The 57,671-nt window shown below is 34.2% G+C and carries 60 protein-coding genes and 2 riboswitches (1 of these 62 running past the window's edge); of the genes, 51 read left to right on the top strand and 9 right to left on the bottom strand.

Features of this window, described 5'->3' with window-relative positions:
* The first annotated feature begins 216 nt into the window (after window positions 1-216).
* From GVV10_RS07190 to GVV10_RS07235, 10 genes are all read left to right on the top strand, one after another.
* Window positions 217-513 (top strand): ArsR/SmtB family transcription factor, encoded by a 297-nt coding sequence (locus GVV10_RS07190; protein WP_201290016.1) that lies wholly within the window; start codon window positions 217-219, stop codon window positions 511-513.
* Window positions 495-1,664, top strand: coding sequence for an MFS transporter (locus tag GVV10_RS07195; RefSeq protein ID WP_159521155.1), 1,170 nt, complete (start codon window positions 495-497; stop codon window positions 1,662-1,664). The genes GVV10_RS07190 and GVV10_RS07195 overlap by 19 nt, the downstream gene beginning before the upstream one ends.
* Before the next feature lie 23 nt (window positions 1,665-1,687).
* On the top strand, window positions 1,688-2,788 hold the full coding sequence (locus GVV10_RS07200) for an ABC transporter ATP-binding protein (protein ID WP_159521157.1): 1,101 nt from the start codon (window positions 1,688-1,690) through the stop codon (window positions 2,786-2,788).
* Complete coding sequence (locus GVV10_RS07205; RefSeq protein ID WP_159521159.1) at window positions 2,778-3,632, top strand: ABC transporter permease; 855 nt, start codon at window positions 2,778-2,780, stop codon at window positions 3,630-3,632. Before GVV10_RS07200 ends, GVV10_RS07205 begins: the two co-directional genes overlap by 11 nt.
* Window positions 3,622-4,404, top strand: coding sequence for an ABC transporter permease (locus GVV10_RS07210; protein WP_159521161.1), 783 nt, complete (start codon window positions 3,622-3,624; stop codon window positions 4,402-4,404). Before GVV10_RS07205 ends, GVV10_RS07210 begins: the two co-directional genes overlap by 11 nt.
* On the top strand, window positions 4,405-5,451 hold the full coding sequence (locus GVV10_RS07215; RefSeq protein WP_159521163.1) for an ABC transporter substrate-binding protein: 1,047 nt from the start codon (window positions 4,405-4,407) through the stop codon (window positions 5,449-5,451).
* The gene (locus tag GVV10_RS07220; RefSeq protein ID WP_159521165.1) at window positions 5,451-5,858 is read left to right on the top strand and encodes an arsenate reductase/protein-tyrosine-phosphatase family protein; all 408 of its coding nucleotides are present in this window, start codon (window positions 5,451-5,453) and stop codon (window positions 5,856-5,858) included. Before GVV10_RS07215 ends, GVV10_RS07220 begins: the two co-directional genes overlap by 1 nt.
* 217 nt (window positions 5,859-6,075) lie before the next feature.
* Window positions 6,076-6,633 (top strand): hypothetical protein, encoded by a 558-nt coding sequence (locus tag GVV10_RS07225; RefSeq protein ID WP_159521167.1) that lies wholly within the window; start codon window positions 6,076-6,078, stop codon window positions 6,631-6,633.
* Window positions 6,634-6,652: 19 nt separating this feature from the next.
* A complete protein-coding gene (locus GVV10_RS07230) occupies window positions 6,653-7,480 on the top strand; it encodes a hypothetical protein (protein ID WP_159521169.1) in 828 nt (275 codons plus the stop codon).
* Complete coding sequence (locus tag GVV10_RS07235) at window positions 7,473-7,982, top strand: signal peptidase I (protein ID WP_159521171.1); 510 nt, start codon at window positions 7,473-7,475, stop codon at window positions 7,980-7,982. Before GVV10_RS07230 ends, GVV10_RS07235 begins: the two co-directional genes overlap by 8 nt.
* A gap of 35 nt (window positions 7,983-8,017) precedes the next feature.
* Here GVV10_RS07235 and GVV10_RS07240 read toward each other — a convergent pair whose 3' ends face one another.
* Complete coding sequence (locus tag GVV10_RS07240; protein WP_159521174.1) at window positions 8,018-8,884, bottom strand: DegV family protein; 867 nt, start codon at window positions 8,882-8,884, stop codon at window positions 8,018-8,020.
* 284 nt (window positions 8,885-9,168) lie between these two features.
* Here GVV10_RS07240 and GVV10_RS07245 point away from each other — a divergent pair, with 284 nt between their 5' ends.
* The 7 genes from GVV10_RS07245 (at window position 9,169) to proC (ending at window position 14,797) form a co-directional block, all read left to right on the top strand.
* The gene (locus tag GVV10_RS07245) at window positions 9,169-10,383 is read left to right on the top strand and encodes an ABC transporter ATP-binding protein (protein WP_159521176.1); all 1,215 of its coding nucleotides are present in this window, start codon (window positions 9,169-9,171) and stop codon (window positions 10,381-10,383) included.
* Complete coding sequence (locus tag GVV10_RS07250; protein WP_236261881.1) at window positions 10,383-11,030, top strand: ABC transporter permease; 648 nt, start codon at window positions 10,383-10,385, stop codon at window positions 11,028-11,030. Before GVV10_RS07245 ends, GVV10_RS07250 begins: the two co-directional genes overlap by 1 nt.
* On the top strand, window positions 11,027-12,013 hold the full coding sequence (locus GVV10_RS07255; RefSeq protein ID WP_201290017.1) for an osmoprotectant ABC transporter substrate-binding protein: 987 nt from the start codon (window positions 11,027-11,029) through the stop codon (window positions 12,011-12,013). Before GVV10_RS07250 ends, GVV10_RS07255 begins: the two co-directional genes overlap by 4 nt.
* Entirely contained in the window at window positions 12,013-12,645 is a 633-nt protein-coding gene (locus GVV10_RS07260) for an ABC transporter permease (protein ID WP_159521178.1), read from the top strand. Before GVV10_RS07255 ends, GVV10_RS07260 begins: the two co-directional genes overlap by 1 nt.
* A gap of 294 nt (window positions 12,646-12,939) precedes the next feature.
* Window positions 12,940-13,680, top strand: coding sequence for a class I SAM-dependent methyltransferase (locus GVV10_RS07265; RefSeq protein ID WP_159521180.1), 741 nt, complete (start codon window positions 12,940-12,942; stop codon window positions 13,678-13,680).
* A gap of 1 nt (window position 13,681) precedes the next feature.
* Window positions 13,682-14,014, top strand: coding sequence for a tRNA-binding protein (locus tag GVV10_RS07270; RefSeq protein ID WP_159521182.1), 333 nt, complete (start codon window positions 13,682-13,684; stop codon window positions 14,012-14,014).
* 9 nt (window positions 14,015-14,023) lie between these two features.
* On the top strand, window positions 14,024-14,797 hold the full coding sequence (gene proC, locus GVV10_RS07275) for a pyrroline-5-carboxylate reductase (RefSeq protein WP_159521184.1): 774 nt from the start codon (window positions 14,024-14,026) through the stop codon (window positions 14,795-14,797).
* Here proC and GVV10_RS07280 read toward each other — a convergent pair.
* Window positions 14,794-16,026, bottom strand: a complete 1,233-nt coding sequence (locus tag GVV10_RS07280; RefSeq protein WP_159521186.1) for a glutamate-5-semialdehyde dehydrogenase — start codon at window positions 16,024-16,026, stop codon at window positions 14,794-14,796. The two genes, proC and GVV10_RS07280, sit on opposite strands and share 4 nt — an antisense overlap.
* A gap of 9 nt (window positions 16,027-16,035) precedes the next feature.
* Complete coding sequence (gene proB, locus GVV10_RS07285; protein ID WP_159521188.1) at window positions 16,036-16,863, bottom strand: glutamate 5-kinase; 828 nt, start codon at window positions 16,861-16,863, stop codon at window positions 16,036-16,038.
* A gap of 134 nt (window positions 16,864-16,997) precedes the next feature.
* Between proB and GVV10_RS07290 the strand changes: the two genes are divergently transcribed.
* The 11 genes from GVV10_RS07290 to GVV10_RS07340 all read left to right on the top strand — a co-directional run bounded on the left by GVV10_RS07290 (window position 16,998) and on the right by GVV10_RS07340 (window position 26,794).
* The gene (locus GVV10_RS07290) at window positions 16,998-17,507 is read left to right on the top strand and encodes a hypothetical protein (protein WP_201290018.1); all 510 of its coding nucleotides are present in this window, start codon (window positions 16,998-17,000) and stop codon (window positions 17,505-17,507) included.
* A complete protein-coding gene (locus GVV10_RS07295; protein ID WP_159521192.1) occupies window positions 17,497-18,540 on the top strand; it encodes a hypothetical protein in 1,044 nt (347 codons plus the stop codon). Before GVV10_RS07290 ends, GVV10_RS07295 begins: the two co-directional genes overlap by 11 nt.
* Before the next feature lie 144 nt (window positions 18,541-18,684).
* Entirely contained in the window at window positions 18,685-19,878 is a 1,194-nt protein-coding gene (locus GVV10_RS07300; protein ID WP_159521194.1) for a coenzyme F420-0:L-glutamate ligase, read from the top strand.
* A gap of 45 nt (window positions 19,879-19,923) precedes the next feature.
* Complete coding sequence (gene rlmN / locus GVV10_RS07305; RefSeq protein ID WP_159521196.1) at window positions 19,924-20,973, top strand: 23S rRNA (adenine(2503)-C(2))-methyltransferase RlmN; 1,050 nt, start codon at window positions 19,924-19,926, stop codon at window positions 20,971-20,973.
* A gap of 182 nt (window positions 20,974-21,155) precedes the next feature.
* A complete protein-coding gene (locus GVV10_RS07310) occupies window positions 21,156-21,929 on the top strand; it encodes an ABC transporter permease (protein ID WP_159521198.1) in 774 nt (257 codons plus the stop codon).
* Between the two features lie 11 nt (window positions 21,930-21,940).
* Window positions 21,941-22,951 carry a taurine ABC transporter substrate-binding protein gene (locus GVV10_RS07315; protein WP_159521200.1) on the top strand — a complete coding sequence of 337 codons (1,011 nt, stop codon included), beginning with the start codon at window positions 21,941-21,943 and terminating at the stop codon, window positions 22,949-22,951.
* A gap of 2 nt (window positions 22,952-22,953) precedes the next feature.
* Window positions 22,954-23,742 (top strand): ABC transporter ATP-binding protein, encoded by a 789-nt coding sequence (locus GVV10_RS07320; protein ID WP_201290019.1) that lies wholly within the window; start codon window positions 22,954-22,956, stop codon window positions 23,740-23,742.
* 77 nt (window positions 23,743-23,819) lie between these two features.
* A complete protein-coding gene (locus GVV10_RS07325) occupies window positions 23,820-24,080 on the top strand; it encodes a helix-turn-helix domain-containing protein (protein ID WP_159521202.1) in 261 nt (86 codons plus the stop codon).
* Window positions 24,081-24,160: 80 nt separating this feature from the next.
* Window positions 24,161-24,262, top strand: a riboswitch (purine riboswitch).
* Between the two features lie 63 nt (window positions 24,263-24,325).
* Window positions 24,326-25,702 (top strand): NCS2 family permease, encoded by a 1,377-nt coding sequence (locus GVV10_RS07330; protein WP_159521204.1) that lies wholly within the window; start codon window positions 24,326-24,328, stop codon window positions 25,700-25,702.
* A gap of 8 nt (window positions 25,703-25,710) precedes the next feature.
* Window positions 25,711-26,274: a phosphoribosyltransferase family protein gene (locus GVV10_RS07335; protein WP_159521206.1), complete on the top strand. Its 564-nt coding sequence runs from the start codon at window positions 25,711-25,713 to the stop codon at window positions 26,272-26,274.
* A gap of 40 nt (window positions 26,275-26,314) precedes the next feature.
* Complete coding sequence (locus GVV10_RS07340) at window positions 26,315-26,794, top strand: LURP-one-related/scramblase family protein (protein ID WP_159521208.1); 480 nt, start codon at window positions 26,315-26,317, stop codon at window positions 26,792-26,794.
* A gap of 31 nt (window positions 26,795-26,825) precedes the next feature.
* Here the strand turns inward: GVV10_RS07340 and GVV10_RS07345 are convergent, their stop codons facing one another.
* The gene (locus tag GVV10_RS07345; RefSeq protein ID WP_159521210.1) at window positions 26,826-27,932 is read right to left on the bottom strand and encodes a glycosyltransferase; all 1,107 of its coding nucleotides are present in this window, start codon (window positions 27,930-27,932) and stop codon (window positions 26,826-26,828) included.
* Between the two features lie 185 nt (window positions 27,933-28,117).
* Between GVV10_RS07345 and GVV10_RS07350 the strand changes: the two genes are divergently transcribed.
* The 5 genes from GVV10_RS07350 to GVV10_RS09605 all read left to right on the top strand — a co-directional run bounded on the left by GVV10_RS07350 (window position 28,118) and on the right by GVV10_RS09605 (window position 31,333).
* Window positions 28,118-29,281 carry a cation:proton antiporter gene (locus GVV10_RS07350; protein WP_159521212.1) on the top strand — a complete coding sequence of 388 codons (1,164 nt, stop codon included), beginning with the start codon at window positions 28,118-28,120 and terminating at the stop codon, window positions 29,279-29,281.
* 39 nt (window positions 29,282-29,320) lie between these two features.
* Window positions 29,321-29,671: a P-II family nitrogen regulator gene (locus GVV10_RS07355; RefSeq protein WP_159521214.1), complete on the top strand. Its 351-nt coding sequence runs from the start codon at window positions 29,321-29,323 to the stop codon at window positions 29,669-29,671.
* 392 nt (window positions 29,672-30,063) lie between these two features.
* The gene (locus tag GVV10_RS07360) at window positions 30,064-30,228 is read left to right on the top strand and encodes a hypothetical protein (RefSeq protein ID WP_159521216.1); all 165 of its coding nucleotides are present in this window, start codon (window positions 30,064-30,066) and stop codon (window positions 30,226-30,228) included.
* Window positions 30,229-30,245: 17 nt separating this feature from the next.
* Entirely contained in the window at window positions 30,246-31,064 is an 819-nt protein-coding gene (locus tag GVV10_RS07365) for a hypothetical protein (protein WP_159521218.1), read from the top strand.
* A 41-nt stretch (window positions 31,065-31,105) separates the two neighbouring features.
* Complete coding sequence (locus GVV10_RS09605) at window positions 31,106-31,333, top strand: transposase (protein ID WP_159521461.1); 228 nt, start codon at window positions 31,106-31,108, stop codon at window positions 31,331-31,333.
* Window positions 31,334-31,429: 96 nt separating this feature from the next.
* Here the strand turns inward: GVV10_RS09605 and GVV10_RS07375 are convergent, their stop codons facing one another.
* On the bottom strand, window positions 31,430-32,782 hold the full coding sequence (locus tag GVV10_RS07375) for an MATE family efflux transporter (protein WP_159521220.1): 1,353 nt from the start codon (window positions 32,780-32,782) through the stop codon (window positions 31,430-31,432).
* 128 nt (window positions 32,783-32,910) lie between these two features.
* Here GVV10_RS07375 and GVV10_RS07380 point away from each other — a divergent pair, with 128 nt between their 5' ends.
* The 4 genes from GVV10_RS07380 to GVV10_RS07395 all read left to right on the top strand — a co-directional run bounded on the left by GVV10_RS07380 (window position 32,911) and on the right by GVV10_RS07395 (window position 37,033).
* Window positions 32,911-34,557, top strand: coding sequence for a MutS-related protein (locus GVV10_RS07380; protein WP_159521221.1), 1,647 nt, complete (start codon window positions 32,911-32,913; stop codon window positions 34,555-34,557).
* Between the two features lie 309 nt (window positions 34,558-34,866).
* Complete coding sequence (locus GVV10_RS07385) at window positions 34,867-35,751, top strand: carbohydrate kinase family protein (protein WP_159521222.1); 885 nt, start codon at window positions 34,867-34,869, stop codon at window positions 35,749-35,751.
* Window positions 35,752-35,765: 14 nt separating this feature from the next.
* Entirely contained in the window at window positions 35,766-36,506 is a 741-nt protein-coding gene (locus GVV10_RS07390) for a DUF3137 domain-containing protein (protein ID WP_159521223.1), read from the top strand.
* A complete protein-coding gene (locus tag GVV10_RS07395; RefSeq protein WP_159521224.1) occupies window positions 36,503-37,033 on the top strand; it encodes a LemA family protein in 531 nt (176 codons plus the stop codon). Before GVV10_RS07390 ends, GVV10_RS07395 begins: the two co-directional genes overlap by 4 nt.
* Window positions 37,034-37,055: 22 nt before the next feature.
* On the opposite strand, the gene ppdK is transcribed toward GVV10_RS07395, so the two are convergent.
* The gene (gene ppdK / locus GVV10_RS07400) at window positions 37,056-39,635 is read right to left on the bottom strand and encodes a pyruvate, phosphate dikinase (RefSeq protein WP_159521225.1); all 2,580 of its coding nucleotides are present in this window, start codon (window positions 39,633-39,635) and stop codon (window positions 37,056-37,058) included.
* Between the two features lie 273 nt (window positions 39,636-39,908).
* On the opposite strand from ppdK, the gene GVV10_RS07405 reads away from it, so the two are divergent.
* Window positions 39,909-42,161, top strand: a complete 2,253-nt coding sequence (locus tag GVV10_RS07405; RefSeq protein WP_159521226.1) for a transcriptional regulator — start codon at window positions 39,909-39,911, stop codon at window positions 42,159-42,161.
* Between the two features lie 43 nt (window positions 42,162-42,204).
* On the opposite strand, the gene GVV10_RS07410 is transcribed toward GVV10_RS07405, so the two are convergent.
* Window positions 42,205-43,143 (bottom strand): permease prefix domain 1-containing protein, encoded by a 939-nt coding sequence (locus GVV10_RS07410; RefSeq protein ID WP_159521227.1) that lies wholly within the window; start codon window positions 43,141-43,143, stop codon window positions 42,205-42,207.
* Complete coding sequence (locus tag GVV10_RS07415) at window positions 43,140-43,499, bottom strand: PadR family transcriptional regulator (protein WP_236261882.1); 360 nt, start codon at window positions 43,497-43,499, stop codon at window positions 43,140-43,142. Before GVV10_RS07415 ends, GVV10_RS07410 begins: the two co-directional genes overlap by 4 nt.
* 522 nt (window positions 43,500-44,021) lie before the next feature.
* On the opposite strand from GVV10_RS07415, the gene GVV10_RS07425 reads away from it, so the two are divergent.
* From GVV10_RS07425 to GVV10_RS07445, 5 genes are all read left to right on the top strand, one after another.
* The gene (locus GVV10_RS07425) at window positions 44,022-45,017 is read left to right on the top strand and encodes an ABC transporter permease (RefSeq protein WP_159521228.1); all 996 of its coding nucleotides are present in this window, start codon (window positions 44,022-44,024) and stop codon (window positions 45,015-45,017) included.
* On the top strand, window positions 45,014-45,940 hold the full coding sequence (locus tag GVV10_RS07430; RefSeq protein ID WP_268892253.1) for an iron chelate uptake ABC transporter family permease subunit: 927 nt from the start codon (window positions 45,014-45,016) through the stop codon (window positions 45,938-45,940). The genes GVV10_RS07425 and GVV10_RS07430 overlap by 4 nt, the downstream gene beginning before the upstream one ends.
* Window positions 45,933-46,688 (top strand): ATP-binding cassette domain-containing protein, encoded by a 756-nt coding sequence (locus GVV10_RS07435; protein ID WP_159521232.1) that lies wholly within the window; start codon window positions 45,933-45,935, stop codon window positions 46,686-46,688. The genes GVV10_RS07430 and GVV10_RS07435 overlap by 8 nt, the downstream gene beginning before the upstream one ends.
* Before the next feature lie 10 nt (window positions 46,689-46,698).
* On the top strand, window positions 46,699-47,607 hold the full coding sequence (locus tag GVV10_RS07440) for a siderophore ABC transporter substrate-binding protein (RefSeq protein ID WP_159521234.1): 909 nt from the start codon (window positions 46,699-46,701) through the stop codon (window positions 47,605-47,607).
* A 70-nt stretch (window positions 47,608-47,677) separates the two neighbouring features.
* Window positions 47,678-48,307 carry a YbgA family protein gene (locus GVV10_RS07445; protein ID WP_159521236.1) on the top strand — a complete coding sequence of 210 codons (630 nt, stop codon included), beginning with the start codon at window positions 47,678-47,680 and terminating at the stop codon, window positions 48,305-48,307.
* Here the strand turns inward: GVV10_RS07445 and GVV10_RS07450 are convergent.
* Window positions 48,304-49,083 carry a MurR/RpiR family transcriptional regulator gene (locus GVV10_RS07450; protein WP_159521238.1) on the bottom strand — a complete coding sequence of 260 codons (780 nt, stop codon included), beginning with the start codon at window positions 49,081-49,083 and terminating at the stop codon, window positions 48,304-48,306. The two genes, GVV10_RS07445 and GVV10_RS07450, sit on opposite strands and share 4 nt — an antisense overlap.
* Window positions 49,084-49,231: 148 nt before the next feature.
* On the opposite strand from GVV10_RS07450, the gene GVV10_RS07455 reads away from it, so the two are divergent.
* From GVV10_RS07455 to GVV10_RS07490, 8 genes are all read left to right on the top strand, one after another.
* Entirely contained in the window at window positions 49,232-50,593 is a 1,362-nt protein-coding gene (locus GVV10_RS07455) for a PTS sugar transporter subunit IIC (protein ID WP_159521240.1), read from the top strand.
* Window positions 50,590-51,537 (top strand): GNAT family N-acetyltransferase, encoded by a 948-nt coding sequence (locus GVV10_RS07460; RefSeq protein ID WP_159521242.1) that lies wholly within the window; start codon window positions 50,590-50,592, stop codon window positions 51,535-51,537. The genes GVV10_RS07455 and GVV10_RS07460 overlap by 4 nt, the downstream gene beginning before the upstream one ends.
* Complete coding sequence (locus tag GVV10_RS07465) at window positions 51,530-52,207, top strand: PIG-L deacetylase family protein (RefSeq protein ID WP_159521244.1); 678 nt, start codon at window positions 51,530-51,532, stop codon at window positions 52,205-52,207. Before GVV10_RS07460 ends, GVV10_RS07465 begins: the two co-directional genes overlap by 8 nt.
* Before the next feature lie 215 nt (window positions 52,208-52,422).
* A complete protein-coding gene (locus GVV10_RS07470; RefSeq protein ID WP_159521246.1) occupies window positions 52,423-54,792 on the top strand; it encodes a Cna B-type domain-containing protein in 2,370 nt (789 codons plus the stop codon).
* Window positions 54,793-54,875: 83 nt separating this feature from the next.
* Window positions 54,876-54,966: riboswitch (TPP riboswitch) on the top strand.
* 47 nt (window positions 54,967-55,013) lie between these two features.
* Window positions 55,014-55,628: a YkoF family thiamine/hydroxymethylpyrimidine-binding protein gene (locus tag GVV10_RS07475; protein WP_159521248.1), complete on the top strand. Its 615-nt coding sequence runs from the start codon at window positions 55,014-55,016 to the stop codon at window positions 55,626-55,628.
* Window positions 55,628-56,218: an ECF transporter S component gene (locus GVV10_RS07480; RefSeq protein WP_159521250.1), complete on the top strand. Its 591-nt coding sequence runs from the start codon at window positions 55,628-55,630 to the stop codon at window positions 56,216-56,218. Before GVV10_RS07475 ends, GVV10_RS07480 begins: the two co-directional genes overlap by 1 nt.
* Window positions 56,211-57,512, top strand: coding sequence for an ATP-binding cassette domain-containing protein (locus GVV10_RS07485; RefSeq protein WP_159521252.1), 1,302 nt, complete (start codon window positions 56,211-56,213; stop codon window positions 57,510-57,512). The genes GVV10_RS07480 and GVV10_RS07485 overlap by 8 nt, the downstream gene beginning before the upstream one ends.
* Window positions 57,499-57,671: the start of an energy-coupling factor transporter transmembrane component T gene (locus tag GVV10_RS07490; RefSeq protein WP_201290020.1), read on the top strand. 520 nt of this gene lie beyond the right edge of the window; only the first 173 of its 693 coding nucleotides appear in the window; the start codon lies at window positions 57,499-57,501; its stop codon lies beyond the right edge, outside the window. Before GVV10_RS07485 ends, GVV10_RS07490 begins: the two co-directional genes overlap by 14 nt.

Here is a 57,671-nt window from a genome sequence, read left to right on the forward strand (position 1 = left end):
ACGTTCTTCTATGGTAATATGTTTATAGCTCATGACGTTTCCTCCTGGTTGTATCGACAAATACATTTTACCACGAGACCGTTATGAGTCTTTTTTATTAGTGTTGCACTTAATATACTAATTTATCATTTAAAAATCTATATTGACAAATGGCGATATGGATAGTAAACTTTTCATATAGATAAAAATCGAAATGGAGTGATTGTATTGAGCAATGTGCAAAAGTTTAAAGCACTAGCAGACGATACACGTGTAGAAATTATTAACATGCTAACAACCTGTAATCTTTGTGCGTGTCAATTGTTAGATCATTTTCATATAAGTCAAGCGACGTTGTCCTATCATATGAAAATATTGCAAGAAGCTAAATTAGTGACAGGCTATAAGGATGGCTATTGGACACGGTATCATTTAAATGTGGAAGAGTTTTCAAGTATATCGACTTGGATTGATGCAGTATCAGTGGTTAAAGAACGAAAGAGTCCTCTCATTCAATGTCAAAAAAGAGATTAAATATCAAACACAAAGAGTATTTTCTTTTGGCGTTGTTATCGTTAACCTTGTCCACAGCGGTTGGCTTTGTTCCAATTATTTATGAACTTGGTCAGGTTTATCCAAGGCATGTTAATGACCTTCATTTAACCTTAACCTTGCCGCCACTTTTTATGACATTATCCGCGATTTTGGTGGCAAGATTAGACCACTACATTAAGAAAAAAGATATGCTAATAGGAAGCTATCTCTTAATTGGCTTATCAGGTTTACTGCCTCTTTTATTTAAAAGTTTTAATGCGTTATTGATATCAAGAGCTTGTTTGGGAATTGGACTTGGTTTATTAAATCCAATTGTCAGCAGCTACCCCTATCTTGCTTTTGATAAAAAAACAATCAACAAAGCAGAGGGTGTTTATGCAAGTTTTTCAAGTTTAGGAGCTGTTCTATTTACATTTTTAGCCGTCATGACCTTGAAAAAAAGCATTAACTTAACCTTAGCGCTTCCATTGCTTAATTTAATTTGTCTAGGGCCAATCATTTTGATTTACCCTTCAATAGAAGTTGAATCATCCAACACACCACGTCAAAAATTGAGTCGAAATTTGAGTCATTATTTAATGTTTATTTTGGTAACAATCATCTTAACCATTACATTGCCATTAAATTTATCGCTTTTAAACCAAGAAAAAAATCTCTTAAGTTTATCAACGTTGGCTTTAATCACGAGTGTGAATGCAATGATTGGATTTGTTGTTGGATTTTTATATCCGAAATTAAAAGAGAAATTAGGGTCTAAACTTCTTGTACTAGCACTGGTTATGACGGCAGTGAGTTTGTTAAGCTTGGCATGGATTCAAAATGTACCCTTATTCTTTGGGATGGCAATGGTGTTTGGTTTTGGGACTAGTGTGATTAATCCTTATTTTGTCTCAATGATCAATGAACGATCAGATCAAAATTCTGTGCTTAAAGGCATGAGTGCAATGATGGTTGTGATGAGTATAGGGCAATTTATTTCTCCGTTTCTTATCAACCCTATCTCAAACTTACTTGGGAATGATATTGCAAACCGTTTTATTGTTTCAGGAACTTTGATGATGCTTTTGAGTATCATGACATATATAAGCACAAGAATAGCGTTGAAAGGAAGTTTCGACTATTATGATTAGGACGACTTGGTGGAGGTATTAATATGAAAGAAGTTTTATTATCAATAAAAAATGTTGATAAATACTATGGTGATTTTAAAGCCTTGGATAATTTATCACTTGATGTGTATAAAGGGGAATTTTTAACATTATTGGGTCCTTCAGGATGTGGAAAAACAACGATTTTAAGATCAATTGCTGGATTTGAAACAATTAGTTCAGGGGGAATTGAATTAGAAGGTCAGTCAATTATGAATCTTCCGCCAGAAAAAAGAAGCGTTAATACAGTTTTTCAAAATTATGCACTGTTTCCGCATTTAACGGTGTATGAAAATATTATTTATGGTCCTAAAATGCAAGGAACAATTCCTAAAGAAAAACATAAGGAAGCAGTTTTTGATGTTTTAGAATTAGTACAAATGACAGGTTATGAAGATCGTAATGTATCACAATTATCAGGTGGACAAAAACAAAGAATTGCGATTGCTCGAGCACTCATCAATAAACCAGATATTTTGTTACTTGATGAGCCTTTGGGAGCCCTTGATCAAAAATTAAGAAAGCACATGCAATTAGAACTTTCACGAATACAAAAAGAAAGCAAGACAACTTTTATCTATGTTACTCATGATCAAGAAGAAGCACTCAATATGTCAGATCGCTTAGCCATCATGAATAAAGGGGTCATTCAACAAATCGGTAACCCTAAAGAAGTTTACAATGATCCAAGCAATTTGTTTGTTGCTGATTTTATTGGAGAAAGAAATCTAGTTCATGTTGATGTTTCGGATTTCAAAGACAATAAAGCATTGGTTTATTTAAATAAGTCACCAGTATGGGTTGATTGTCATCGTGGTTGTTCCAAATCGCACGCTCTAAAGAATGAGGTCATTTTAGCAGTTCATTCTGATAAAATGTCGATCAAATGTGATCAAAGTGAGGGATCGTTTCCAGCTCAAGTTCTTTCAAGTCGCTATACTGGATCGCAAGTTAGGACTGAAATTTTAGTCAATGATCAAACGATGATGGTAATAGAGTATGGAATTCAAGATTGTCGTTATGAAGAAAATGATGAAGTCTATGTAACGTGGGGAAAAGATTCAGCGGTTATCTTACCCAAAGGGCGTGATACCGATGAAGGATAAACATGATAAATATTTGTCGTATCCCATTCTATTATGGATGGGCGTCTTAGTTTTTATTCCATTACTCATGGTGATAATTCTTAGTTTCTTGAGTCGAGATTCCTTGGGAAATATTCAGTTTTCATTCACCTTGGATAATTATCGAAAAGTCTTAAGTCCGACCTATATGAAAGTATTCTGGAATTCGTTTAAATTAGCAATCTTAACTGCAATCATTTCAATTATTCTAGCTTATCCTGTCGCATATTTCACGGCCCGTTTGGACAAAAAATGGAAAAGAGTATCATTAGTATTGGTCATGATTCCTTTTTGGACATCCAGTTTGATGAGGACGTATGGTTGGGTTATTTTGCTTGGTAATTCCGGAATAATTAATACAGTTCTTTTAAATTTAGGTATTATTCAAACACCGATTCAAATGATGTATAAATTTTCAACTGTATTAATTGGAACAGTTTATATGTTGATTCCGTTTATGATTATTTCAATCTTTAATTCAGTGGACAAATTGGATCAGTCCTTGCTTGAAGCTTCCTATGATTTAGGTGCTGGTAAAGTAAAAACGTTTATAAACGTAACCTTACCTCTAACATTATCAGGGGTATTGAGAGGCTTTACGCTTGTCTTTATTCCAGCACTAGGTTTGTATTTTGTTTCGGATTTATTGGGTGGTGGTCAAACTATTTATCTCGCTAATCTAATAAATAACCAAGTTACAAAGGGAAGAAATAGACCACAAGCTGCTGCCTTAGCTATTGGAATGATTCTCCTGGTCGCAATCGTATTACTTGGATATAACCACCTAAATAAACGTTGGCAGGGGGTTAGTGCAGATGAAAAATAACCGTGGAAGTAAAGTGTATCTCAGTTTGTTTTTTACAATCCTCTATATTCCGATTTTAGCTGTTTTGATTTTTTCGTTTAATGCGAGTGCATCGACAGCATCTTGGACAGGATTTAGTTTAACATGGTACAAAGAATTGTTTAATGATCGGGTTATTATGGAGTCTCTTATTCTTAGTTTGCAAGTGGGTGTTTTAACGGCAGTTTTTTCAGCAGTTGTTGGAACGTATGCGGCAGTTATTTCTTTATTTCAAACTAAACGAAGAGGAAAAACAATTGAGGGCATGATGTTTCTTCCGTTGTTGGTTCCAGAATTAGCCTTAGGAATTTCATTGTTGATTTTATTCACATTTTTAAATGTACCCTTAGGTCGCTTGACCTTAATTATTGCTCATTCATTATTTACAGTGCCATATGTTTATATTATGGTTCGATTGAGGTTACAAGAAATCGATCGCTCAATCTTAGAAGCATCTCGTGATCTTGGGGCAACAAAATGGGAAATGGTCAAAACAATCGTTCTTCCCTTAGTCTATCCGGCAATCTTAACAGCATCCTTGTTATCGCTTGCGATGTCATTGGATGATGTGGTGATTTCAACGTATGTTTCAGGAACTCAAAGTACATTGCCAGTCCATGTGTTTTCAATGATGAGAGTGGGGGTTACACCAAAAATAAATGCATTGTGTACAGCTATATTACTGATGACATTTACGATTTTAGGTTTAGCACAAATTGATTTTAAGAAAGATAAAAAAAGAGAGGTAAAATAGATGAAGAAAATAGGAATTAGTTTACTCGTAGTATTAATGCTTACAGCATGTTCACCAAGTAAGAAAGCAGAGGATGCCATTAACTTGATGACCTGGGGTGGAGATTTTATTCCACGAGAAGTGATCAATGCATTTGAAGAAGAAAGTGGCATCAAGGTTAATTACAAGGAAGTTGCATCAAATGAGGATATGCAATCACTTTTAGAAACCAGTGGCGCACAATATGACCTTGCAGTTGTAACGGATTATATGGTTGATATTTTGCGACAAAATGACAACATTCTTCAACTAGACCATAGTAAATTAGGGAACCTAGAGAATATTAACCCTAATTACCAAAATAATTACTATGATGAAAAGAATGAATATTCAATTCCATACGCAATATCGACAGCATTATTGCTCGTTAATCCTAAAGAAGTTCAAAACAAAGGTGCTAAACCAATCACAAGCTATGATGATCTATGGCAATCAGAATTAAACGATTCGCTTGTTATGATTGATGGTGCAGTCGAAGTCATGGGAATTGTATCAAAAGCGCTCGGACAAGAGGTTAATAGTGCTGATAAAAACGATATTGAGAATGTGAAAAACAAACTTTTCGAGCTTAGACCAAACATTCATCGATTTGAAACCAATACACCAGAAGATTCATTGTTGAATAAAGAAGCTGTTGCAGGCTTTATGTATTCAAATCAAATCTACAAAGCATTGGAAGCAAATCAAGACCTTGAAGCAGTGTTTGCAACTGAAGGAACACCGATTTATATCGATTCATTTGTCATGTCTAAACAAGCACCAAACCCTGAAGGGACCTATAAATTTTTGAACTACATGATGCAACCGGAAGTTGCCGCTAAAATTGCGGAAATTACCAAATTCACAACAGCTAATAAAAATGCGGTTGATCACTTAGCACCAGAACTTAAAGAAAACCCAATTCTAAATCTTAGTGATGAAGTCTCTGCAAAGACATTTTTCTATACAAATCAAGCAGCAATTTTAGAAGATTATGATTTTATCTATTCGGAGTTTAAATTACAATAATGAGTCACTTACCAAGCGTTGCCTTTGTTTGTGTTCATAATTCATGTCGATCACAAATGGCTGAAGCAATCGCAAAATTAAAGTATCGCGATAGTATGAGTGCCTATTCTGCTGGAACAGATTTGAGCCGTGGAATTAATCAAGATGCAATTAGACTAATAAAGAAGATATATGATTATGACCTAGCTCAAGAACAAAGCAACACACACATCAACGACTTAGATTCAATTGATATTGTTATTACGATGGGGTGCAACGTATCATGTCCAAGTTTACAATCAACTTACCGTTTTGATTGGGGTCTTGATGATCCAAGTGGACAAGGAGATAAAGAGTTTCAAACAACCATTGAAATGATTGAAGAAAAGTTAAGGGACTTAAATAAATTTATTCAAGAAAATTATTAAAAAAAAGTTGGTCATCACAAAAGACCAACTTTTTTTTTGAAAATGAAACAAAAGTGATCAACACGTGAAATGAACTTAAGACACGACGGAATGATAATCCTTATCAAGAATTTCCCATAAAAGAAAAACTTGATAGTCAAAAGGATTGTGTATAAATATCGCTCTATGATATTATTCAATTTGTCGAAAAGAAGAAAACAAAGAGGAGACATAGAAGATGAAGAACGAAAAACGAATTACTTTAGTGTCATTAACAATCTTGGCACTTTTATTAACAGGATTTACTTGGGCATACTGGAATAATGCAAATATTAACGAAGCGGTTTTATCAGCGCACAGTAATACCATTCAAGTGGGTGAAGGTTCAACAACAGAAATTACAACAACTGTTAACCTTACAGATAATAATAAATCACTCCCATTAGTACCAACAAAATATGTGGATGCTGATTCAACAAGCGAAATTGTACTAAAATTTGATGCAAAATGGGCAACAGATAGCAAAACAATTGATGGTGCTAAAGGGTTGCTTAATGTTAGCGGTTTAAAGATGCATGTTGAAGGATTCACTGAAGAAGAATTAAAAGAAATGTTCAGTGTTGAAATTGTTAAAGGACAACAAGAGATGACATTGAAAGGGACAGAAGCAACAGCTAAAGATGCTGTCCAATTAAAAATTGTTTTCCATACAGAACCAAAAAACAAAGAAATCTATGACAAAATTGAATTAAAGCCAATGAAAGTAAGCTTTAATGTCGATGTTAACGAACAATAATTAAATAAAGAGGTGTGAGATGAAAAAAATCTTAACGATCACAATCATAACGTTAATGTTTGCTTTATCAGCAACAACGAGTTATGCATATTGGAACGGTGGTAAACTTTCATTACCACCTCTTTTATCTGTTCAGCACACCATAAAAATTGGTCAGTGGAAAAAACCGGTGTCGAATGAACATCCGATTGGTACAGCAGATCCATTTGACATTGGAAAACTGGGTGGTATAGACGTTGTCTTTAAAGATGGTGTTTATTACTTGGTCTATGATCATGACATGGGAGGCGCGAGTATGAACTCGCCTTGGGTAAATCCTTTAAAGCCTTATGGTCTTGATTACTTAAGGAATACTTATTATCATTATGAAAATAAACCTTCAATGGTTCGTTATCAAAATAAAATTTATATTGCAAGACATGGTGGAGCACCCAATGACATTCCTAATGATAAAGAATATCAGGCATGGGGATTAATTGGATCCGTTTCTGTTTTAACGTGGAATTCTCAAGGTTTAACCTTTAAGGGAGAACCTTATAAAGTAGGGACAACCGTAATGTATAATGACAAATTATATATAAGAAACAATTTCAACACAGAAAAAAATCCGATTCCAGGTACAGATATGGGCTGGAATTTATATAATGATTTATATTTTGATCAATATACGGTATATAAAAGCTTTGATTGGAAATATGTTAAAAATATGAAACCAGTTATCGCAGCTCCTGATAAGAACGGTGAGATGCGTTTGTTTAAACTAATGAAAGAAACCAACTACATTAATGGTCGATTAGTTAAGCCAACTGAGGATAATAGTGTTTGGAGTCCATATCCTTATGAATAAAAGTAGAAGAAATAGTCTCTTTTATGTCATCATGATTGTGGTGAGTTTGATTATAGGGACAATGATGTTTTTACCTAAAATCGCGGGTCGCATTAATCCTTTTAAAACAATGGTTGTTGTAAGTGAAAGTATGGAACCTGTAATCAATCGGAATGATTTAATTGTGGTAAAAAGCGTTAAGGATTATGAAGTGGGGGATATCATTACTTTTTCTTATGATATTAACAACGATGGTCACGATGATTTAATCACGCATTATCTTGCAGAACGGGATGGCGATACGATTAAAACAAAATCGAATAAAGGTTCAAGTTTAGATCATTGGGAAATTAAAGAGCATCATATTGTAGGCAAAGTCGTTAATGTGATACCAAAACTAGGGTATGTGTTAATCCCTTTATTCAAATATGCTGTTCCCATTTTATTCATTGCCTTGATTTTAGTTTTGTTATGTATTGTGAAAGTGTACCGAGAATACCAAATAATAAAGACCAAAGAATAAATTTTCTTTGGTCTTTATTTAATGATGAAGAAGACTTAGTCTTCTTTTTTCTTTAATTTAGGGCACCATTGTATGGCGATAGTACCTAAACCAGCATGGGTTGCGACAGCGGCTGGCAAATTGATAATATAAGTTTCAAATTCTCCCATTTTGTCACTGACGTAGTCTTTGAATTTTTCAAGTGTTTCCATGCCTTCACTTTCTAATAAATAAAGATCGTGGGTGAAGGGGTCAACCTTGTGTTTAATAAAATCATCGACAAGTGCCTTAAATGCTCGACGGTCTGTACGCGCGATGGTTAAAACCTCAATGGATTCTGCTTTATTTTCTAAATGTAGGACAGGCTTTACTCTTAGCATGTTCGCAATTCTAGAAGCAGTCTTTGACATTCTACCACTTAGAACCACTTGATCTAAGGTTTTTGGATAAATATAAGATACTTGATTATCAAAGATAGAGTGCAGTGTGTTTGAAATATTTTCGATGCTTTCATGGTCTTGCATACTTCGAATTGCTTTCACACCTTGTTGGACTGGGCCGGTAATTGAGTAAGTATTAATAACTTCGAAATTGCTAAGGCCTGCTTCGGCTGCAGCATGATTAAAGGCGTTAAATGATCCAGATAACGCTGTACCAATGCTAAGGACAAAGGTATAATCATAATCTTTCTCTTTAATGTCTTCAAATATTTCAATCATTGTACCAATACTTGGTTGAGAGGTGGTTAAAAGTTGGTGTTCTCTCAGTAAGTTATTGACCTCTTCTTTAGTAATTGTTACTTGGTCGATATAAGAAACATTGTTATGAGTAATTGTTAGTGGGGCAATATAGACATCATAGTCTTCAATTTGATCTTGAGTAAATGAAACGGATGAGTCTAAAACTATAGCGATTTTTTTCATAAGGTCACATTTGCAAGTTACTTGCAATTCCTTTCTAAAATCATTATATCAAATAACCTTGAGAAAATATCAATAAACTCATATAAGATTAAAATATTGTATATTACACTGATCAAAAAGTAGGGCTTGATTGTTGTTGTAGTATGGCTGTTCTTTTGCATAAATTTCTACATTTGTTATAATAGTCAAGTAACGTTGTTTTTGAATCAGGCTAAAGATGAAGATGAAAAGCATGATGTTTTGTGCTTTTTTTTATATAAGAAAACAAGTTAGAAGGAGATTGAATGATAGAATTTAAAAATGTTTCGAAAAGTTATGTAAAAGGAAAAAAAGCGGTTGACTCGATGAACCTTACCATCGACAAAGGGGAATTTGTTTGTTTTATTGGTACATCAGGTAGTGGTAAAACGACAAGTATGAGAATGATTAACCGCATGGAAAGTCCCAGTGAAGGACAAATATTAATTAATGATGTCGATATTAATGAAATAGATGCAGTACAATTACGACGCAAGATTGGTTATGTGATTCAACAGATTGGTTTAATGCCTCACATGACAATTTATGAAAATATTGTAATGGTACCCAAGTTATTAAAATGGCCTGAAGAAAAAATGAGAGAAACAGCAAAGGATCTAATGAAAAGAATTAACTTATCAGAAGATTACTTAGATGCCTACCCTGATGAGTTGAGTGGTGGTATGCAGCAACGAGTTGGAGTTATTCGTGCATTAGCGGCTGATCAAGAGATTGTCTTGATGGATGAGCCCTTTGGTGCACTTGATCCAATTACCAGGGAGTCTTTGCAACATTTAATTAAACGACTCCAAAAAGAAATGAATAAAACAATTGTTTTTGTTACGCATGATATGGATGAAGCGCTGACACTTGCTGATAAGATTGTTGTTATGAGTGAAGGTAAAGTAATTCAAGAAGGGACACCTAAAGATATCTTAACCAATGCGGCTAACGAATTTGTTGAAGAGTTGATTGGTGAAGATCGCTTGAGTCAAGCAGGCTTTGAATTTGAAACGGTTGAGAAGATTATGCTTAAAAATCCGATCAAGATTAATGAAAATGAACCGATTACTAATTTAGCCAAGCTGATGCGTGAAACAAAAGTTGATGATATTTTAGTTGTCGATGATGAGAATAATTTAAAAGGACGGGTCGATCTCTATACCTTGTCTGTGAATCGTGGAAAATATCAGTATGTTCATGAGATTATGAAAAAAGTAACGTATGTTGTGAATACAACAAGTATTCGAGATGGTATTTACTATATCCATGACTTAGGTTATCGGAACTTGACGGTCGTTGATGACGATGGAAAATTAAAAGGTATGGTCACTCGAGGGTCGATTGTTTCTGAAGTGTATGATGTGTTTTGGAAAGAATATGAACCACAAGAAGAATTTGATGCTTCGTTTGAAACAGACGAAATTGTTCAAGCGGCAAGTGATGTTGTTCAAAATGGTGATAGTAAGGAGCAAGCATAATGGCTTTCTTACAAGAATACTCTGGACAGTTATTGACTAAAATAACTGAGCATTTTATGTTGAGTATGACAGCGTTACTCTTAGGGATTTTAGTTGCGATTCCACTGGGATTATTAATTTCAAAAAATAAAAAACTATCTAAAATTATGATTGCGATTTCTTCGGTGTTACAAACGATTCCGTCGTTAGCACTCTTAGCGATCATGGTTCCAATTTTTGGTGTTGGTAAACTTCCAGCAGTTTTAGCGTTGTTTATTTATTCACTATTACCGATTCTTAGAAATACTGTCTTAGGGATGGAATCGGTGGGTGATGACATTATTGATGCTGCGAAAGGAATGGGAATGACTCAAACGCAAATAATATTTAAAGTTCAGGTTCCTTTAGCATTACAGGTTATTATGACTGGTGTTCGTTTATCGTCAATTTATGTTATTGCTTGGACTAGTTTGGCTGCTTATATTGGTGCTGGTGGTTTGGGTGATTTTATATTTAATGGTTTAAATAACTTTGCGATTGACATGATTATTGCAGGGACAGTGCCAATTACTGTGATGGCACTAATGATGGATTTAATCTTTGATAAAGTTGAAACCCAATTAATTAAAAACTATGGTCGACCAGTTAGAAATGAGGGTGTATCATGAAAAAGATTAAAAAAATGATGATGATTTTAACATTGACACTCACGCTAACTGCTTGTAATTTACCTGGCCTAGGTGCAAGTACAAAGAGTAATGATATTGTCATTGCGGGTGGAAATACAACTGAACGACAAATCCTAGCAGAAATATCATTGCAAATGGTGACCCATTATCTTCCTGAAGTTAAAACAGATATTATTAATAATCTGGGGTCGACATTATTAGTTCTTCAATCACTGACAGGAAAAGATAGTAATATTTCAGGCGCAATGTACACTGGAACATCATTAACTGGAGAGTTAGGTCAAGAGCCGCTTAAAGACCCTGAACTTGCCTTAGAAAAGGTTGTGAAGGGGTATTACGATAAATATGACATGATTTGGTTTCCAAGCTATGGTTTTGAGAATAGTTATGCTTTCATGGTGAGAGAAGACTTTGCTCAAGAACATAATATTACAACCGTGAGTGATTTAGAAAACTTATCGCCGTCATTAAGAGCAGGAGTAGATACTGCATGGATGAATCGCCAAGGGGATGGATATGTTGACTTCAAACAATTATATGGGTTTGATTTCAAAGATGTCTTGCCTATGGAAATAGGTTTAGTCTATGATGCAGTGGCATCCAAAGAAATGGATATTGTCTTAGGTTATTCAACAGATGGTCGAATTCAAGCGAATAAGTTAAGAGTGTTAGTTGATGATAAACAACTCTTTCCACCCTATGATGCAAGTCCAGTTCTCACAAAAGATTTGATACAGACCTATCCTGAACTAGAACAAATATTCTTAAAACTATCAGGAGAGATTGACAGTGATACAATGCAAAAACTCAATCGACGATCTGATGAGATGAAAATTGAACCACAGGTCATTGCCACTGAGTTTTTAGAAGAACATCAATACTTTGAAAATAAACCAGAAGAAAACCTTGCTGATTTAAAGAACTACACAGAGATTGCGAAAGACTTGAAAGGAGAGCAATAATGAGTGAATTACTACAATATTATTTAACGAATGGCTCTTATGTTTTCCAACAGTTCATTCGACATTTCTTAATGTCAGTCTATGGAGTCTTGTTTGCAAGTTTGATTGGAATACCATTAGCGTTCTATATAAGTAAACGAAGAACATTATCGAAGTGGGTGATTTCACTGGCAAACATTATTCAAACCATCCCTTCACTTGCCATGTTATCAATTCTAATGGTCGTTATGGGATTAGGACCTAATACGGTTGTCGCAACTATCTTCCTTTATTCTCTTTTACCAATCATCAGTAATACCTATGCTGGTATTCATCAAGTTGAAGATGGCTTACTGGATGTTGCGAAAGGAATGGGAATGACGCGTCATCAAGTGATACTTAAAGTAGAATTACCATTATCAATATCCATGATCTTAGGAGGAATTCGAAATGCTTTAGTTGTTGCAATAGGAATTGCAGCAATTGGAACATTTGTTGGAGCAGGAGGACTTGGGGATATTATTTCCCGAGGAATTAATGTCTCTGATGGCTCAGCTATTATTTGGGCAGGGGCATTACCCACTGCACTCATGGCTGTCGTTGTTGATTTGCTTTTAGGAAAAATTGAAGAAAAGTTAGTTTATACTAAATAATAGAAAAGCTGTATTGAAGAAAGTTTCCTTCGATACAGCTTTTTATAACGTTAGATTTTATGGTATGATTGAAATACAAAAGAAAAAGGATCCTTACGGATCCCAGTGTCAACTAATGACTTCACGCAAAGCGTGATAACTAAGCTAATGCTTGATTTTAACACGTACTGTTCATTTAATTGAAAAATGGTATAAAAACGATTGATTAGTATTAAAGACCTTGATGAGGTCTTTTCTTTTAGTTCGTAAACAGAGTATGATAAAATGTATTAAAGGAAACAAGGAGGTTTGATGATGATGTATGGATCATTGAGTACGTTATACTATCAGAATAGTAAAAAAGTTGGACAGTCTTTGGGTGGTGATTTGGAGTTCTATCTATCACAATTAAAGAAAGGTGAACGAGTTCTTGAAGCAGGTGTTGGGACTGGACGATTGTTGATTCCAATGCTTCAAGCAGGTTTGACAGTGGATGGCATTGATTTATCTGCTGAAATGTTGGGTGTATGTCGTGAAAATTGTGTTGAAGCTGGGGTTGAGCCTCTTTTGATTCAAGGGGACCTAGTTGAGATATCCTTTGATGCACTCTATGATAAAATTATTATTCCAACAGGAACATTCTGTTTGTTTAATGACATTGAAGCTGTTTTAAAGAATTTATCGGATTCATTGGTTGAGGGTGGAACATTAATTTTTGATATTCTCTATCCCACACATATTGAAGTAGGCAAGACATTTGAGGATCGTCTTGATTTAGAGGATGGGAGTTATATTGAGCTAAAGAATTATCACAAAGACTTACATTTTAACTATATTCGTAGTGTTGAATCATTAGAATATACTCATATTAAAGATGGTGTTGAGTTGGGAAGTGAACGTGAAGAATTAGTTTTAAATTATTATGATTTTAGTGAGATTAGGTATATGTTGGATCGTCATGGTTTTAAAGATATTAAATTATTAAAGGACTATCAAGATGAAGTGACGGTTTATGATCATGAAGCATTAATAACCGTTGTGGCAGTGAAAGGATAATATGGAAGCAAAATTTGAGGATTTTTTAAATTTAGATATACGTTTAGGAAAAATATTAACTGCAGAGTTGCGTGAAGATTTTCGTCGCCCTGCCTATGTCATGGAGATTGATTTTGGTGAGGAAATTGGTATTAAAAAGTCAAGTGCTCAAATAACTGAGCGATATGATGAGGAAGCGTTGCTTGGTCATCATGTTTTAGCAATACTTAATTTCCCTGATAAACAAATTAAGAATGTAATGTCGGAATGTTTGGTTCTTGGTGTATTAAGTGAGGGTGGCGTATCACTCATTCGTCCGGATCATGATTTACCATTAGGGTCAAAGTTGGCTTAGGAGGGTATCGTGAAAATAGGATTTATTGGTGTTGGAAACATGGCAAGTGCAATTATTCAAGGAATTGAGCAAAAAGAGTCTGTCTATATTAGTGGGAGAACATTTGCGTCAACAAAAGAAAAAGCAGACCAGCTAGGTGTTCATCCGAGTGCAAATCATCGTGAATGTGTTGGTGATGTTGATGTTGTAGTTTTAGGTGTTAAACCTGAGATACTGGATGAAGTTTTGCTTGAAATAAAAGATGAATTGCATGGAAAAGTGGTTGTTTCTATTGCAGCTAAACGATCGATTGAATGGATTGAATCGATCCTAGGTCACTGTCCAATTATAAGGGTGATGCCAAACTTAAATGTTAAGATTCAAGAAGGTGTCTGTGCGATTTGTCATAATGATCAAGTCTTGAAAAAACACTTAGATTTTGTTGTGAATGTCTTTTCAAATTTAGGTGAGGTTGTGATGCTTGATGAATCACAGTTCAGTGGCTTTATTGGAATCTCTGGAAGTATGCCTGCGTTTATATTTAAATTTATACACGAGGCGGCAAAATCTGTTCAAAGTGAAAATATTGATTATGAAAAGGCTGTAAGGATCATTGCGGATACAATGATTGGAAGTGGGAAACTAGTGAAGGAAAGTGACGATGATTTAGAAACACTGATTCAGAAAGTTTCATCTCCCAATGGAACGACCGTTGAGGGGACCAAAAAACTTGATGAACTTGATTTTGGATTTGTTCTTGATCAAGCGATTCAAGCAACCATAGAAAAAGATAAAAAGGGTTAGACGCGAGTCTGACCCTTTCCTTTTACAATGTATTTATAAGATGTGAGTTGTTTAAGTCCCATCGGACCACGAGCATGTAATTTTTGAGTTGAAATTCCTATTTCAGCACCAAAACCAAATTCAGAACCATCCGTAAAACGTGTCGATGCATTGACATAAACGGTTGAACTATCAATGAGTCGTGTGAACATGTCGCTTGTTTCTTGATTGTTTGTGATGATAGCGTCTGAGTGTTTAGTGTTATGTTCATTGATATGGTCAACAGCTTGTTGAAGTGAAGAAACTGTTTTGACTGACATTGCCTTGCTTAAATATTCGGTATAGAAATCAAGGGGTGTTGCTTGGGTAAAACTTGGAACAATCGCTTGAGCTTTTGTGTCTGCGAAGAATTCAACATCGTGTAGTTGCTCTGCTAGCATTGGCAAGAAAGTTTTGGCAATGGCTTCATGAACGACCAAGGATTCCATGGCATTGCATACACCTAATCGTTGACATTTAGCATTCTCTATGATGGCAAGAGCCATGGTAAGATCAGCATCTTTATCGACATAAATATGACAATTACCTGCACCTGTTTCAATGACGGGGATTGTGCTGTGTTTTAAAACTGCTTTAATTAATCCTTGTGACCCTCGTGGAATTAATACATCGATGTATTGGTCCATTTTCATCATGGCTTGGGTTGCTTGTCGATCGGTTGATTGAATGCATTGGATAATAAAAGGGTTGAGCTTGTTTTGTGATAAGGTCTTTTGAATGATTGCTTCAAAGGCTAGATTACTATGAATTGCTTCTTTACCACCTTTGAGAATAACTGTGTTTCCTGCTTTAAAACAAAGTCCAAATGCATCCACTGTTACATTAGGTCTTGATTCATAAATAATTCCAATCACGCCTAATGGAACAGACACCTTCTCAATTATCAAACCATTTTCAGGATGATAGGTCTCTAAGATTTCTTGAAGAGGGTCATCCATTATGCTTAATTTAACCAAGCCATCTGCAATGTCTTTAATTCGGTTTGGATTAAGTTTGAGTCGATCAATCATTGCATCATCAAGCTCTTGACTTTGGGCAGTCTCAAGGTCTTTTTTATTGGCCTTAAGAATGTCTTCTTGATGATGAAGCAATGCTGATGCAATATCCTTTAAAACGTCATTTTTTTTACTTGCACTAAGTTGTGCTGACTCAGTAGCAGCTTTCTTAGCGTTTAGTCCAATTGTTTCCATTGTTCCTCCTTATAAATAATCGTCTATATCAAAACTTTCGTTGGCATGGCCTTTGAAAAAAGTTCCGACATTTTTTCCTTCGATAATATCGTACAAGATATCTAAGTTGTTTCCGCTGGCTAAAATCATGTCTGCACCATAATTATTCACAATTATACCGGCCTCAATTTTAGCGCTCATACCCCCAGTTCCAACTGATGAGGATGATGTTTCTTTTCCCATTAAGCGATGGTCATTTGATATTTTTTCGACATATTCTATTAATTTGGCATCCGGGTTTTCGCTGGGATCATCGGTATAAAAGCCATCAATATCTGATAAGATAATTAATAATTCAGCCTCTACCATTGCTAGAACATAGGCACTGAGATGATCATTGTCCCCAAATTCGATTTCGTGAGTAGCAACCGTATCATTCTCATTCACAATTGGAATGACGCCCATGGCTAACAGTTCATTAAAGGTATTTTTTGCATTCATTCGACTTTCTTCTTTAAACATCGTATGTTTTGTTAAGAGCACTTGAGCTACTGTTTGGTTATATTCTGAAAACAAGCGTTGATAGGTCATCATTAATTTAGCTTGTCCAATGGCTGCAAGTGCTTGTTTCTTGGGCATTTCAACAGGAATTGACTGCAAGTTTAGAGCTTTACGTCCCACTGCTTGGGCTCCAGAAGACACCAGAATTATTTCTTTTCCCTTGCTTTTCAAATCCGATAAGACTCGCACTAACTGTTCTAATTTACGATAATCAAGATCACCTGACTCTTTGTGTGTCAGTGAAGAAGACCCTATTTTCACGACTATTCTTTTTGCATTTATCATACTATTTCTCATCTTAAAACCTCGCTTTAATTGTGTATATCATACACTAATAAGAAGGATAAATAAACTTTTGACCCTAATTTGAAAAAAAGTATGTAATCAAAGTTAAGGCATGATAAACTTAGTGAAGAAAGGGGATGTTTATGATGAGTGAAAAAGCAAATCAAAAAACAAGCTCTATAGAAGATGTAGGTATTGAATCCGTTGAGAGTATCTTAAAGGATATTGAAGATTTAAAAACTAAAATAAAAAAGAGTGAATCACATTTAAGTCAAGAAGACATGGATACATTAAGAGGAAAACTTAATTCAATTTTACCGATTAAAGGCATAAAATTGTTCTTTTCGGTGTTTGTTGTTATCGCCATGGTTTTTATGGTGATTACGTTGATTTATACCTTTTGGTCCCATCAAAAAATAATTGCGAATCTGAATGAATTAAGTGTCATGAGTCGTTTGGTCAATGAAGGATTATTGACGTTGAATGTCCCTGTTATTAACCAACAACTGACAAGAATGATTCAAGAATTAAATTTCTTTGGTTATTTGGTGTTGTTTACACTCGTGTTTAGCCTTATATTGACAGGCATCGTGAGCCTTACTTCGTTTTTCCAATCGAAGAAAACAAATACTGAGGTGATTGAGCATGAACACTAAAAGAATGTCTAATATTTTGACGCTTGCGAATGTTATTGCACTCTTATCGCTTTATAGTGTTTATAATGCAATCATCACTAAACCGTATCGACCCGTATTTATTTTAGAATATATTAAAATCATGATTGTCTTTACTGTGTTGCTGTTGTTCTTCAATGGGTTGGTGTTTGTTAAAACAAAACAAAAGAACAAAGGACACGGAAACAAAAATCGTTTTGGACCACTTTTTATGACTGTTGTGCTCGCCGGGTCTTTGTTTTACCTAGGGTATCACTATCAACAGTTTAATGTTGAGGTGCGTCCCGTTATAATTGATGGATTTGAAACCTTTGCGTATACGAATAAAAAACTTAACGAAAATGGCATTTTCGAAGTGAATTTCTATTTATCCAATCATGAGAACGAACGCTATATTACGACAAATCCAATCTTAACACGTTATTATCAAGAACAGTTTTTGGATAGTTATTTTGACGAACCACAGTTTTTTGTTTCAGAAATTAAACGGTCATGGTTAGCTTTACCCAAAGAGGATGAAAAAGAATCACAAATTCCTAGCATCAACAGTTATGAAAATGATTCATTAACGAACGATAGTTTTAAATTTATTGTTGAAACAGATCATGGAAAAATAGGGTTTAAAGTTTTGGATCGTGCCATGTCAGCAGAGTTAATTGGCGCATATCAATTTGATGAATTAAACAATGAATGGGTCAGCATTAAAACCATTGAGAAAACAGATGAGATTCATGATGTTTTTATGATTGATGATCTTGTCTTTATAAATTACGGATCACATCATGAAAAAACGATGTCACTTTATCGAACGGATATGAGTTTTGAGAGGTTGGAACGACTTGAGGTTCCCTTTGTTAAGCCAAGTGATGTGTATGTTCATTCGATAAAGAAGAATAATGAAACCTTACAGATGGTAGCGGGATCACCCAAATGGGATCAAGGGGATACCGAAACAATCTATGAATCCAAGGATCAAGGAAAAACATGGGTATTTATTGAAACACGTAAAATATAAGCTAAATCAACACAATCCCTGGGGAAACAGAGCAAGCTTGAAAAAAAGACTCATGAACAACGTTTTTTATTGAAGAAAAGCAAGAAAAGTGTTATTATAATTGCTGTGATAAAAACAAGACTGCGAAAGAAGAGGTCGTTAACATTGAAAAGAAAAGTAGGAACTGTTTCTAGAGGCGTGCGTTGCCCGATAATTCGTGAAGGTGACGATATTTCAAAAATCGTGTGTGATAGTGTGATTGAAGCATCAAAAGCATCAGGATATGACATTCTTGATCAAGATATTGTGGGGCTAACAGAATCAATTTTAGCTAGAGCACAAGGAAATTATGCAAGTATTGATGCAATCGCCAAGGATATAAATAATAAAGTGGAAAATGAAACACTAGCTGTCATTTTTCCTATCTTTTCGAGAAACCGATTCTCTACAGTTTTAAAGGGAATTGCGAAATCAAATAAAAAAATTATATTGATGTTGCAATATCCATCGGATGAAGTTGGAAACTCTTTAATTACATTAGATCAATTGGATGAATCAGGTGTGAATCCATACAGTGATGTCTTAAGTCTTGAAGAATTCCGTCATCATTTTGGGAATTCCAAACATTCTTTTACAGGTGTTGATTATATTGATTTATATAAAGGAATTATTGAAGAGGCCGGTGCTGAAGCAGAAATCGTCTTTGCAAATGATCCACGTGCAGCTTTAGAATATTCTCATTCTATTTTAGCGTGTGATGTTCATTCGAATCAGAGAACCAAACGAATATTAAAAGAAAACGGTGCTAAATTAGTGCTTGGATTAAATGATATCCTGACTGATTCAGTGGATGGTAGTGGCTATAATAAAGTGTATGGCTTACTTGGATCCAATAAATCGACTGAAGATTCTGTTAAATTGTTTCCACGAGATAGTTTTTCTGTCGTTAATGCGATCCAAGCTGAATTTTATGAACGAACTGGAAAACAGGTCGAAGTCATTGTTTATGGTGATGGCGCGTTCAAAGATCCAATGGGTGAGATTTGGGAATTGGCTGATCCAACAGTTGCTCCTGGCTTTACGCGTGGACTTGAAGGGACACCAAGTGAAATCAAACTTAAATATTTAGCGGACAATGATTATCAAGACTTAAAAGGTGAAGCCTTACAAAAAGCAATTACAAAACAAATTAAAGAAAAAGAAACAACAAATGTTGATAGTCGAGAAGCACAAGGAACAACGCCACGTCGCATTGTTGACTTAGTCGGTTCACTTTGTGATTTGACCAGTGGATCTGGAGACAAAGGGACACCAATTGTTCACATACAAGGATATTTTGATAATTACTCAAGTGAATAGACCTACTTTATTGTAGGTTTTTTCATTTAAAGGAAGGAAGATACGATGAAATCTATTTATAATTATGATTTAAAAAATTTAGAAATTAAGTTAACAAAACTGGGTGAGAAGCCGTTTCGAGCGAAACAGGTCTTTTCATGGTTGTATGAGAAACGTGTTGACTCATTTGATGAAATGACAAACTTAAGTTTTGATTTACGTGAAAAACTTAAAGAAAACTTTGTTTTAAATACGTTGAAATTAGTCAAACAACAAACCGCTGCTGATGAAACAAGCAAATATCTTCTGGAGTGTGAAGATGGTGCTTTAATTGAAACAGTTTTAATGAAGCATGATTATGGTTATAGTGTCTGTGTGACATCACAAGTTGGCTGTGCGATGGGGTGTAAGTTTTGCGCTTCAGGTTTATTGAAAGCGAAACGAAATCTTAGTGCAGGTGAACTTGTTAATCAGATTATGTTTGTTCAAAAAGATTTGGATAAACGTGAGAAGCGTGTAAGTCATATAGTTGTGATGGGAATTGGTGAGCCGTTTATGAACTATCCGAATGTGATGGAGTTTATTGCCTGTGTTAACAATGACAAAGGCCTTAATATTGGAGCTCGTCATATTACCATATCAACGTGTGGAATTGCCCCTGTTATCAAACGATTTGCGGATGAAATGAGTCAAGTAAATTTAGCAATTTCCTTGCATGCACCCAATGATGCGTTGCGTTCCCAAATTATGCCCGTCAATGATATGTTTAATTTAGAAGAATTATTTGAAGCACTTCATTATTATCAAAAGAAGAGCAATCGTCGTTTAACCTTTGAATATATTTTAATAGATGGTGTGAATGATACCCTTCAACAAGCCAAAGAACTCGTTGAATTAGTTAAATCAATGAATGCTTATGTCAATTTAATTCCATATAATGAAGTGGAAGAAAATCCATTTAGACCAACTCAGCCTAAGAATGCTGCAGCATTTTATGATTATTTAAAACGTCACAATGTTCAATGTGTAATTCGTCGTGAAAAGGGGAGCGAGATTGATGCGGCGTGTGGTCAACTTCGCGCGAATGTTGAAAAACAAAGAAGTGCTAGACGGTAAAGTACACATTAATTATACCTTCTTGCTCTTATAGTTAATGAAGTGTCGAATAAAAAGATAGAGTGTATAAATTGTAACTCTTAGCGTAATAACGCTAGGAGTTTTTTTTGAAAATTGTAAAAATAAGTTCTATCTATGTTAAAATGATAATGATTATAATTTATATGGAGAAGAGGATTGAAATGAACAAAAACAAGAAAAGTCATCCACTGATTAGTGTGACAACTTGGCTTGTAATTATTGCTTTTTGGACAATAAGTACAAATACTGGGATGGTTTCATCACAACTATTACCATCACCACAACAAGTATTCAAAGCGTTTATAATGATATTGAGTGAAGGATATAATTCGATTCCTTTCTGGGAACATCTTGGAATTAGTTTTTATCGCTTATTTTTAGCGGTGATTTTAGCATTGGTGATGGCAATTCCATTGGGATTGCTCAGTGGTTATTTCTCTAAATTTAGAGCGGTGATTGATTCATTGGTTAGTTTTTATCGTCCATTACCACCCCTTGCCTATTATATGTTATTGATTTTATGGCTAGGTATCGATGAAGAATCCAAAGTTACCTTATTATTCTTAGCTTCGTTTGCACCGATATATATTGCTTGTTCATCAGCCGTTTCTCGTGTTGATGAAACATTTGTTTTAAGTGCTAAGTCAATGGGAGCGACCAATGCTCAGGTATTCTTTACGATTGTTGTGCCAGCAACGTTGCCTGATATTTTCATTGGTGTTAGAACGGCGGTTGGTGTTGCATATACAACATTAGTTTCAGCCGAAATGGTTGCAGCTACTTCTGGTTTAGGGTGGATGGTGATTGATGCTTCTCGTTACTTAAAAAGTGATGTGATGTTTGTGGGGATTATCATCATGGGATTGACAGGGATTTTAATCGATTTCTTATTAAAAAAACTTGAAACAAAGATTGTATTTTGGGCAGGAAAGTAGGAGGACTTGATATGAAGAAGAAACTAATTGTGATGCTAGTGTTGTCGTTTATTTTAACAGCGTGTGGTGGTAAAACTGAAGACGCTAACAATAAAGTTAGAATTGGAATTATTCGAGTTCCAAATGACAAAACAGTTGCTATTTCTATGAATTATTTTAAAGAGTATTTTAATGATAAAGGATTTGAGACCGAATTTATTTTCTTTGATTCAGGGGTTGCAGCGAATCAAGCCTTTTCATCAGGGAGTATTGACTTTGCAGAGATGGGTCATACAAATGGAGTTGTTGCTTTAGCAAATAATTTACCCGTGAAGCTGATTTGGATTCATGAAGTTTTAGGAAGTAATGAAGCGCTTGTGGTTAAAGAAGGGTCCAATATTCAGTCGATTAAAGATTTAGAAGGTAAAAAAATCGCGACCACCTTCAGTTCAACATCCCATCTTAGTTTACTTAAAGCACTAGAAAAAGAAGGCATTGATAAAAAAGTCGAACTTTTGGATATGCAAACTGCAGAAATCGTTGCGGCATGGGAACGTGGTGACATTCAAGCTGCTTATTCATGGGAACCTGGATTATCAAAACTTAAAGAGAGTGGGTCTGTGTTAATTGATAGTGAAATGTTGGCAAATGATGGAATTGTCACTGCTAACATTGACTTAGTTCATACTAATTTTATTGAAAAACATCCTGAACTTGTTGTTGATTATATAAAAACACTTGATAAAGCAGTGAGTTTATATAAAAATAAGCCAGCAAAGGCGATCGATGGAGCTTCAAAACAATTGGGATTGAGTGTGGAGGATACCAAAACTCAAATGCAAGGTACTGTTTGGCTCAATGCAGATCAACAACTATCCAAGGACTATTTAGGAACAAGTAAGCAACCTGGGCATTTTCATACAGTGTTCTATCAAACAGGAGAGTTTTTAAAAGCTCAAGGGAATATATCAGAAATTCCAACGATGGAAGCGATTCACGAGTTTATTGATTCAAGCTTTATTGAGAAAGCGCTAGGCCAATAAACATGGAAAAAGAAAAGCAAGCAATGATTTCGATTCATGATGTTACGGTCAGATATGATGGTCAAAAAGGGGAAACGTTGGCAATTGATCAAGTAAATTTAAATATCTATAAGGGTGACTTTATTGTTTTACTTGGTCCTTCTGGATGCGGTAAGAGTACATTGCTTAACCTTGTGGCTGGTTATCATCAAGCAAGTCAAGGGGATGTTTTAATGTATGGGAAAGAAATTAGTGGTCCTAACAAAAATCGGGGGGTTGTTTTTCAATCAACCAACCTGTATCCATGGCTCAGTGTTCGACAAAATATTGAGTACGGACTCAATATTGCGAAAATAGATAAACCCTTAAGAACTCAAAAAAGTGATGAATATCTTAAAGCCATCAATTTAGAAAACTATGCGAATCATTATCCTTTTGAATTATCAGGGGGCATGCAACAACGTGTAGCCTTAGCACGAACTTTAATTAATGAGCCTGAAATACTATTGATGGATGAGCCGTTTGGGGCATTAGACGCCATGACACGTGTTAACATGCAAAGTCTATTAAGGAAGTTGTGGAATAATGGAAAGCAAACATTTTTCTTGATAACCCATGACATTGATGAAGCGTTATTGTTAGGATCAAGAGTGTTAGTTATGTCAAAGAATCCTGGAACAATTGTTGAAGAATTCAAATTAGACTTTCATCAAAAAGCATTGATGGATAAAAATTATAATTCATTGTTGGATGAAGAATTTGTGGATGTTAAAAACCGAATTCTCCAAATCATTGCGAATGAGTCATTGTAAGTAGAAATAATAATTTCTACTTTTTTAATGGAACAAGGTTGAAACATGTTAAACTAAGAACAAAAGGGGATGAAGAAATGAATCATTTTAGTCTTAACTTAAAAAAGATCAGACAAGCCAAGCGTATGAGTTTAGAAGAACTTGCCTTAAAAACGAATTACGAGCTTGATGTTTTACATGGAATTGAAGAGGGTGTCTTAGAACCTGATATTCATTTATTAGTTTTAATGAGTGATGTCTTAAGATCAAATCCCAATGAATTATTGGGGTATAGTTTAACAAGTTATTCGAGTGTTTATGATGTGAAAGATATCCATACTGTTTCAAAGAATCAGTGATAAATATAAGCCAGGGTCGTGGCGTAAGCGCTTAACTTAAGGAAAAAATGAATACATCTTGATGATGTGTAAATTAAGTGATAGGATAAGTGCATAAACTCCATATAATTCTGGTAATATGGTCCGGAAGTTTCTACTTATATCCCGTAAAGATATAAACTATGGCAACAGTCGAAAACGATGTAAGAAGTCGTCTTTCTTCTTTTGCCATTAACATGGCAGTTTAATGAGAAGGAGAGAGATATATGTACGATTTCTTAAATCGTTTTTTTGGTATTGAGGCGTCAGGTTCTACGCTAAAAAGAGAACTAACAGGAGGATTAACAGCATTTTTATCAATGTCTTATGTTATCTTTGTTAATCCAATTATTTTAAGTGATGCAGGGATGCCGAAAGATGCGGTCTTTATGGCAACGATTATTTCTTCGGCAATTGCGATGTTGATTATGGGACTTTATGCTAAGTTTCCACTTGGTATTGCACCGTGTATGTCGATGAATGCATTCTTTGCCTATTCGGTTGTTATGCACATGGGGATGCCTTGGCAAGATGCTTTAGCAACTGTCTTAATATCGTCTGTTTTATTTACTATTTTAGGATTCAGTGGACTACGTACTAAAATTATTAAAGCGATTCCGATGGAAATAAAGCAAGCAGGAACCGTTGGTTTGGGAATTTTTATTGCTTTTGTAAGTTTTAAAAATGTTGGAATTATTGTTGCTGATCCAGGTATGATGATTACATTTGGTGGTTTTAATAATCCGAATGTTATTATTGCATTTGTTGGTTTAATTGTTGCGTCGTTTTTCTTGGTTCGCAAGAATCAGTATGCTGTATTTTATGGTATGATTGGTGCCGCGGTTTGTGGTCTACTCATTCGTTTAGGTGTCTCTAATGGCTTCTTTTCATTCAGTGAGGAGATTGTTGCATCCTTACCTACATTACCTCAAGGCGGTCCATTAGCGTTTCCTATTGAACCGATTAAAACAATGGTTAATGAAACACTCTTTGTGAGTTTTAAAAGTCTTGGAAATATTTTAAATATGCGAGGCATCATTGTAACCTTAACATTCTTATTCTTAGATTTCTTTGGTACAGCGACAACCTTATCAGCAGCAGCTTCACAAATTCCAGATTTATCTCAAGAAGAATTTGAAGGAAATTCAAAAATTTATGTTGCAGATGCTTTAGGAAGTTTTGCTGGTTCCATCTTCGGTACTTCGAACTTGTCAACCTATATTGAATCCGTCTCAGGGATTATTGCTGGTGCTCGAACAGGATTGATGGCGGTTGTGACTGCTCTTCTATTTTTATTGTCAATATTCATCTATCCTATGTTATCATTAGTAACAGCAGCTGTAACAACACCAGCTATGGTTTTAATTGGGGTCTTTATGATGCAAAATATTGATCAAATTAACTGGAAAGGCGGCTATGAAATAATAATTCCATCGTTTTTGATTATTGTGATGATGCCGTTAACAGGTTCAATTGCTTTAGGCTTAACACTTGGTTTTATTTCGTGGGAATTGTGCATGATATTTGCTGGTAAGTTTAAAGAAATTCCATCAACCATGCATTTTATATTCCTAATTTCAATTGCTTATATAGCAACATTATAGGGAGGCATATGGAGTACTTAAAAAAGATTATCACAGACAATGCGATTGTGAGAAGTGAAAAGATTTTAGATGTTAAAGGATTTTTAAATGAGCAGGTTGATCCTGTTGTCATGAATAAAATTGGTCAAGATTTTGCGTTGCAGTTTAGAAACTATGATTTTGATGCGTTTATTACTGTTGAAGCATCGGGAATTGCACCAGCCATTTTTGCAAGCTATCACATCGATAAACCGTTAATTATTCTTAAAAAAGAAGATGATGTTAAAGAAGGTGTTGAACAAAAACACTGTTTCTCATACACAAAAAATAAAGAGTATTATTTATCAGTGAGTAAAGAAAGAATCACGAATCAAAAATTCATTTTAATTGATGATTTTTTAGCTGAAGGTAATGTTGTCTTAAATGTTAAAGAAATGTTAGAGAATAATGGTTCATCTTTATTAGCAGCGGGTATTTGTATTTCTAAAGATTTTCAAAATGGCTATCAACGATTAACTGAAATGGGGTTTGACTTATATTGCCAGGCTCAGGTTAAGGGACTTAATCCTAAAAGTAATAAAGTTCTTTTCTAAGTTCAATTTGTCCTTTATAATGAAGTAAAGGAGGGACATTATGAAATTTTATATAAAACAAAAGGTATTTACACTTGGGGAAAAATTCACAGTTAAAAATGAATTTGGTGAGGATGTATATTTTGTTGAAGGAAGTTTCTTTACCTTTCCCAAAAACTTTAAAATTACCAATGTATTTGGTGAAACAGTTTGTGAAATTGAACGTCAAATGTTTCGATTATTTGGTCACTACAATATCATGACGTCATCGAAAACAATCACTTTAAAACGAGAATTTTCATTCTTTCGAGCTAATTATAGTATTCTAGGCATTGATTGGCATCTTCAGGGTGATTTCTTTGATCATAATTATCAAGTGTTGTCGGGATCAAGTCCAGTTTTATCACTAAGTAAGCATTGGTTTACCTGGGGTGATAGTTATGAACTTGATATTCCTGATCATGAGGATGAAGTATTGGCGTTAGCGATAGCGATTTGTATTGATGAAGAAATTGAACGTGATCAAAGCTCACATAATTAAAAAACTAGGACCTTGGTATCTTGCCAAAGTTCTAGTTTTCTTTTGTCATCGATTCATAAATTTTAAAGAGTTTGTAGACATCTGTTTTTTCATCAAATCCGTGTTTTTTAATTTGTAAAGCTTGGCTTTTTCGAGCATTGTAAGGATGATTTAAAATCTCTGGAATCCAAGGTTTAACCTCATCAATTGGAAGATAAGAAATGTTTTCACTGACTTGACTAAGAAGCGGTACTTTGGTTGAGGCGATACAAAATAACCCGGAACTTTGTGCTTCAATTAAAACATACCCAAGGCCTTCAAACAAGGATGGGAGTAAGAAAACATCCATTGCTTGGTAATAGTCCTCTATATTATCAACAACGCCCATAAAATGTACGGATGATTGAAGATTGAGGTCCACGGTTTTTTGTCGGATATCATTGACTAACGGTCCAGTCCCCAATAATAACAGGACGGCATTCTCTTTTTCTTTTTTGAGTTCAAAAAATACATCCAGTAAAAACTCATGGTTTTTTTCAAAGGTAAACCGTCCGGCGTGTCCAACAACAAATTTATCATCAAGATCAAGGGTATGACGCATTGATGAACGAATGTCTTCATTATAATCGAAAAGTTCCAAATCGATGCCATTTTTTAGGACGATAAATGGTTGGTTTCCATAGAGAAATTCACCCGCTTCGTTGGAACAAGCAATCATAAGATCAGCATCGTTTTTAATTTTAGTCTTTTGATGTTCTTTAAAACGAATCAGCCATTTATTTTCAACAAAATGCTTGTTGGCGTGGGAATGGGAAATAAACTGTTTAATGTTCATGTTTCTAAAAAAACGAAAAACTAAATGGTTTAATGCATTCATGTGACTGTGTAGTATGTCATAGTGTTTGTTTTTAATGGTTTTTAAAATGCTTCGAATGCTTTGATGTTTATATTTTAAATCAATGGGACGGTAGGGGATACGGTAGATAATTGAACCACTACTGAGAATTTCATCATCGTAAAATCCCTTGGTACACCCAAATACTAAAAAATCAATGTGAATATCAAAGGCTTTAGCTTGGCGAAATACATTCATCATGTATGCTTCTGTTCCGGCTTTTTCTAGCGTTCCACCGTGAACAAAGAGTACGTTTATGCTCATGATTTTCCTACTTTCTTAACTTAGTTTCAATTATACCATTAATTAACGATAAGTCGGAAAAAAGGCTCTGAAAGCCCTTAAATAAGCGTTTTTCTTGACAAAACACATAAATGTAATTATACTATGTTGCGGACAGTGCGGCTCTATTATGCTGCACTTCACTACTTAGGAGGAGGTCTTTGTTTTTGACAATTTTTATAAAATTAGCATTGCTATTAGTTTTTGGATTACTTGGAGCTAGGGTGGCTCATCGACTGAGATTACCCAATGTTACCGGTTATCTAATTGGGGGATTATTTTTAGGTCCATCATTCCTAAAAGTTATCACTGCCAGCGATGTTCCAATGGTAAACTTCATAAATGAAATTGCTTTATCAGCGATTGCATTCAATATTGGAGGAGCCTTTCTATACAAAGACTTCAAAAAATTGGGAAAAGAAATTTTTATGATAACAGTTGCGGAAGTAGTCGGAGTAGTTGCTGTTGTTTTTATCATTATGTACTTCATCATGGGACAACATTTTGTCTTTAGTTTGATTGTGGCATCAATGTCAGCAGCGACAGCGCCTGCAGGAACCATGATGGTTATTCAACAATATCGAGCAAAAGGACCCATGACTGATACAATTTTACCAGTGGCTGCACTTGATGATGCACTTGGTATTATGGTCTTTGGTGTCGCATTATCACTTTCAAAAGCAACCCTTGATCCCAATGTTGGATTGAGTCTATCAATGTTTATTAAACCGCTCATTGAAATTATCGGTTCAGGTATTTTAGGGATATTGATAGGTGTAATATTTTCACGATTATCTCAAAAAACTCGAACACAAGGTGAATTGTTATCACTTGTATTCTTGATGATTTTTGCAAATACAGGATTATCACAAATGCTTGGTTTGTCATCGTTATTGAGTGGTATGTTTATTGGGGGAACCTTTATTAACATTAATCATAATGCAAAACGTGTTTTCAATTTATTGAATCAATTTACACCACCGATTAACTTACTGTTCTTTGCAATGGCAGGAGCAAGTCTTGATTTATCTATTTTAGCATCGATTGGTGTTTTAGGTTTTGCATATGTTGCTTCACGAGCGCTTGGTAAAGTTGCTGGTGCGACATTTGGAGCAAAAATAGCCGGGTCCTCGGATACCGTTGTTAAGTATTTGGGGTGGGCTTTATTGCCACAAGGTGGTGTATCGATTGGTTTATCGATGATTGTAAGTCAGGAATTGCCACAATTTAGTGAAGGCATTGTGACGCTTATCTTGTTTAGTGTCCTTATTTTCGAAGTTGCAGGTCCAGTACTTGCGAAAATTGCGTTAAGTAAGGCAAACGAAATATAGTCATTGTGGTATACTAAGTGAAAGGTGGTGTAATTAAGTATGCATACATTAGTTTTAGTTTTAAATAAAGCAGACCATTTAGAGGATATCTTAAATGGCTTAATGGAAATTGGAGTTAAAGGTGCAACAATCTTAGATAGTCAAGGAATGGGAAGTGCTATTATGGTTGGTGATGGTGAAGATTCTAGTTTCTTTGGAACCTTGAAATCAAGCTTTGATCGTGAACACCCATACAATAAAACAATTTTTACTGTGATTGAATCTGAGGAGTTACTTCATCAAGCTATGAATAAAATCAAAAAAGTTGCAGGTGACTTAAGTCAACCTGGTGAAGGATTGATGTTTGTTTTACCTGTGAGTCATGTCATGGGTTTAGCAGCTAATAAGTAAAAAAAATTGGTTAGTAATTCTCCCTTAATTGCTGATTATTCACTGAAATGTAGTTAAAGACTATCACAATGTTTTTTGTGATAGTCTTTTTAATTATTGTTTTGAGAACAAAGAGAGGGTCATAAAATCATTGTGATTTTGAACCATAAACTTCAATAGTCATCAATATAAAAGTACAGAAGTAGGAAAAATAAACCTTAAACAAAGATATAACTGCTTGAGAAATTATCTTGATACAATGATAAGCATTAAAAAATTATCCTTTTATTTTGTGAAATGCTGTACAAGTTAAAAAAATAAAGATAAGTCTTGACAAAACAAAAATCACATAATATTTTTATGCACATAGTTAATTCTATGATATACTAAATATAAGAAAAGGAGGAGCGACTATGGCAACAAGTAGTTTTACTAAAAATTTTATTATTAATGATAAACAATTTTCTGAAGCTAATAAGAGCGAACCTTTTAAAGAAAGTCCTGCTCATAAAGTGACGGGATTTGTTTCAAAATTAACTGATATTGATTCAGTTATTCTAAAAAAAGAAAAAAAATAATATTTTGAGGTGGAAATATGATTAATTATGTTTTAATTCCACTCAATCAACTAATATCCTCTGCAAATATTGCGGAGGATGTTTTATTGAAAGCGTTGAGTGAGTTTTCTTGTGAGTGTGATTTAGATCTTCAAGATTTTTTAAGAGTTCAAGCAATAAGTCGTGAAAAATCAAAAAAATCTACAACATATCTGTTTTTAGACGAAGAAAAATTAAAGACAGGAGAAATTACGGTTATGGCGTATATTTCTCATGCTTTAACTTCAATTGATGTAATGGATTTGAGTGTAAGTAAACTAAAAAAAATGTTTGGAGATAGTGTTGATAATAGAGATAATCGCTCGTCTATTCCTGCCTTTTTAATCGGTCAACTAGGAAGGTCAGATAAATATAGTACGGTGGATTTGCCTGGTTCTCGTCTCTTATACGAGTCAATATCAATCTTGAAAGAAAATAGTGAGTCGACCAGTGGAGATGTCGTAATTTTAGAGTGCAAACCTCATATGTTGCCTAGGTTCTATTCAAAATTTGGATTCCAAGAATTACCGTGTATTCACGACAATGATGGCACGTCGTTTAAAATTGCTGCTGTTTCATGTATTTTAGGGATCGTTGATTCTCCCCAACATTTAAATTATATGAAACGAAGGTGCGGTAAAATTGGTAAAGAAATCTTTGAGGAAAATAGAGAGAGATTTGGCGAAATTGAGAATATTGATATGAAATTGATTGAAGATTGTTCAATAGAGTATGCACAAAAAACTAATAATATACAAAATCCCGAACAACAACTGATTACCCTACACGGTCGTTTGTCGAAGTTTGAGTTTGTATAATCTGTTGATACGATGGAATTGAATTATGAAAATAACGATCGATACAAGATGAAGGGGATTTTGGAGACATAAAAGCAAACACAGATTATGTAAAAATACAGCGAAGAGGAAAACGAAGTGTACAAACAGAACTAACTCTTGTCGCTCTAGGCTATAATCTTGGGAAATTTCAGCAGGAAATTAAGGAAAATAAATTAAGAAAACCATCATCTTTTGAACACTATAAAGTTCTTTTAAGTGTGTCTAAGCTTGACCAGCGACTTCTTTAAAATTGCAGATTAAAGATTTTATGATAAATTAGGTAAAGAAAAAGCTATAACGATTCCGAATGTTTTATTGCATCCGTTTCGTTATAGCCCTTTTTTTTATGCAAAGTTTTGATGAGTTATTGGACCCATTGTTTTTTTGAGATGATATTTATACCATACAACCAGTATGGTACCTTTTAAGATACTGGATATACTTATACTCCACCAAACACCAGCAATTCCCATTTCTTTTGATAAAGCAACTGCCATCGGAATTCTTATGGCTGTAAAAATAATTGCGACAAGCGCTGGAATTTGAGTTTTACCTAAACCATTAAATGCCCCTACACTTAACATTTCCACACACATAAATAATTGAGAATAACCAATAGCTTGCATGTATACAATTCCATGTTCTACAACATCAGGTTCTTGAATAAATACCTTAAATATTGGCTCTGGAAAAATTATAAAAATGAGTGAAATTATGGTGCCAAATATAAAAACAAGTCGAAGCGAGACATCGTAGCCTTCTTTTACTCGCTTCATATTTTTATTCCCATAGTTTTGGCCTATAAATGCAGCGATGGCACCTTGTAGTCCACCGATTGTTACATAGGAAATGGATTCAATTTGAATACCAATCCGTTGAGCAGCCATTGCATCGGTTCCAAATTCAACAACAATGCGTGCCATTATCATGGATATACCAATAAATATAAAACGTTGACTTGCTACAGGGATCCCCATCACAATGACTTCTTTGATTTTTTTCCAATCAATGGTTTGTTGATAACTACCATCGAGTTCTTCTTGAGAGTTTTTATAAAGGAGAATAAAAATAATGATTCGTGCAATATTTGTTGCCCAAGCTGCTCCGATAACTCCCATTTTTGGAATAGGCCCCAAACCAAAGATAAATATAGGATCTAAAACAATATTAACGAAAAGACCGATCGCATTTGCTCTAAAGGTTAATCGTGTGTTCCCATAGCTTGTTAGTATCGTTACATAGGTTGCCACTAAAAATAGAAAAGGAACCCCAAATAAAGAATGACGTAGATAATCAACTGAGGTCTGGAAGATTAATGGATCATCAATCTTGAAAAAGGAAATTAATGGTTCTGCATATATATAGGTAAAAACAGAAAAAATAACAGATAAACCAATCGAAAGAAAAACACCGTTTTTAACAAATGTTTGGGAATCTTTAATGTTAGCTTCTCCTAATTTTTGAGCAATCAAGACTCCGGTTCCTGTAATAATTAAGGTTGATAATGCTTGAGCAAAGTTTATGTAAAAACCAGCGGTACCAATTGCCGTGACAGCATAACTCCCTAATTTCCCAATCCAAATCATATCGACGAGACCAAGTGCAGTTTGGATGAGATTGGATAAAACAATTGGCCAAGCAAGAGTAATGAGAACTTTCTTTATATCATCATTTAACATATCAATTGAATGTTTCATAATCCAACTCCATTTCATTTAAAAGATTGTATCATATTCATGTTTAAATAGCATCAGAAAGTCCTAAAGTTTTAGTGTGATTAAGTCTTTGATTGTCGTATAATGAAAACAGACATAGGGGGTCTTTTATGGAAACATTTGGAATATGGGTGGTTTTAGCGCTTTTTGGAACTATAATCCTTATGATTATGATTCATAGAATCACTAAAGTAAATAATATGAAGTATCTGAGTAATATATTTGGAAGTCAAGAAGACCTTGATTTGGAAAGTTATTATTATGACACAATTGATGTTGTTTTGAAGTATCAATCCCAAGACGAGATCATCGATAAACAAACATCTCATGACTTAGATATTTTAACGGTGTTTAAAAGAATTAACAGAGGTCTTTCAAGCATTGGTGATGAGTATCTCTATGGTTGGCTTCATCGTCAAAAAGCCTTAGAATTTGCAGACGAGTTTGAAGAAAAAATAAACCACTATAAAAAGAATGAGTCATCGCGTCTTCAAAATCAATTAGCTTTTTTAAGTATTGGTCGAAAGCGCAACAATGGCTTGTATGAATTTTTAAACGAACCTATTAAATATCATCAAGGTAAGTTAGGGCTTAAAGTTGTTCAAGGAGTGCTTGCAGTCATTGCTTTATTGATGGTTTTTATTAAACCAGATATTGGCATAACAATGATTACGATTGTTTTTATTATTAATTTATCAACATATTTTGGGATGAAGAAAACAACTGAACGAAATTATGCTTTACTGAAACATTATGTACGCATGGTTAAGGCTGTAAAGAAAATGGATCCATTGACTCTTGATGAAGAAACAAAAAATGCATTATCTCATTTAAGTTCAATAACTCTTTACGACACATTTTTAACGGAAACAGATTTTTCTGATATGACTGGCCTCAGTTTTATTTCAACGACATTATCAGCTTATTTTATGACACATGTAATTTCTTATGAGAAAATATTTCAAGCTGCAAAGGCGTATCAAAAAGAATCGCTCATTTTATATAATAAGATAGGTTATGAAGAAATGTGTATTAGTGTCGCGTCTTATCGTAGTACAGTTGCTCATTATACTACACCAACATTTCACGATAAAGATTATGTGCTATTTAATCACTTATACCATCCATTACTAAAAAATCCAGTCAGTTATTCCAAGCAATTAGACCATAATGTCTTATTAACGGGGTCAAATGCGAGTGGTAAATCAACGTTTGTTAAAGCTTTAGCACTTAATACTGTCTTAGCTAAGACCATTAACACTGCCTTAGCGAATGAGTTGGTTATTCGTCCTTATGTAGTTCAAACATCTATGGCTATAACTGATGATCTAGAAACGGGAGATAGTTACTTTGTTGCTGAAATAAAATCGATTCAAAAAATATTGAAACGTGTACAAAGCAATGAACATGTTATGGTAATTATTGACGAAGTACTTAAAGGGACAAATACGATCGAACGTATTGCTGCTTCATCCGCGGTTCTCAAAGAATTAGCAGGTCACCAATCTTTTGTTTGTGCTGCAAGTCATGATATAGAATTAACTCGGATTTTAGAATCGTTTTATACCAATTATCATTTTAGGGAAACGGTTGATGACAAGGGTGTTCATTTTGATTATGTTCTTCACGATGGTCCATCAAGCAGTAAAAATGCCATCAAGCTTTTAGAAACTCTTGGTTACCCAGCAGAGGTTGTAAGCAATGCTCAACATTATGCCTCTCTTTTTGAATCCAACAACCAGTGGCCAATTATATGAAATTCAAACCCAATTATTTTGGGTTTTTTTAACCGTTTATTCAATATATGAACAATTACCAAAGAAATTCTTTTCTTATGCTAATAGTGGTACCATTGTAAACTACGCCTATATAGCTACAATTAAAAAAAATGTCATTGAAATGAAGTATAACCAGGAGGTAATTACGATTTCACGTCGAAATAAAAATAAAATTATAAAAAAGATTTAATGAGCTTTTCTTATTGGAGCAATAAGAACGATAAAATATAGTTTCACATTGATGGTTCAGATGATACAATAGAAAAAAGGTTTATGAACGGAGAAACTATGAAAAACATCTATACAATTGGAGAAGTTTTGATAGATATGATGCAAACGAATAATTATTATTCGTCAATGTTTGGTGGTGCTTCTGGGAATGTTGCTGTGAATGTAGCAAGGTTTGGAAGCGAGTCTTATTTCTTGGGGAATTTTGGTCAAGATTTTTTTGGAGAACAATTAAAAGAGCGGATGATTAAAGAAAATGTACACTTAACTTATTCAAGCCAAAAAGGTAAAACAAGTTTAGCGTTTGTATCATGGGATAAGGTTGGTGAACGTAATTTTCAATTCTATTCTGAGAGTGATCAAGATTATTGTTTACCTGCATCTGTTTTGGTGGATGCAAGTGATATTGTTCATTTTGGTTCGGCGACTGCTTTTATGAAGGGAGAATTAGAACAATCCTACCTAAAATTATTTCGTCAAGCCCAAGAAAACGGAGCATTTATTTCCTTTGATCCTAATTGTCGTCAGGAATTAATTCATGACCTTGATGTTTTCAAACGTCACTGTCTTGAATTTATGAAAGGGAGTAGACTGATTAAGTTGAGTATCGAAGAATTTGAATTGCTTTTTGGTAGCCAAGATTATCATTTATTGACAGATTGTTTTGAAATGAGTGATAATCAGATCATAGTAGTGACTTTAGGTGAAAAAGGAAGTTATGTTTATTACCAAGGTGTAGCGAAGCTTATTCCTACAATTAAGATTCATCAAGTTGACTCTACGGGTGCGGGTGACGCATTTGTTGCTGGTATGTTGAGTCAACTCATCCATAATTTGGATCCTAATCTTTATGAGGTCATAGACATGGTGACAAAAGCTAATCGAGTGGGTGCATTAACAGCAAGTCAATATGGAGCGATTGTTGATGGTTTAAGTTTAGAGTGAGGGGAGAAGAAGAGATGTTTCTTTTAATAATAATAGTTTTTTTGGGGCTTGTTCTTTGGCTTCACATTCACCAAAAAAAGAAGGCAAAACGTTATAAAGAAGAAGTTGTTCAACGTGTGATTGGCGAGATGTTTACAGATTATGAGTATCATCATGAAGGAATGAGTGAGTCACGGATTTTTGAGACGAAATTGGTTTCGCGTGGTAACATTTTTTCAAGTAGTGATTATTTACGAGCAAATTATCATGGCATTAATTTTGAATTTTCAGACGTGCTTGTTCAAAATAGGATTCAAACAGGAAAGACCAGCACAACCGTTACTTATTTCAAAGGTCAATGGTTGGTGGTGAAACCAAGGATCCCAATTAAGGGTCGATTATTCATTATTGATAAACAGTTACGGACTAATCCTCAAGGTTTTTTATTCAAAGATTATAATTTGAATAAAATGGAATTTGAAAGTATTCAATTTAATAAAGAATTTAAGGTGTATAGTGAGGATGATCTTGAAGCGTTTAGAGTTGTTGATCCTAAAAAGATTATGAAAATGTTGGATTACAAAGACTTTGATATTTCGTTATTTCAAAATGAACATGAACTTCACATAGCCATTTATTCTGATAAGGATATTCTAGAACCAACCCTGTTTGAAGAGTTTAGTTATGAGAAAGATTGTAAATTAGTCAAACAAAGCATTGAAGAAGTCTTAAAGTATTTGGAAGTTTTTGAGATTGAAAAGGATGTGATAGAGTGATTTATAGTATAGGCGTTTTAGCCGTTTTAATTGTTTATAGTATTAGCATATATAATACTATTAAACGATACACAATTAAGGTTGATGAAGCCTTGGCTAATATTGATGGAGTCCTGTCAAAACGATACCATGTCTTAACACAAAGTCTTGAAGTTACCAAAGCGTATGTTAAATACGAAAAAGAAGTCCTGTTAGATTTAACAAGACTTCGCGGTAATCAAGATGTTAAGCTTCGTGATGAGATGATTGAAAATGTGGAACAAGGTCTAGTTCGAGTTAATGCTTTAGGAGAATCATATCCTGAATTAAAGGCAAGTTCAGTTTTTTTAGAGTTGCAGAAAGCGATTGTTGATACGGAAGAAACTCTTTTAGCATCGCGACGAATCTATAATTCCAATGTCTCTATTTATAATCAAAGAATCAGTGTTTTTCCTTCGAGTTTTATCGCTTCCAAAATGAAAGTCGTTGAACGAGACTATCTCAAATTTGATCCAAGTGAAATCAAAAATGTTGAAATTGATGTTTAGACTGTGATTAATCACAGTTTTTTTATTGGAAACCTATTTTTGCGGAAGTTAAAATCGCGTTAGGAACACGATAAGGGGAACACGAAACATAGTCCATACCAATGTTTTCAAAGAAAATAATAGAAGTCCGATCTCCACCATGCTCTCCACATACACCCATTGGTAACTGTGGTTTAATGGATCGTGCTTTTTGTACAGCTATTTTTAAAAGCTCTCCGACACCATCGGTGTCAATGGTTTTGAAAGGGTCGTTTTTGTAGATGCCTTTTTGTCCATAGTCATCGATAAAAGAGTGGATATCATCCCGTGAAAAACCAAGGGTCATTTGTGTTAAGTCATTGGTTCCAAATGAGATAAAATCAGAGTGTTCAGCAATTTCATCCGCAATCAAGCATGCTCGAGGTAATTCGATCATTGTTCCTATTTTAATATTAAAACTAACTTGATGTTTGGACTCATAGTTTTTGATAGTTTTAGAGATGGTTTCCCGCATAATGATTAGTTCTTTAAGATCAGATACTAAGGGTAACATTAAGTTTATATTCAATTGAATTGTGGGGTTTTCATTGTAATGTTTTAGGGCAGCGATAAGGATTGCTGTGGTTTGCATGGTATAAATTTCTGGATAGGTGATTCCTAAACGGATCCCACGGTGCCCCATCATCGGATTAACTTCCTGTAGCCTTTGAATTTGTTTTTTTAAATCGACGACACTAATTTTACTATCATCAGAAAGTGACTTAATTGCATGTGGTGAATTAGGTAGAAATTCATGAAGAGGTGGATCAAGATAACGAACAGTTATTGGTAATGATCCATTGGCTTTGAATAAATTGTAGAAATCTTCAGCTTGGACAGGTAATAGTTTATCTAAGGCTATTTTTCTTTTTTCACTGGTTTGACTTAAAATCATTTGTTGAAACAGACGTATTCGTTCTTCATCAAAAAACATGTGTTCGGTACGGACTAAACCGATACCCTTTGCATCATAGAGAAGGGCGGTCTTAATGTCTTTGGGGGTGTCTGCGTTCGCAAGGATTTTGATTGTTTGATGTTTATTACCTAAGTTTAGTATTTGATCAAATTCTTTTGGTTTTTGTTGAGTTTCAAGGACTAATTTTCCATCGTATATCGTACCGGTGGTTCCTGACATTGAGATGTAATCCCCTTTTTGATATGTTTTTTGACCGATTATGACCTCGTTTTGATTGTTGATTTTAATGTCGTTACTTCCCACAATGCACGGTTTTCCCATGGCACGAGTTACAACGGCTGCATGAGAGGTCATGCCACCTTGTGCGGTAATAATGCCTTGTGCTTGATCCATGGCTTGTATGTCATCAGGCGATGTTTCATGTCTAACTAAGATAACATTGTATCCGTTCTCAACATAATCAAGTGTTTGTTCTTTATTGAAAGCAATTCGACCCACTGCTGCTCCAGGTGATGCATTCATGCCATGGCCAATTTCTGTGGCTAAATTGACTGTGTCAATGTTAAACTCAGCATGCAAAGCACCAGAAATATCGTGCTCATTGGTTTGGAGTATAAGCTCTTTTTTAGAGATAATTCCCTCATCAAACAAGTCTCGATTTATTTTTAAGGCTGCTTGCGGGGTTCGTTTACCACTCCGTGTTTGTAACAAGTATAGTCGATTCGACTCAATTGTGAACTCAATGTCTTGCATGTCTTTGTAATGTTTTTCTAATTCATAGACGAGATGGTGAAGTTGCTCATAGAGTTCAGGTTTTTTGCTGATTAAACTTTGAATAGGAAGTGGAGTATGGGTTCCAGCAACAATATCTTCTCCTTGAGCTTGCCATAAAATTTCTCCAAATAATTCTTTTTTTCCAGTAGAGGGATTTCGAGAAAAGCAAACGCCTGTTGCTGAGTGTTCATCAACATTACCAAAGACCATGGTTTGAACATTGACAGCAGTTCCTTTGATGTTATGGATGTTGTTCACATCACGATAATAAACGGCACGTTCATTGCCCCAAGATGCCATCACACTTTCAATTGCTTCATAGAGATGGTGATAGGGGTTTTGTGAGAACGTCTCTTTAGTCTCAGCTTGGTACAACGATTTATAATCATTGATAATGGTTAAGAGTGAATCAGTATTAATGGTATCAAACGAATCATAGATCTTATCAAATTTTTCCATTGGTATTCCTTTAACGACATTCCCGTACATTTGAATAAAACGTCGGTAAAGATCGTAGGCGAATAGTGGGTCTTTTTTTGCTAATTCATAGGCTATCTCATCGTTAATTCCAAGGTTTAAAATAGTATCCATCATCCCAGGCATTGAGATCTCAGCTCCACTACGTATTGATAGTAAGAGAGGATTACTCTTACTTCCTAAGTTTTTATTGGTTTCACGTTCAATTGTTTGAATGTGTTTTTTAATGTCATTTTTCAAGGTATCGCTCAGTTTTTGATCACGTTGATACAACGAACACGCACTGGTATGAATCGTAAAGCCGTTTGGAACAGGATATCCCAGGTTTGTCATTTCTGCAAGATTGGCCCCTTTACCTCCCAACTGTTGTTTCATTTCTTTATTGCCTTCTTTAAATGTGGTAATAAAAGTACTCATATCTACATCATCCTTTCCCCACCATTATGCTTGTGTACCTAAAACTGTGCAAATATCTAGAATAAAGCAGAAAAACAGTCTGTGTGTATAAAATAATATGAATATAAGGAAATGAATTCGTATGAATGATCAAACTGTGTTAAACTTAGTGTAAGCGTGTAAGAAATGATTCTAAGAAGAGTAGGATATATTGAACATTGGGATTAAAATGTCAAATTTATAAAACTGTGTACTTTATTAGGTTCATATTTACACTAAATAAAAGGGGATCATATGGAAGATAAACTACAAAACATCATCAAAGAACAAACATTTCGCTTCTTAATTCATCGTGATATTGCTCTATTGGAAACTGATGCTAATACACTGTCAATTGATTTAAAATTAGATCGTGCCAATGTTTCACGAACATTGAATCATTATTGGAGACAAGATCAATTGATAAAAATAAAAGGACGACCAACCTTCTTTTTGGATAAAGAAATATTAATGAATCATTATGGCTTGAAAACATCAATCCAAGAATATGCATCGCATGAAGACTTACTGGAAACACTCATATTTTATGAACAAGAACAGAATTTAAATTATCATTTTAAAGAACATATCGGAAGTCGTTTGAATGAAAGTATGGTTAAGGAGACTGAATATTTAATCGATTATTTTGATTACCCCTTAAGATCGTATATTATTCATATGGTTGGAAACAGGAGTACGGGTAAATTATCCTATTGTGATCATATCTATCGGTATTTTAAAACAAATGTTTATAAATCAGAAAATGTCGCTTATCAAATTTTAAATTGCCAGATTCATCAAGACAGTTTAATTGAACAGTTGAATGGTTTGAAGCAAAACAGCGCTACGAGTTTTATTGTATTTCATCGTACAGATTCTTTAACCGACTCTTTACTAAATCAGCTGATGCAAACGATTGAACACTTCAATGAAACAGATGATGGTTCAGTCTATATTTTTACAAGTCGAAAAAACAGTCATTTACCGTCGACATTTTACACTCATCCTGTCAATGTACCAGATTTTAAAAATCGGCGAGTTAAAGATAAAATGGCTCTAATATTTCATGCATTTGAAGAAGAAGCGAAGCTTACAAAAATACCAATTCTTTTAAGACGCAATATCATTAATTGCTTTTTAACCTCGGACTATGAAAGAAACATTGCTGGTTTAAATAATGAAATAAGAAATACATGCATTCGTGCTCACAGTCGAATGAAAAAAGAGGGAGGTCATTATTTAGATTTATCATTAGAAGACCTTTCAGATCAAGTGATAAAAAATATCAAACATGTTAATGAATCAGTCAGTGATTTAAATAAAATCTATGATCGTCTTGGTACGTCTCGTTTTTACATTCAAGTTGACCAACCCTTTGAGGCATTAAAACAACTTGAGAGTATTGGCTTATCAAATCGGGAAACAGTTAAAGCAAGTCATGTTAAAAGCAGAAATGATTATTTAGATGATACGATGAGAAAGAGCATGAAAAATGATGAACTTGAACTTGATGCTTTAACAAAAAATATTATGGATAAACTCCTAGTTTTTCTAAAAGTCGAAGAGACAACAATGCATCGATACATTCATACGATGGCAAAGCACATACGAATAGTCTTTGAATCAAAACAACAACTTGCACCACAATCCTTTCAAAAATATAATCTTGAGCCAGAGTGGAATCGTTTTTATTCACAATTAGAAAAGGCTTATGGTTCTCTAATTCCTATGGCAGATAAAGTTTTTTTAATAGAGTTCTATGAGAAAAGTTTGAGTGTCGTCAAAGCATATCGTCATGTTTTTATCTATGTGAGTCATTGGACCTCAACAGAAGCACAGATTAAAGAGGTGTTTCCGACAATAGTTTTAAGTCATTTTGACCTTTCATACCTGAACAGTCGAAATCAACACACCGTTGATGGGCTATTAAAATTAATTGATGAAGAACAGAGAGGAAAAACACTCATCTTGATGAGTGATAGTACCTTTACACCTGAATTAATACAGGCAACAAAAGAAGAATCAAGCCAAGAGATTGAATTTATTTCAAATATCACTTTGAATCAAGCAAAAGCAATCTATAGCTTAAGTAAGGATCCCTTGTTTAACATCGACCAATTGAAATCAATAGAATTTATAAACTATAGTGGTTCGTTGTTTAATCAATTATCGTATGGTTTGAAAACGTCGCTAAAAATATTTGACGCGACAAAGGTAACAGAAGTTTTAGTTCAAAGTTATTATAAAATAATTAATGATTTGAATTTAGTGAACGATGATGACTCGTTGGGTCATTATGTTTATGAAGCAGCCTTTGCTTTTGAACGTGTGTTGATTGACCAGAAATATATTATAAATGATGGAACCTCCAAAAAAGAGAATCGACTGATTCGCTTGTCAATTGAGAACAGTTTAATCGAAGCAAATTCACTGTTTGGTCGCAGTTTACCTCAACATGAACTGAATCATTTAGTGGATGTGATAAAACATTCCTATGATTTGAATTAGACGATAAAAAAGGTTGAATTACTTGTAAAGTAATTCAACCTTTTTAATTATGTCTATCTTGTTTGTTTGAAAAGAGGTGTTTAATTAATTCCATCACAAGCGCAACAATTGGAAACATAATCCAACCCACTCCAAAGAAATTTGGATTTGTAAGTCCAATACCAACGTAAATAATTGCGACAATGGCCATTAATATTCCAGTCAAATCATCGAACCAATTTTCATGTTTTTCTTTAAGTTTTTCCTGCTTTGTGGCAGTTAAAGCTTTTGGTAAATGTGCACTGATTGAGACATTAATTAAGAGAAACACGCCAATCGATACAAATCCGAGCAACGCCGTACCTTGGGCATTTTCTGAGTATAAATAGGGAGTTTCAAACAGATAAGCGACAAAAACACCCAGTAATATTAACGCTACCCCGAAAACGACACCTGGTATGAAACGAGGTTCATATTTTTTAAAGTAGTTTGAACAATCATCGAGTTCTGTTTTGCTTAATTGATAATCATCACTCTTTAAATTAAATTGAGATAGTTTTAAACCGCTATAAATATAAATACTTACTGAAATAATGAGACAAAATAAGAAAATTCCGATCAGTATGGGTTCGTACTGTGTGTTTTCTACTAAAGAAATTGGAGCTAGTGCTGCAATGATTAAAAATGTAGCGAAAGCGATTGACCAAGAAAATTTTGGGACATAAGTTAAATAACGGTCAATATATCCTTTCGGATAATGCTGATAGACCTCTTGTTGTTTTGTCTTTTCCTCTGGTATTGAAAAAGTCTCCTTCAAGTCTTCAATGGATCCAAATTCACCAATAACAAGTCCAATTGCTTCAGCATTATTTTTTCCTTGTTTTAGATAAGCTTCAAATTTAAACTGCATTGAATCAAGTATTTCTTCTTTCGCATTCAATATTTCTTCAGTTTGAGGCAATGTGCTAAACATCACTTCAACATATTCTTTGATTTCTTTCATAATTTTATCTCCTTTGTAAATAGCGTCATGACTTCTTTAACATGATGCCATTCTTCCTTTTTTTCATTATAATATTCTTTCCCTGAATCTGTAACCTGATAGTAAGTACGCGCTCGCCCATGAGTTTTATCTCCTTGATAAGAATTAATGTAACCCTGTTTTTCAAGCCGTGCGAATGTTGAATAGAGCGTTGTTTCCTTGATTGTATAGATCCCCTGAGTTAGATTTTTGATGTTTTGTCCAATTTCATAGCCATAGGAATCATTCACCAACAATAACGCTAAAACGATCGTATCATTGTATCCACGCATGACATCACTGCTTATCATATTTATCACCTTTACTCCATCTGTCATAGTAATCATACACCTTTTACCCCGACAGGTAAAGTAATTAATTAAAAACAATGTACTTTATAATAATGTAAGCGAATACTTCGTAAGAATTGATTAAAAAATCACAAGATAACGATAATCACGTTTAACTAGAGACTGAAATCTCACAAATATGATAATTGTTTGGAAATTAACTAAAGATGATAAAACTTTATCAAAGTAAAAAAGCAAAGAGTGTAGATTTATTTTATAGCTCAACTTACACTTAAAGTGCACATAAAGGAGGTGCCTATGAGGTATATAGAAGTAAAAGAGTTTGAACTCGAAAAAAATCATGGTGATGACTTGCTAAAAATTTCTTTGAACACACTTTAGCACGTGGATATAAAGGGCTGATTCGTATTGAAGTTGGATTAAATACAGATAGCCTAAGAAAAGATACTGTCATCTTAATGTTCACCTGGGAGTCAAAGGAAGATCAACAAGCATTTAAACGAAGCGATAAGTATCGTGATGCACACAAGGAACACAGTCCAAATCCTTATGTCATTAAACATTCAACAACATGCTATTTCATTCATTATGAAGAAGCGTGAGGCTTACATTGTTTTATGTCTACTGATCGTTTTGTCAGTGATTTCTCTATTTGTGGGGGCACTTCCCTTACGTGTTTATGATTTATTTGCAGGTAATGAAGAAGCTATACATTTGCTTGTATATAGCCGATTACCACGTTTATTAAGTATTCTGTTGAGTGGTTTTGCACTCGCTGTTGCTGGATTAATTATGCAAAAGCTTGCGCAAAATAAATTTGTATCGCCATCAACAGCCGTCACGCTAGATGCAGGTCGTTTTGGATTATTATTGAGTTTAATTGTAATACCCAATACATTATTTATACATCGTGTGATCTTTGCTTTTTCATTTTCTATTCTGGGAACAATTTTATTTATATACTCAGTTTCGAAGATTAAGTTTAAATCAATGATTTTGGTTCCGCTTTTAGGAATGACCTTAGGAATGATTATAAGTTCATTAACCACATTTCTTGCCTTAAAGTATGACTTATTACAAGTAATTAATGCATATTTACTAGGTTCATTTACCTTTGTTCTTGAAGGAAAATATGAGTTTTTATGGTTAGTAATTCCTATTTTAATTTTGATATTTATTTACATGAATACATTTAATATCATGGCATTTGGAGAAGACTTTGCTGCTAATTTAGGAATTAATTTTAAGAAAGTTCAATATCTAGGCATTGGACTTGTATCAATTTTAAGTTCATCGGTCTTATTAACTATTGGTACATTACCATTTTTGGGTTTATTGGTTCCGAATATTATTTGTATTAGGTATGGAGACACCGGACGGTTGCCACTTATCATGAGTGGGTTAATAGGAGCAAGTATACTTTTAGTTTGTGACATATTTGCTCGTTTAATTCTTTATCCTTATGAATTACCTGTATCGTTGATTTTGGGCATTATTGGATCATTGACGTTCGCGTTTATGTTGATTGGAAAAAAAGACTTATGAAAAAAAATCGGCTAATCATAATTTTAGGAATTCTGGTTCTCTTCCATTTATTTTGGGGAGGATATTCATCCATGACGCCATACATACTGTCACGCCGAATTACGACACTTAGTTTAATTGCGATCGTATCAGTCCTCACAAGCTTGAGTACCTTAAGTTTTCAAACAATTACGCAAAATAGATTGTTGTCGCCAGCAATCATGGGCTTTGATCAAATCTATCTTTTAATTCAAACAACGATGATTGTGATTGGTATTAGACAAAGTTCGACAGCGCAAATCCTACTTTCAGTATTTATTATGGTTAGCGTCATGATGTCGCTTTACCATTATATTCTTGTTAAAAAAGAAGAATCAATTTATATTTTACTTCTTTTAGGGATGATTCTGACTACCTTTGCTAGTTCCTTAACCCAAGCATTGGAAATGATTCTAGATCCTAACGAATTTAGTATAGTTCAAGATAGAGCCTTTGCATCGATCAATTCGTATCACGCGAAAAGTTTACTTGTCTTGAGTGTGATAGCAATCTTAGGGCTATGGGTTTTATACCGTCTTAAAAAATATATGTCAGTCTTAGTTTTAGGCGATGATTTAGCGGCAAATCTTGGTGTAAATGTGGACAAAGTTAAACGCTATGCACTGTATGGAATTGCACTATGCACTTCTGTTTCGACAGCTTTAATTGGGCCGATTTCATTTCTAGGTTTATTAAGTGTTAATATTGCCCGCCAGCATGTAAAAAGTGAACGCTTCACAGACGTTGGGAAGAACAGTGTTTTGATGTCAATGATTTTATTACTAGGGACACAAGTAATTTTTGAAAGAGTTATGAATTTTAACTCATCATTAACCGTTGTCTTAAATTTCTGTGGTGGTCTGTACTTTTTCTATTTGATAATGAAGGAGCGATTTAATGATTAAGGTTCATAATTTAACACACTCGTATGGTGATTTCAAAGCATTAGATAGCATTAATTTGACCATTAAACCCAAACGAGTGACAGCGTTGGTGGGGGAAAATGGTTCTGGAAAATCAACACTCTTAAATCATTTAGGAAGGCTTTTGACTCGTAAAGAAGGATTAATTCAGTTAGAAGATGAAGATATCAAAAAAATTAAGTCAAGAGACTATGCACAAAGAGTAGCAATCATGAAGCAAGATACGACAATTAACTTAAAATTGACGGTCTACGAATTTGTTGCATTTGGTCGTTTTCCTCATAAACAAGGAACCCTTGATCCATCAGATCACGAAATAATACGTCAATCGCTTGTTCAAATGGGCTGTTATGAATTAAAGGATAAGTACATTAATGAATTATCTGGAGGTCAGATTCAACGCGTTAAAATAGCCCTTATTTTATGTCAAGATACAGATGTTATTTTGCTGGACGAACCGCTCAATAATTTAGATTTGAAATATGCTCATGAAATGATGGAAACTGTCCGGACTCTTTGTGATGAACTAAGTAAAACAGTTGTGATTGTCGTTCATGATATGAATATGGTTTATCGTTATGCAGATGATGTTGTATGCATGAAAAATGGCAAAATATTGGCTGATGGAACGGTTCATGAAGTACTATCAGAAAACACTTTAAATGATTTATATGGTATTGATTTTGAAGTTGTGCAAGCACATGATTTTAAGTTTTGCATTGTAAAATAAAGGAGAAAATATGAAGAAAATAGCATTAAGTTTAATTGTTTTATTGATGTTGGTTGGCTGTTCAGCCACAAGTAAAGAAACAGAAAAAATTACAGTTAGTCATAAACTAGGTGAAGCAGAGGTTGTTCAGAATCCTAAAAAGGTAGCAGTCTTTGATATGGGGATCTTAGATACACTGGATACACTAGGAATCGAAGTACACGGAGTTGCGAAAGAATCATTACCTAAAAATCTAGACAAATTTAAGTCGGATGCATCGTTTAACATTGGTTCTTTATTTGAACCTGACTTTGAAGGTTTATCGAAAGAAGGCTTTGATTTAATCATTATTTCAGGTCGTACAGCAAAACAATATGACGAACTCAATAAAATTGCACCAACAATTTATTTAGGAAATGATTCAAGTGACGAAGGATTGCTTGCATCTGTTAAGAAAAATGTTGAAACAATTAAAATGATTTATCCTGACGTGGATGGAGAAAAAGCAATCACTGATTTAGAAACAAAAATTGATACCTTAAGTAAACAAGTAAAATCAAAAGACTATGCAACATTATTTGTTATGGCAAATGGTGATGAAATCAAAGCATTTGGACCAGGTAGTCGTTACGACCATGTCTTTAATGAATATGGATTTAGAAGTGTCGAACATAGCTTTGAAAAATCACGACATGGTTCTCTTTTATCGTTTGAATTGGTTAAAGATTTAGATCCAGAAGTGATGATTGTGATGGATCGATCAGCCGTAACGCAAGAGAAAGGAAATGCTGAAGAATTATTGGATAATGACTTCATTAAACAAACCAACGCATACAAAAACGACCGTGTTGTTTATGTTGATCCAGAAATATGGTATTTAACTGAAGGTGGATTATCAGCATTAGAAGTTCAAGTTGAAGAATTATCAATCCTAAAATAAATTAAAAGAGATTCTGTCCATACCGATAGAATCTTTTTTTTTTGCTATAATAACACTAAGGAGTGTTATCATGATGAATGATTTAAAATATTGGCTGCGTCAAGATATTCAATACTATATTATGCATCATGCTTTTTCTATTCATGCCCACGATTTTTCAAAGAAGGAAATCCGACAGATGGAAGATAAAGCCTATCGACTCATTAATTTAAGTGGCGATGCAATCATCACTGATCTCAAAGTTTGTATTATCGATCAAAACAAATCGTATAGCAATGATCTGCAGCTTGCATGCAGAGAACGGTGTATAGAGACCAAAAACTTACGGTTGTTGGAACAAGAATGGGCTCGTTACAAATACTATGTCATGTCAAAGCATCAAAATACCTATAACTACTATAGAAATCAGTTCAGAAGGATTGAGTCAATTAATATTGAAACGTTCTATCGTGATATGGATTTATTGTCTGGTTATCCCGAAAACATCGCAGCGAACGTGAACACGCTTGAGCATATTTGGGGATATTTTAAGCAAAAAGCATCGACCAAAGAAAAAGAAACCTGGTTGAACTTGGTTTCTGCTTATCAAAAGAAAAATCAATCACTGTTTGCTTGTAAAGACTATATTCATCATCTACTCAGTAAATATCCCAGTGAATATCTTTCCTATAGTTACTATTTAATAAGAAACATTGCTTAGTCATGTTTCTTATTTTTTTGATCAAAAAGCGCCATTCTACTGACTAAGAAATCAATAAGGGTCATAAGAACGGGCTGGGAGTCTAAGAATATTTTTTTAGGATCGGTGTCAAATGTTGGAACATAGATAATGCTTGTCGCTGTTTTTGCTATATCGGCTAAAAGATTTGAGGTGAATAGCAATGTATCACAATTTTTATTGAGACTTACATCATGAGCTTCAACAATCTCTAATGAACTTGCACCTAAAGATATAAAAATGTTGAGTTGACCTTTACTTGAAAAGTTTGCTTTTTCAAAAAACTCATTTGAATTTAAGACCGGTTCTGAATCATATCCTATTTTAGAGAGACGATATGATAGATATTTGGCAGATAATCCACTTTCATGAATTCCAAAAATTCTAATTTTATCTGCGTTTTTGATGAGTGTGTAGGCTGATTTAATAGAGGTATCTGATGTTTCATCTAAAATTTTACCAATTGTACTCAGGTAATAATTAATGTAGGTTTCAGCTGATTGATCCTCTGTTTCTTGTTCATAAGAGCCAGCTAATAGCTGTCTTGAAACTTCATACTTGAACTCAGAAAAACCTGAATATCCTAATTTTTGACAAAAACGTAACATCGCTGATTTTGAAACACCAACGCGATCAGATAAACTCACGAGTTGATATCGGTGGATATCCTCAATATTATCTTCTAAATAATTTGCAATTTTTTCTTCAGTTTGTGTAAAACTGTTTTTATGTAAATGTATAATTTCATGTAGTAACATTGTGCACCTCTTTTAAGACTATAATACCATATTTAGGAAAGCATCTTTTACTTGAATATAAAACTTTTTCCCAATAAAGTTGGGAAAAAGATTGTAATCGGATACATTTCGGTCTATAATGGGGTTAAGAAGTAAAAGGAGGAGACATATGTCTAAAGAATTAAGCTCTAAAAAGAGCGGATTTACGGAAAGAGTAATGGTCTTTGTAGAAGAAAAAGTGGCACCGCCATTAATTAAAATATCTAATATTCGATATTTGCAGACTCTACAACGTGCTTTTATGGTCTTGATGCCATATATGGTTATTGGGGCTACAGCAACGCTTGTGTTGAACCTTCCAGGATTATTTGCTGAAGGTACAGGACTTAACATGCCTAAAGTAGCTGAATTTTTAACAAATGTATTAACACCTTTAAAACCTGGTTTATTTCAAATGGTGTTTATTACATTAAATGTGATCACTTTAGCAATGGTAATTCTTAATGGATATTTCTTAGGGGAACATTATTCAAGAGAAGATCATCAAGTGAATGCTATCGCAGCTGGAATCGTAGCTTTTACAGGATTCATCGCATTTATTGACTTTGGTGCATTAAGTGAAAATTTTGATTGGCCAACTTATATCATGGGTTCGCCTTCCATATTCTTTGGTATCTTAATTAGTATTGTATCCGTTGAAATTTACCGAATATTAATCAACAAAAAAATTACAATTAAAATGCCAGATTCAGTGCCGCCAATGGTCGCAACAGCGTTTGTCAGTATGATACCTGTTACTATTGTTGTCATTATTATGAGTTTTCTAGGTCAAGGAATACCGGGCTTTGATTTGATGGCAATCATCAACAACTTTTCTGAAAAATTAGTTGTGGGTGGGAGTGGTCCAGTTGCACAATTTGTTGGGTTTTTCCTGGATCGTATTTTATGGTTTGTTGGGTTGCATGGTTCTAATATTGTTGGTTCAGTTATGACACCGGTTTGGACAACCATGATTACTGAAAATATCAATGCCTTTAATGCAGGAACAGCGATTCCTTATATGTTTACAAATCAGTGGATAAACTTTTATGTTCGTATTTCTCTATTCCCAATTGCTTTATTAGCTTTAAGAAGTAATGTTGAACGTTTCAGAGTTTTAGGGAAATTATCGATTGTGGGAACCATCTTTAACATTGCGGAACCAATCATGTTTGGATTACCAATTGTTTTAAATCCAATTATGTTTGTTCCTTGGGTATTAGGTTTTTCACTCACATTTATTTTTAATGCAATTTTAGGATTGTTATCAATAACTCCACCTATGGTTGCGATGGTAGTCTGGACGATGCCAGCACCACTTGCAGCATTTATTGGAAGTGGCTTCAAGTTTATTGCTCCTGTTATATCACTGCTTAATTATGTCTTAATATTCTTTATTTTCTTACCTTTCTTTAGAGTAATGGAAAAACAAGAATTAGAAAAAGAAAAAGAATTTGCAATGGCATCAGAAGAAGAACCGAGTTTATCATGAATGATATAAGTATTAAACCGTTTAATTATTCTGATTTAGAAGGTATTATGACCTTGTGGAATGATGAACTCATTCATGATGCAATTTCTAAAGAACGCTTTATTGATGAAATTATTACAGATCCAAACTTTGACCCCAACTTATTTTTAGTGGCGGCTAAAAATGAGTTACTGCTTGGCTTTGTCTACGGAGTAAAAAGGAAAGTTCCTTACCTCACTCGAGGACTTGAAGAAACAAGATCGTGGATAATGTGTATGGCGGTTGATAAGATGTATCAAAATCAAGGGATAGGTACTGCACTGGTAAAAACATTAGAAAAGAAGTTTGTATCAATGGGCTCAACACAAACAACACTGTGTGCCTATAGTCCTCAATACCTGACTCCTGGTATTGATATAAGGTATCAAAAAGCACTTTCTTTCTTTGAAAATAGAGGTTATATCTATTCAGATCAACGGACGGTAAGTATGGCAAGAAACTTATTCGATTACACGTTTGAAGCACAGCATACAATTAAAAGAGAAGCTTTAGAACATGAAGGATATGAGTTTTTAAATTATACAGAATCCGATGCAACTGAGCTTATTCAATTTGCAAGTGAAAACTTTGGTGGAGGATGGTCCCAAAATGTCACAAGCATTATCAAACAAGGTATTGGGAGTAAAGCAATTGTTATCGCTAAAGAGAATAATCAAATAGTTGGCTTTTGTGTAAGAAAAATTGATGGTATGGATTCACGATTTGGCCCTATTGGTGTGGCAGAATCCCAACGAGGAAAAGGTTTAGGAGGAATTCTGCTTCAATTGATGTTAGATATGATGAAGAAAAACAAAATTTATTATACATACTTCTTATGGACGAGTGGTTCTAACATTATGTTCTATGAAAAACATGGGTTTGAAGTATATAGAGAGTATAGATTAGGTGGTAAAGATTATGAATAAGAAATATCAACGTATTGTAAGTATTGGAGCACATTCTTTGGATGCTGAGTTAATGGGGGGACCATTAATGATAAAATATGCGTTACAAGGATCACACTGCACATTTGTCCATGTAACCAAAGGGAGACTTGAAAACCCTGATGCAACCGTTGCTGAGAACGATGCTTATGTCGCAAAGATAACTGAAGAAAATAAAAATGTCGCGAAAACGATGCATTGTGATAGTTATGCCATGGGGTATTTATCCAGTGAATTACCATCCGAGCAAGAATTTGTGACAATACTCAAAGAGTATCTTATAAAAGAAAAAGTAGATTTGGTGATTACACACGCTCGAGGAACACTTCATGCACGTCATTATTATACGTATGACACGGTAACTCAAGCTGTGCGTCAATTAAATCAAGAAGGGTATGATATTAACTTACTCTATGGTGAAAATTGCGAAGACTTAATCGGATTTATTCCAACTTTATACGTATCAATGAGCCAAGAGGTTGAAGAAACATGGTTTAAAGGATTAGCCAATTATACAATATTCAATGGCGAAATCAATGATGTTCCTTATCCTGAGTATTATAAAACAATGGGAATCGTGAGACGATTTGAGGTCGGTTCAAAATTACCGGTGAAAGCATACATGCATGCAGGACTCCTTGATAAGGAATAATTGAGAAAACACAAAAAAACATCATGAAGGCCACATTTATAATGTGGTCTTTAGTATATTCACTAAGTTAAATAATTCACAAAGTGTTGTATAACTTTAATAAATGTGCGTTTTTTTAACAATATATTGCTTGAATCAACACAAATACATGTATATTAATAAAAAACTTATTCGAAAAGCTACCCAGAGTGATATAGTAAATGTAGGGTGATACTATGAAAGAAAGCATAAAAAAGATGACATTATCTGCACTTATACTGTTTTTGATGGTTGGATTATTGAGTCCAATTCATGCAGAAACAAAGCAAACGACAGACTCTACATTTGAGGAAAATGGTGGTGATTATTCGATTGAGTTTTTAACAAAATCATTCAATATTTTTTCCTTTGATCAAGCGAGCGGTGTTCACGTTGTTGGTCCCATTGTCGCTAAAGGTGATTTAAAAAACCTTTATGGTGGGAATATAACCTACGGTAATGTTGATCATGGAGTTCCGTCATACATTGGTGGCTACATGCATAATGGTATCTTAGGGGATATAAATAATGGAAAAAAAGCGTCTCAATATTTTGGATCATCGAACAAAGTTGTTAATGAGAATAGTAATTATCACGTCAATAATAACTTTTTTGTTCCAGCTGATAAAGTCGATGGTGTTTTTAATGATGATGCATACATCAACTGGGATAAAGCGTTTAATCAGATTAATCAACAATCTCATCAACTTAAAGAAAACAGTGATCGGATCATAACGACTGAAAATATTAAGATGGTGAATGGTCAAAAAGTCATTCATGTTGAGGAGGGTGAGTACGTCACAGTCCTTGAAAGTGTACTAAATGAAATCTCAACAATTATATATGTAAGCAATTCTATTGGAAACACCTCGAATACCGTAATTAGTTTTGAGGGTGACCATGAAATAACTATGCCAAGATTCACGCATAGTTCTAACTTTGAGTCACTTGGACAATCGTTTCCAACGGATGAAAATGGAGCCAATGGTCACAGTATTTTCTTCAATGCACCAAATGCTCAAACAATTCATTTTAAAAACAACACCTCACCATGGTTTGGTCATTTAATCGCTGCACAAGCAAATGTTAAAATCGAGGGTGCAAACTTCAATGGTTCTTTCCTTGTTGGGAACTTAGAAAGTAAAGCTGAAGGTCATATGTGGCCTTATAACGGTCAAGATTTGCAGCCGACAACCCATACCTTAGAATTCAAAAAAATGATTGATGGAAATCAAAACATCACAGAAGAATTTCAATTTATTTTAGAAACGGTTTCTGCACCTAAAAACACTGATAAAAAACAAGTTTCATTCAAGAATATAAAGAATAAAATTAAGATTGATTTTGGTGTGTTAAATAAAGAAGGTGTGTATAAATTCAAATTATACGAAGATAAAAATTTTAATAATCAAGGTTACATAATGGATGGCCGTGTCTACCACATAACGTATGAAACCAAACGAGATATGAACGGAAAGTTAAATCTTGTTAATAGTAAAATTGTTAAAGAAAAAGATGGGGAATTTGTCAACGTATCAATAGTTGATGACCTTGTTTTTAATAATAAAAGAATTGAAGAAGAAAAAGTCGATGTTAGTGTTAATAAACGATGGATTGGTAAGGTCGACGAATTCGTTGACATAGAATTATTGGCAAATGGTGTACTTGTTAAAACCGAACGATTAAGTAGTGCTAATAACTGGGAATTTACGTTTGATAATTTACCTAAAAAAGATGCTGATGGAGCACTGATTCGTTATACTGTCAAAGAAGTCCAATCAAGTTTATATGATACTGTTCAAACGCTAACATCTGACAATTATAATTATGAAATAATTAATACAAATCTTGGTGAAAAAGAAATTCAAGTAGAAAAATATTGGGTTGGTGAGGCACTTGATGAAATAACGGTCCAACTATTTGCGAATGATGTCTTCCGTGATGAAATAATTATGACTTCCGCAACAAAATGGAGAGCAAGTTTTAAGAATCTACCTAAGTATGATAATAGTGGAAATGAGATTCACTATACAATAAAAGAAATTAAAAATGAAGGATATAACGAAGTCATAACAGGTGATATGGATGAAGGATTTACCATTATCAACACTGAAGAACCTCCAACACCAGTAGATCCACAAACAAGAGAAATCACCATTAATAAAAAATGGATTGGTGAATCCAAAGATGACATAACAATCGATTTATACGCCAATGGTGTCTTTAGTAAAACATATACGATGAGTAAAAATGATGATTGGCAATTGACCATAAAAGGTCTTGAAATCTTTGATGAAAATGGCATAGAAATTCTTTATACACTCAAAGAACATGACATTGATGGCTATTCAACAGTCTATGAAGGAGATATGGAGAATGGCTTCACAATTATTAATACAGAAAAACCAACAGATCCAACAGATCCAACAGATCCAACAGACCCAACAGACCCAACAGACCCAACAGAACCTGTGTTACCTAAAACAGGTTTAAGTCCTTATAGCCATCGATTTATGGTTGGTGGATTGCTCGTTGTATTAGGTGTTTTTCTTAGAAGAAAAGATTAAAAAGTAACCCACTCCTAGCAGTGGGTCTTTCTTTGTTTAATAACATTGTTTGACAGCGCTAACAAAACTTGTTAGTCTAACAGTGAACGGTATCGGGGTGCCTAGAAGGCTGAGATAATACCCGCATAACTTGATTCGGTTAATACCGACGAAAGGAGTACCTGGCTTAGCAAAATAGATGCTAATTAGGTTCTTTTCGAGTGGAGAAAGGAGCTTTTTTTATGGAAAAACGTTCAAAATATTTTCAATGTGGAGTGGGGGATGTTGACATTACAGGATGTCGAATCGGAGTTTATCCGATGAGTGATGACTATGTACCAATTATTTTGGGAGCTATTGATAAAACTGATACTCAACGAGTTTGGTCGCAGACCGATTCAATGGGGACAATTTTTAGAGGTCAACAGAAAGATGTTATCGAAACAAGCAAGGCATTATTTTGCAATGCGTTTCGAGATAAAGTCCATATGACATCATCCATGACCTTTTCTAATGGATGTCCAGGTGATGTTGAAGCAGATTATTTAAAAGCAATTAAAACAATGGAAGAATACCCAAGACATCCGTATTCAGATAAATCCTGTGAAGCGGTTATTTCGTTTTATACTTTTGCGAGAAATGATTACATGGAACGAATACATGATGTCATAGAACTGTGCGATAGTTTAGGCGTTTACGAAAATAAAAGTCATTATTCAACAGTTCTAACGGGAAGCATTGAGGAAATATTCAATGCTTATGATCAAATATTGACGTACGCACATGAGAATCTAGAGCATTATGTCTTAGAAACAATTTTATCAGTTAATAGTCCAAGTAAGGAAGGAAAATTTTAATGAAAAGAAGATTACAATGGGAACTTAAAGATATTATCATGGTTGGTTTAATTTCAGTTGTCTTTGCCGTTATTTACTTAGGTTTTGTTTATTTCGCAACCTTTCTAAAATCAATTCTCGCACCGTTTGGATTAGCGCCATTTGCTAATGAATTTGTCTTTGGTGTTTGGTTCATGGCCGCAACACTTGCCGCCTATATTATGCAAAAACCAGGAGTGGCAATTATTTCTGAAATGCTTGCTGCATTAATCGAGGTTTTGATGGGAAATTTTTATGGACCAATGGTTTTTGTATCAGGTTTCATTCAAGGGTTAGGCGCTGAACTAGGTTTTGCTGCTTTCTCATATAAAAAGTTTGATATGACGAGTTTAACATTAGCTTCAGTGTTGAGTTCAATCTTTAGTTTTGGTTGGGGTTTTTTTAGAAATAGTTTTTCAGGAATTTCGCCACTTTACATTTTATTAATGTTTACGGTAAGAACAATCTCAGCGATTATTTTTTCAGCAGTTATTGTGAAAAAACTTGGAGACGGACTTGTGAAAAATGGTGCTGTTTCGTCCTATCCAATTGCTAAAGAAGACCATGCTTAAATTAAAAAATATGAATGTTTCCTATGGAAATCAACAGATATTAAAAGATATTAATCTGAGTATAAATAGAAATAGTAAAACGCTTATTACAGGTCCATCAGGGAGTGGGAAAAGTACCTTAGGTATGTTAATAAGTGGCTTATTAAAAGACTATGATGGTTTAATGACTTATAACAAAAACGCCTTAGAAAAAGACTCTGTAGCGATAATGTTTCAGAATCCTCAAATGCAATTTTGTATGCGCACTGTGAAAAGTGAATTAGTTTTTGTCTTAGAAAATATGAATACTGACCCTGAAGTCATGGACACTCTCATCAGAAAAGCTTGTGAATTTTCGCAAATCAGTCATCTTCTTGAGAAAGATTTAGAAACATTATCAGGTGGGGAAAAACAAAGTGTTTCTTTAGCATGTATTTATTTAATGAATCGAGAAATTGTTATCTTGGATGAGCCTTTCGCAAATTTAGATGATGACAAAGCATCATTTATTATGAAACAATTACTTAAGTTACATCAACAAAACGAAACGATCCTGATTGTCATCGATCACCAATTAAAACATTATCCTTTCGAGTTTGATCACTTGGTGTCGATTGAAGGAGGGCAAGTGAATCTTGGTGAAATTTCTAATTCATTGCAAATTGACAAAAAGATTCCAACGACTAAAAGTTGTTCAATTAGACCCTACATTCATTTAAAAGATGTTTCGGTAGTAAAAAATAAGCAAGTTTTGTTAGAGCCTTTAAGTGAAACGATTTATCAAGAAGAACTTGTAGCCATAACGGGTCCAAGTGGCTCTGGAAAAACAACCTTGCTCTATGCGTTATTGGGCTTGAATCGTTATCGTGGTGTAATGACAATTAAAAATAGAAAATTTAAAGCAAAACATTTGAACCTAGGTTTTGTCTTTCAAAATCCCATGGATCAATTTATTGCCAGTTCTGTCTATGATGAAGTATATCAAGTATGTCAAAACGATGAAGAAGTAAAGACTATATTGGAAGAGTTTAAGTTATGGGAAAAAAGAAATGTTTCACCCTTTAAATTAAGTCAGGGTCAGCAACGACGCTTAGCGTTGGGAATTATTTTGTCTCATGATTTTGATTTGATTGTGCTTGATGAACCAACGTATGGCCAAGACTTAAAAACAGCACAGGTCATTATGGAGCGGATTTTTAACCATGTTAAACAAAAAAAACAAACTATTGTTTTTACAAGTCATGATCAAGAATTGGTGAATGCCTATGCTGATCGAATCATTACGATTGAAACGAGTCACCATGAAAAGCATTAATCCGAGTTATAAATTTATAGGAATTATTATGGTATCGATAGCATATATGTTTACCCACAGTACGAAACTTAATATTAACTTCTCTTTAAGTATGGTTGCCTTGCTTTTGTTGTCTAAAGTTTCAGTCTTAAAGATAATCAAAACACTAATTCCGGTTAC

This window comes from Erysipelothrix urinaevulpis (assembly GCF_009828835.1).
In the GTDB taxonomy this organism is placed as follows: domain Bacteria; phylum Bacillota_I; class Bacilli_A; order Erysipelotrichales; family Erysipelotrichaceae; genus Erysipelothrix; species Erysipelothrix urinaevulpis.

Bases quoted from the DNA above. Each gene is read 5' to 3' on its own strand.
- GVV10_RS07195 (WP_159521155.1), top strand. From the start codon at position 495: ATGTCAAAAAAGAGATTAAATATCAAACACAAAGAGTATTTTCTTTTG.
- GVV10_RS07200 (WP_159521157.1), top strand. From the start codon at position 1,688: ATGAAAGAAGTTTTATTATCAATAAAAAATGTTGATAAATACTATGGT.
- GVV10_RS07205 (WP_159521159.1), top strand. From the start codon at position 2,778: ATGAAGGATAAACATGATAAATATTTGTCGTATCCCATTCTATTATGG.
- GVV10_RS07210 (WP_159521161.1), top strand. From the start codon at position 3,622: ATGAAAAATAACCGTGGAAGTAAAGTGTATCTCAGTTTGTTTTTTACA.
- GVV10_RS07215 (WP_159521163.1), top strand. From the start codon at position 4,405: ATGAAGAAAATAGGAATTAGTTTACTCGTAGTATTAATGCTTACAGCA.
- GVV10_RS07220 (WP_159521165.1), top strand. From the start codon at position 5,451: ATGAGTCACTTACCAAGCGTTGCCTTTGTTTGTGTTCATAATTCATGT.
- GVV10_RS07225 (WP_159521167.1), top strand. From the start codon at position 6,076: ATGAAGAACGAAAAACGAATTACTTTAGTGTCATTAACAATCTTGGCA.
- GVV10_RS07230 (WP_159521169.1), top strand. From the start codon at position 6,653: ATGAAAAAAATCTTAACGATCACAATCATAACGTTAATGTTTGCTTTA.
- GVV10_RS07235 (WP_159521171.1), top strand. From the start codon at position 7,473: ATGAATAAAAGTAGAAGAAATAGTCTCTTTTATGTCATCATGATTGTG.
- GVV10_RS07240 (WP_159521174.1), bottom strand. From the start codon at position 8,884: ATGAAAAAAATCGCTATAGTTTTAGACTCATCCGTTTCATTTACTCAA.
- GVV10_RS07245 (WP_159521176.1), top strand. From the start codon at position 9,169: ATGATAGAATTTAAAAATGTTTCGAAAAGTTATGTAAAAGGAAAAAAA.
- GVV10_RS07250 (WP_236261881.1), top strand. From the start codon at position 10,383: ATGGCTTTCTTACAAGAATACTCTGGACAGTTATTGACTAAAATAACT.
- GVV10_RS07255 (WP_201290017.1), top strand. From the start codon at position 11,027: ATGAAAAAGATTAAAAAAATGATGATGATTTTAACATTGACACTCACG.
- GVV10_RS07260 (WP_159521178.1), top strand. From the start codon at position 12,013: ATGAGTGAATTACTACAATATTATTTAACGAATGGCTCTTATGTTTTC.
- GVV10_RS07265 (WP_159521180.1), top strand. From the start codon at position 12,940: ATGATGTATGGATCATTGAGTACGTTATACTATCAGAATAGTAAAAAA.
- GVV10_RS07270 (WP_159521182.1), top strand. From the start codon at position 13,682: ATGGAAGCAAAATTTGAGGATTTTTTAAATTTAGATATACGTTTAGGA.
- GVV10_RS07280 (WP_159521186.1), bottom strand. From the start codon at position 16,026: ATGGAAACAATTGGACTAAACGCTAAGAAAGCTGCTACTGAGTCAGCA.
- proB (WP_159521188.1), bottom strand. From the start codon at position 16,863: ATGAGAAATAGTATGATAAATGCAAAAAGAATAGTCGTGAAAATAGGG.
- GVV10_RS07290 (WP_201290018.1), top strand. From the start codon at position 16,998: ATGAGTGAAAAAGCAAATCAAAAAACAAGCTCTATAGAAGATGTAGGT.
- GVV10_RS07295 (WP_159521192.1), top strand. From the start codon at position 17,497: ATGAACACTAAAAGAATGTCTAATATTTTGACGCTTGCGAATGTTATT.
- rlmN (WP_159521196.1), top strand. From the start codon at position 19,924: ATGAAATCTATTTATAATTATGATTTAAAAAATTTAGAAATTAAGTTA.
- GVV10_RS07310 (WP_159521198.1), top strand. From the start codon at position 21,156: ATGAACAAAAACAAGAAAAGTCATCCACTGATTAGTGTGACAACTTGG.
- GVV10_RS07315 (WP_159521200.1), top strand. From the start codon at position 21,941: ATGAAGAAGAAACTAATTGTGATGCTAGTGTTGTCGTTTATTTTAACA.
- GVV10_RS07320 (WP_201290019.1), top strand. From the start codon at position 22,954: ATGGAAAAAGAAAAGCAAGCAATGATTTCGATTCATGATGTTACGGTC.
- GVV10_RS07325 (WP_159521202.1), top strand. From the start codon at position 23,820: ATGAATCATTTTAGTCTTAACTTAAAAAAGATCAGACAAGCCAAGCGT.
- GVV10_RS07330 (WP_159521204.1), top strand. From the start codon at position 24,326: ATGTACGATTTCTTAAATCGTTTTTTTGGTATTGAGGCGTCAGGTTCT.
- GVV10_RS07335 (WP_159521206.1), top strand. From the start codon at position 25,711: ATGGAGTACTTAAAAAAGATTATCACAGACAATGCGATTGTGAGAAGT.
- GVV10_RS07340 (WP_159521208.1), top strand. From the start codon at position 26,315: ATGAAATTTTATATAAAACAAAAGGTATTTACACTTGGGGAAAAATTC.
- GVV10_RS07345 (WP_159521210.1), bottom strand. From the start codon at position 27,932: ATGAGCATAAACGTACTCTTTGTTCACGGTGGAACGCTAGAAAAAGCC.
- GVV10_RS07355 (WP_159521214.1), top strand. From the start codon at position 29,321: ATGCATACATTAGTTTTAGTTTTAAATAAAGCAGACCATTTAGAGGAT.
- GVV10_RS07360 (WP_159521216.1), top strand. From the start codon at position 30,064: ATGGCAACAAGTAGTTTTACTAAAAATTTTATTATTAATGATAAACAA.
- GVV10_RS07365 (WP_159521218.1), top strand. From the start codon at position 30,246: ATGATTAATTATGTTTTAATTCCACTCAATCAACTAATATCCTCTGCA.
- GVV10_RS07375 (WP_159521220.1), bottom strand. From the start codon at position 32,782: ATGAAACATTCAATTGATATGTTAAATGATGATATAAAGAAAGTTCTC.
- GVV10_RS07380 (WP_159521221.1), top strand. From the start codon at position 32,911: ATGGAAACATTTGGAATATGGGTGGTTTTAGCGCTTTTTGGAACTATA.
- GVV10_RS07385 (WP_159521222.1), top strand. From the start codon at position 34,867: ATGAAAAACATCTATACAATTGGAGAAGTTTTGATAGATATGATGCAA.
- GVV10_RS07390 (WP_159521223.1), top strand. From the start codon at position 35,766: ATGTTTCTTTTAATAATAATAGTTTTTTTGGGGCTTGTTCTTTGGCTT.
- ppdK (WP_159521225.1), bottom strand. From the start codon at position 39,635: ATGAGTACTTTTATTACCACATTTAAAGAAGGCAATAAAGAAATGAAA.
- GVV10_RS07405 (WP_159521226.1), top strand. From the start codon at position 39,909: ATGGAAGATAAACTACAAAACATCATCAAAGAACAAACATTTCGCTTC.
- GVV10_RS07410 (WP_159521227.1), bottom strand. From the start codon at position 43,143: ATGAAAGAAATCAAAGAATATGTTGAAGTGATGTTTAGCACATTGCCT.
- GVV10_RS07415 (WP_236261882.1), bottom strand. From the start codon at position 43,499: ATGACAGATGGAGTAAAGGTGATAAATATGATAAGCAGTGATGTCATG.
- GVV10_RS07425 (WP_159521228.1), top strand. From the start codon at position 44,022: ATGTCATTAAACATTCAACAACATGCTATTTCATTCATTATGAAGAAG.
- GVV10_RS07430 (WP_268892253.1), top strand. From the start codon at position 45,014: ATGAAAAAAAATCGGCTAATCATAATTTTAGGAATTCTGGTTCTCTTC.
- GVV10_RS07435 (WP_159521232.1), top strand. From the start codon at position 45,933: ATGATTAAGGTTCATAATTTAACACACTCGTATGGTGATTTCAAAGCA.
- GVV10_RS07440 (WP_159521234.1), top strand. From the start codon at position 46,699: ATGAAGAAAATAGCATTAAGTTTAATTGTTTTATTGATGTTGGTTGGC.
- GVV10_RS07445 (WP_159521236.1), top strand. From the start codon at position 47,678: ATGATGAATGATTTAAAATATTGGCTGCGTCAAGATATTCAATACTAT.
- GVV10_RS07450 (WP_159521238.1), bottom strand. From the start codon at position 49,083: ATGTTACTACATGAAATTATACATTTACATAAAAACAGTTTTACACAA.
- GVV10_RS07455 (WP_159521240.1), top strand. From the start codon at position 49,232: ATGTCTAAAGAATTAAGCTCTAAAAAGAGCGGATTTACGGAAAGAGTA.
- GVV10_RS07460 (WP_159521242.1), top strand. From the start codon at position 50,590: ATGAATGATATAAGTATTAAACCGTTTAATTATTCTGATTTAGAAGGT.
- GVV10_RS07465 (WP_159521244.1), top strand. From the start codon at position 51,530: ATGAATAAGAAATATCAACGTATTGTAAGTATTGGAGCACATTCTTTG.
- GVV10_RS07470 (WP_159521246.1), top strand. From the start codon at position 52,423: ATGAAAGAAAGCATAAAAAAGATGACATTATCTGCACTTATACTGTTT.
- GVV10_RS07475 (WP_159521248.1), top strand. From the start codon at position 55,014: ATGGAAAAACGTTCAAAATATTTTCAATGTGGAGTGGGGGATGTTGAC.
- GVV10_RS07480 (WP_159521250.1), top strand. From the start codon at position 55,628: ATGAAAAGAAGATTACAATGGGAACTTAAAGATATTATCATGGTTGGT.
- GVV10_RS07485 (WP_159521252.1), top strand. From the start codon at position 56,211: ATGCTTAAATTAAAAAATATGAATGTTTCCTATGGAAATCAACAGATA.